Annotated in this window: 54 protein-coding genes; 27 read left to right on the top strand and 27 right to left on the bottom strand. The window is 65.4% G+C overall.

Going from position 1 to position 55590, the window contains the following annotated elements:
* Positions 1 to 78 precede the first annotated feature (78 nt).
* Positions 79 to 2244, top strand: a complete 2166-nt coding sequence (locus ACFQU0_RS20325) for a putative bifunctional diguanylate cyclase/phosphodiesterase (RefSeq protein WP_382203846.1) — start codon at positions 79 to 81, stop codon at positions 2242 to 2244.
* A 9-nt stretch (positions 2245 to 2253) separates the two neighbouring features.
* Here the strand turns inward: ACFQU0_RS20325 and ACFQU0_RS20320 are convergent, their stop codons facing one another.
* On the bottom strand, positions 2254 to 3207 hold the full coding sequence (locus ACFQU0_RS20320; RefSeq protein ID WP_382203844.1) for an alpha/beta hydrolase: 954 nt from the start codon (positions 3205 to 3207) through the stop codon (positions 2254 to 2256).
* Positions 3208 to 3289: 82 nt separating this feature from the next.
* Here ACFQU0_RS20320 and ACFQU0_RS20315 point away from each other — a divergent pair, with 82 nt between their 5' ends.
* Entirely contained in the window at positions 3290 to 4426 is a 1137-nt protein-coding gene (locus ACFQU0_RS20315; RefSeq protein ID WP_382203843.1) for an iron-containing alcohol dehydrogenase, read from the top strand.
* Positions 4427 to 4457: 31 nt separating this feature from the next.
* Positions 4458 to 4748 (top strand): hypothetical protein, encoded by a 291-nt coding sequence (locus ACFQU0_RS20310; protein WP_382203841.1) that lies wholly within the window; start codon positions 4458 to 4460, stop codon positions 4746 to 4748.
* Between the two features lie 45 nt (positions 4749 to 4793).
* Here the strand turns inward: ACFQU0_RS20310 and ACFQU0_RS20305 are convergent, their stop codons facing one another.
* The 7 genes from ACFQU0_RS20305 to ACFQU0_RS20275 all read right to left on the bottom strand — a co-directional run bounded on the left by ACFQU0_RS20305 (position 4794) and on the right by ACFQU0_RS20275 (position 11569).
* Positions 4794 to 5114, bottom strand: a complete 321-nt coding sequence (locus ACFQU0_RS20305; RefSeq protein WP_382203839.1) for a type II toxin-antitoxin system PemK/MazF family toxin — start codon at positions 5112 to 5114, stop codon at positions 4794 to 4796.
* Positions 5108 to 5356: an AbrB/MazE/SpoVT family DNA-binding domain-containing protein gene (locus ACFQU0_RS20300; protein ID WP_382203837.1), complete on the bottom strand. Its 249-nt coding sequence runs from the start codon at positions 5354 to 5356 to the stop codon at positions 5108 to 5110. The genes ACFQU0_RS20305 and ACFQU0_RS20300 overlap by 7 nt, the downstream gene beginning before the upstream one ends.
* 76 nt (positions 5357 to 5432) lie before the next feature.
* Positions 5433 to 6365, bottom strand: coding sequence for an oxygen-dependent tRNA uridine(34) hydroxylase TrhO (gene trhO, locus ACFQU0_RS20295; RefSeq protein WP_382203835.1), 933 nt, complete (start codon positions 6363 to 6365; stop codon positions 5433 to 5435).
* A gap of 39 nt (positions 6366 to 6404) precedes the next feature.
* A complete protein-coding gene (locus ACFQU0_RS20290) occupies positions 6405 to 7496 on the bottom strand; it encodes a patatin-like phospholipase family protein (RefSeq protein WP_382203890.1) in 1092 nt (363 codons plus the stop codon).
* Positions 7493 to 8320 carry an HDOD domain-containing protein gene (locus ACFQU0_RS20285; RefSeq protein WP_382203833.1) on the bottom strand — a complete coding sequence of 276 codons (828 nt, stop codon included), beginning with the start codon at positions 8318 to 8320 and terminating at the stop codon, positions 7493 to 7495. Before ACFQU0_RS20285 ends, ACFQU0_RS20290 begins: the two co-directional genes overlap by 4 nt.
* A 4-nt stretch (positions 8321 to 8324) precedes the next feature.
* On the bottom strand, positions 8325 to 9152 hold the full coding sequence (locus tag ACFQU0_RS20280) for an HDOD domain-containing protein (protein ID WP_382203831.1): 828 nt from the start codon (positions 9150 to 9152) through the stop codon (positions 8325 to 8327).
* Positions 9153 to 9229: 77 nt separating this feature from the next.
* The gene (locus ACFQU0_RS20275; RefSeq protein ID WP_382203829.1) at positions 9230 to 11569 is read right to left on the bottom strand and encodes a Tex family protein; all 2340 of its coding nucleotides are present in this window, start codon (positions 11567 to 11569) and stop codon (positions 9230 to 9232) included.
* Between the two features lie 150 nt (positions 11570 to 11719).
* Here ACFQU0_RS20275 and ACFQU0_RS20270 point away from each other — a divergent pair, with 150 nt between their 5' ends.
* Both ACFQU0_RS20270 and ACFQU0_RS20265 read left to right on the top strand, forming a co-directional pair.
* The gene (locus tag ACFQU0_RS20270) at positions 11720 to 12034 is read left to right on the top strand and encodes a nucleotidyltransferase domain-containing protein (RefSeq protein ID WP_382203827.1); all 315 of its coding nucleotides are present in this window, start codon (positions 11720 to 11722) and stop codon (positions 12032 to 12034) included.
* On the top strand, positions 12027 to 12434 hold the full coding sequence (locus ACFQU0_RS20265) for a HEPN domain-containing protein (protein ID WP_382203825.1): 408 nt from the start codon (positions 12027 to 12029) through the stop codon (positions 12432 to 12434). Before ACFQU0_RS20270 ends, ACFQU0_RS20265 begins: the two co-directional genes overlap by 8 nt.
* A gap of 89 nt (positions 12435 to 12523) precedes the next feature.
* Here ACFQU0_RS20265 and ACFQU0_RS20260 read toward each other — a convergent pair whose 3' ends face one another.
* Together ACFQU0_RS20260 and ppsA are read right to left on the bottom strand one after the other, a co-directional pair.
* On the bottom strand, positions 12524 to 13030 hold the full coding sequence (locus ACFQU0_RS20260; protein WP_382203823.1) for a GNAT family N-acetyltransferase: 507 nt from the start codon (positions 13028 to 13030) through the stop codon (positions 12524 to 12526).
* A 146-nt stretch (positions 13031 to 13176) separates the two neighbouring features.
* The gene (ppsA, locus tag ACFQU0_RS20255) at positions 13177 to 15567 is read right to left on the bottom strand and encodes a phosphoenolpyruvate synthase (RefSeq protein WP_382203821.1); all 2391 of its coding nucleotides are present in this window, start codon (positions 15565 to 15567) and stop codon (positions 13177 to 13179) included.
* 454 nt (positions 15568 to 16021) lie between these two features.
* On the opposite strand from ppsA, the gene ppsR reads away from it, so the two are divergent.
* From ppsR to ACFQU0_RS20240, 3 genes are all read left to right on the top strand, one after another.
* Positions 16022 to 16843, top strand: coding sequence for a posphoenolpyruvate synthetase regulatory kinase/phosphorylase PpsR (ppsR, locus tag ACFQU0_RS20250; protein ID WP_382203819.1), 822 nt, complete (start codon positions 16022 to 16024; stop codon positions 16841 to 16843).
* A gap of 7 nt (positions 16844 to 16850) precedes the next feature.
* On the top strand, positions 16851 to 17441 hold the full coding sequence (locus ACFQU0_RS20245; protein WP_382203818.1) for a lysophospholipid acyltransferase family protein: 591 nt from the start codon (positions 16851 to 16853) through the stop codon (positions 17439 to 17441).
* 258 nt (positions 17442 to 17699) lie between these two features.
* Positions 17700 to 17999, top strand: a complete 300-nt coding sequence (locus ACFQU0_RS20240) for an RNA recognition motif domain-containing protein (RefSeq protein WP_382203816.1) — start codon at positions 17700 to 17702, stop codon at positions 17997 to 17999.
* A gap of 113 nt (positions 18000 to 18112) precedes the next feature.
* Here ACFQU0_RS20240 and ACFQU0_RS20235 read toward each other — a convergent pair whose 3' ends face one another.
* The 8 genes from ACFQU0_RS20235 to ACFQU0_RS20200 are packed head-to-tail and all read right to left on the bottom strand — an operon-like array spanning position 18113 to position 25638.
* Positions 18113 to 19018 (bottom strand): SDR family oxidoreductase, encoded by a 906-nt coding sequence (locus tag ACFQU0_RS20235; protein ID WP_382203814.1) that lies wholly within the window; start codon positions 19016 to 19018, stop codon positions 18113 to 18115.
* The gene (locus ACFQU0_RS20230; protein WP_382203810.1) at positions 19015 to 19500 is read right to left on the bottom strand and encodes a GNAT family N-acetyltransferase; all 486 of its coding nucleotides are present in this window, start codon (positions 19498 to 19500) and stop codon (positions 19015 to 19017) included. The genes ACFQU0_RS20235 and ACFQU0_RS20230 overlap by 4 nt, the downstream gene beginning before the upstream one ends.
* Positions 19497 to 20429: a glutathione S-transferase family protein gene (locus tag ACFQU0_RS20225; protein ID WP_382203808.1), complete on the bottom strand. Its 933-nt coding sequence runs from the start codon at positions 20427 to 20429 to the stop codon at positions 19497 to 19499. Before ACFQU0_RS20225 ends, ACFQU0_RS20230 begins: the two co-directional genes overlap by 4 nt.
* Positions 20430 to 20451: 22 nt before the next feature.
* Complete coding sequence (locus ACFQU0_RS20220) at positions 20452 to 21468, bottom strand: NADP-dependent oxidoreductase (RefSeq protein WP_382203807.1); 1017 nt, start codon at positions 21466 to 21468, stop codon at positions 20452 to 20454.
* Between the two features lie 23 nt (positions 21469 to 21491).
* Positions 21492 to 21917 (bottom strand): PaaI family thioesterase, encoded by a 426-nt coding sequence (locus tag ACFQU0_RS20215; protein WP_382203805.1) that lies wholly within the window; start codon positions 21915 to 21917, stop codon positions 21492 to 21494.
* Positions 21918 to 21919: 2 nt separating this feature from the next.
* Complete coding sequence (locus tag ACFQU0_RS20210; protein ID WP_382203804.1) at positions 21920 to 22708, bottom strand: SDR family oxidoreductase; 789 nt, start codon at positions 22706 to 22708, stop codon at positions 21920 to 21922.
* A gap of 27 nt (positions 22709 to 22735) precedes the next feature.
* Entirely contained in the window at positions 22736 to 24568 is a 1833-nt protein-coding gene (locus ACFQU0_RS20205) for an acyl-CoA dehydrogenase (RefSeq protein ID WP_382203802.1), read from the bottom strand.
* A 38-nt stretch (positions 24569 to 24606) separates the two neighbouring features.
* Positions 24607 to 25638, bottom strand: coding sequence for an AraC family transcriptional regulator (locus ACFQU0_RS20200; RefSeq protein WP_382203800.1), 1032 nt, complete (start codon positions 25636 to 25638; stop codon positions 24607 to 24609).
* 196 nt (positions 25639 to 25834) lie between these two features.
* Here ACFQU0_RS20200 and ACFQU0_RS20195 point away from each other — a divergent pair, with 196 nt between their 5' ends.
* From ACFQU0_RS20195 to ACFQU0_RS20180, 4 genes are all read left to right on the top strand, one after another.
* The gene (locus tag ACFQU0_RS20195; RefSeq protein ID WP_382203798.1) at positions 25835 to 26638 is read left to right on the top strand and encodes an SDR family oxidoreductase; all 804 of its coding nucleotides are present in this window, start codon (positions 25835 to 25837) and stop codon (positions 26636 to 26638) included.
* 33 nt (positions 26639 to 26671) lie between these two features.
* On the top strand, positions 26672 to 27904 hold the full coding sequence (locus ACFQU0_RS20190) for a styrene monooxygenase/indole monooxygenase family protein (protein WP_382203796.1): 1233 nt from the start codon (positions 26672 to 26674) through the stop codon (positions 27902 to 27904).
* A 61-nt stretch (positions 27905 to 27965) separates the two neighbouring features.
* Positions 27966 to 28523: a flavin reductase family protein gene (locus ACFQU0_RS20185; protein WP_382203794.1), complete on the top strand. Its 558-nt coding sequence runs from the start codon at positions 27966 to 27968 to the stop codon at positions 28521 to 28523.
* Complete coding sequence (locus tag ACFQU0_RS20180; protein WP_382203792.1) at positions 28520 to 29752, top strand: dienelactone hydrolase family protein; 1233 nt, start codon at positions 28520 to 28522, stop codon at positions 29750 to 29752. The genes ACFQU0_RS20185 and ACFQU0_RS20180 overlap by 4 nt, the downstream gene beginning before the upstream one ends.
* 87 nt (positions 29753 to 29839) lie before the next feature.
* Here the strand turns inward: ACFQU0_RS20180 and ACFQU0_RS20175 are convergent, their stop codons facing one another.
* The 8 genes from ACFQU0_RS20175 to ACFQU0_RS20140 form a co-directional block, all read right to left on the bottom strand.
* Positions 29840 to 31015 (bottom strand): acetyl-CoA C-acyltransferase, encoded by a 1176-nt coding sequence (locus ACFQU0_RS20175; protein ID WP_382203790.1) that lies wholly within the window; start codon positions 31013 to 31015, stop codon positions 29840 to 29842.
* Positions 31016 to 31046: 31 nt separating this feature from the next.
* Positions 31047 to 33146: a 3-hydroxyacyl-CoA dehydrogenase NAD-binding domain-containing protein gene (locus tag ACFQU0_RS20170; protein WP_382203788.1), complete on the bottom strand. Its 2100-nt coding sequence runs from the start codon at positions 33144 to 33146 to the stop codon at positions 31047 to 31049.
* Positions 33147 to 33258: 112 nt separating this feature from the next.
* The gene (locus ACFQU0_RS20165; RefSeq protein WP_382203787.1) at positions 33259 to 33966 is read right to left on the bottom strand and encodes an ABC transporter ATP-binding protein; all 708 of its coding nucleotides are present in this window, start codon (positions 33964 to 33966) and stop codon (positions 33259 to 33261) included.
* Positions 33963 to 34730, bottom strand: a complete 768-nt coding sequence (locus tag ACFQU0_RS20160; protein WP_382203785.1) for an ABC transporter ATP-binding protein — start codon at positions 34728 to 34730, stop codon at positions 33963 to 33965. The genes ACFQU0_RS20165 and ACFQU0_RS20160 overlap by 4 nt, the downstream gene beginning before the upstream one ends.
* Positions 34721 to 35944, bottom strand: coding sequence for a branched-chain amino acid ABC transporter permease (locus ACFQU0_RS20155; protein ID WP_382203783.1), 1224 nt, complete (start codon positions 35942 to 35944; stop codon positions 34721 to 34723). The genes ACFQU0_RS20160 and ACFQU0_RS20155 overlap by 10 nt, the downstream gene beginning before the upstream one ends.
* Positions 35945 to 35946: 2 nt before the next feature.
* A complete protein-coding gene (locus ACFQU0_RS20150) occupies positions 35947 to 36834 on the bottom strand; it encodes a branched-chain amino acid ABC transporter permease (protein ID WP_382203781.1) in 888 nt (295 codons plus the stop codon).
* 1 nt (position 36835) lies between these two features.
* Entirely contained in the window at positions 36836 to 38074 is a 1239-nt protein-coding gene (locus tag ACFQU0_RS20145; protein ID WP_382203780.1) for a branched-chain amino acid ABC transporter substrate-binding protein, read from the bottom strand.
* A 14-nt stretch (positions 38075 to 38088) separates the two neighbouring features.
* On the bottom strand, positions 38089 to 39732 hold the full coding sequence (locus ACFQU0_RS20140) for a 3-(methylthio)propionyl-CoA ligase (RefSeq protein WP_382203778.1): 1644 nt from the start codon (positions 39730 to 39732) through the stop codon (positions 38089 to 38091).
* Between the two features lie 134 nt (positions 39733 to 39866).
* Between ACFQU0_RS20140 and ACFQU0_RS20135 the strand changes: the two genes are divergently transcribed.
* The 5 genes from ACFQU0_RS20135 to ACFQU0_RS20115 all read left to right on the top strand — a co-directional run bounded on the left by ACFQU0_RS20135 (position 39867) and on the right by ACFQU0_RS20115 (position 43488).
* Positions 39867 to 41336 carry a protein adenylyltransferase SelO gene (locus tag ACFQU0_RS20135; RefSeq protein ID WP_382203776.1) on the top strand — a complete coding sequence of 490 codons (1470 nt, stop codon included), beginning with the start codon at positions 39867 to 39869 and terminating at the stop codon, positions 41334 to 41336.
* Positions 41337 to 41355: 19 nt separating this feature from the next.
* Positions 41356 to 41763 carry a peptide-methionine (R)-S-oxide reductase MsrB gene (gene msrB, locus ACFQU0_RS20130; RefSeq protein WP_382203774.1) on the top strand — a complete coding sequence of 136 codons (408 nt, stop codon included), beginning with the start codon at positions 41356 to 41358 and terminating at the stop codon, positions 41761 to 41763.
* Positions 41764 to 41794: 31 nt separating this feature from the next.
* Positions 41795 to 42352: a septation protein A gene (locus ACFQU0_RS20125; RefSeq protein ID WP_382203773.1), complete on the top strand. Its 558-nt coding sequence runs from the start codon at positions 41795 to 41797 to the stop codon at positions 42350 to 42352.
* The gene (locus ACFQU0_RS20120; protein WP_382203771.1) at positions 42345 to 42647 is read left to right on the top strand and encodes a BolA family protein; all 303 of its coding nucleotides are present in this window, start codon (positions 42345 to 42347) and stop codon (positions 42645 to 42647) included. Before ACFQU0_RS20125 ends, ACFQU0_RS20120 begins: the two co-directional genes overlap by 8 nt.
* Positions 42648 to 42708: 61 nt before the next feature.
* The gene (locus ACFQU0_RS20115; protein ID WP_382203769.1) at positions 42709 to 43488 is read left to right on the top strand and encodes a peptidylprolyl isomerase; all 780 of its coding nucleotides are present in this window, start codon (positions 42709 to 42711) and stop codon (positions 43486 to 43488) included.
* A 97-nt stretch (positions 43489 to 43585) separates the two neighbouring features.
* On the opposite strand, the gene ppa is transcribed toward ACFQU0_RS20115, so the two are convergent.
* Positions 43586 to 44125, bottom strand: coding sequence for an inorganic diphosphatase (gene ppa / locus ACFQU0_RS20110; protein WP_382203767.1), 540 nt, complete (start codon positions 44123 to 44125; stop codon positions 43586 to 43588).
* A 273-nt stretch (positions 44126 to 44398) separates the two neighbouring features.
* On the opposite strand from ppa, the gene ACFQU0_RS20105 reads away from it, so the two are divergent.
* From ACFQU0_RS20105 to ACFQU0_RS20060, 10 genes are all read left to right on the top strand, one after another.
* Positions 44399 to 46453, top strand: coding sequence for a sodium-translocating pyrophosphatase (locus ACFQU0_RS20105; RefSeq protein WP_382203765.1), 2055 nt, complete (start codon positions 44399 to 44401; stop codon positions 46451 to 46453).
* Between the two features lie 133 nt (positions 46454 to 46586).
* On the top strand, positions 46587 to 47759 hold the full coding sequence (locus ACFQU0_RS20100) for a GGDEF domain-containing protein (RefSeq protein ID WP_382203763.1): 1173 nt from the start codon (positions 46587 to 46589) through the stop codon (positions 47757 to 47759).
* A gap of 28 nt (positions 47760 to 47787) precedes the next feature.
* A complete protein-coding gene (locus tag ACFQU0_RS20095; RefSeq protein ID WP_382203761.1) occupies positions 47788 to 48642 on the top strand; it encodes a metal-dependent hydrolase in 855 nt (284 codons plus the stop codon).
* A gap of 119 nt (positions 48643 to 48761) precedes the next feature.
* Complete coding sequence (locus ACFQU0_RS20090) at positions 48762 to 49541, top strand: FadR/GntR family transcriptional regulator (RefSeq protein ID WP_382203759.1); 780 nt, start codon at positions 48762 to 48764, stop codon at positions 49539 to 49541.
* The gene (gene ltnD, locus ACFQU0_RS20085) at positions 49538 to 50458 is read left to right on the top strand and encodes an L-threonate dehydrogenase (RefSeq protein WP_382203757.1); all 921 of its coding nucleotides are present in this window, start codon (positions 49538 to 49540) and stop codon (positions 50456 to 50458) included. The genes ACFQU0_RS20090 and ltnD overlap by 4 nt, the downstream gene beginning before the upstream one ends.
* A complete protein-coding gene (gene otnK / locus ACFQU0_RS20080; RefSeq protein ID WP_382203755.1) occupies positions 50455 to 51729 on the top strand; it encodes a 3-oxo-tetronate kinase in 1275 nt (424 codons plus the stop codon). Before ltnD ends, otnK begins: the two co-directional genes overlap by 4 nt.
* 8 nt (positions 51730 to 51737) lie before the next feature.
* Positions 51738 to 52406, top strand: a complete 669-nt coding sequence (locus ACFQU0_RS20075; RefSeq protein ID WP_382203888.1) for a class II aldolase/adducin family protein — start codon at positions 51738 to 51740, stop codon at positions 52404 to 52406.
* A 14-nt stretch (positions 52407 to 52420) separates the two neighbouring features.
* Positions 52421 to 53230, top strand: coding sequence for a 2-oxo-tetronate isomerase (otnI, locus tag ACFQU0_RS20070; RefSeq protein WP_382203753.1), 810 nt, complete (start codon positions 52421 to 52423; stop codon positions 53228 to 53230).
* Positions 53227 to 54252, top strand: a complete 1026-nt coding sequence (gene denD / locus ACFQU0_RS20065; RefSeq protein WP_382203751.1) for a D-erythronate dehydrogenase — start codon at positions 53227 to 53229, stop codon at positions 54250 to 54252. Before otnI ends, denD begins: the two co-directional genes overlap by 4 nt.
* A gap of 60 nt (positions 54253 to 54312) precedes the next feature.
* Positions 54313 to 55281, top strand: a complete 969-nt coding sequence (locus ACFQU0_RS20060; RefSeq protein ID WP_382203749.1) for a TRAP transporter substrate-binding protein — start codon at positions 54313 to 54315, stop codon at positions 55279 to 55281.
* The last annotated feature ends 309 nt before the right edge of the window (positions 55282 to 55590 follow it).

Genomic DNA, 55590 nt, shown 5'->3' with positions numbered 1-55590 from the left:
TTGAGTCCGCCCTGCCCCACCGCCACGCCAAAGCCCCCCTCGGGTTGGGTGAACGTGCGCCGCTGACAGACACAGGCCATGCCGACCGACGCTCCCACCGATCTGCTGGCCCGTCTGTTTCCGGTGTTGTTGGCGTTTCTGTGTGCCCACACAACCTTGGAATGCCGCGCGCGGTTCACCGAGTCGTTGCGCACGAACGATCCAGACCGCTGGCAGTGGTTGACCGGCGCCGCGCTGGCCTTCGGTACCGGCGTGTGGTCTCTGCACATCCACGGACTGTCGCTCTTGCCGCAAGGCGCGCCCGTGCATTACCACACAGGCCTGTTGCTGATGGCATGGGTGTTGGGCGTGGCGGTGGCCGCCGTGGGCGTGTGGGCATCGGTCGCGCTGCGCCCCGCGCCTTGGGCGATGGCCATCGGTGCTCTGGCATTGGGGCTCGCGGTGGTGTTGAGTGAATCCCTCTCGCTGCGGGCAGCCGCGTTCGAACCAGCCTTGCGGTGGGCCCCCTCCGAGCTGGCCACCCTGGGTGCCTTGGTGGCTCTGTGTGGACTGGCGGCCCAGGTGCTGGGCGCATGGCAACCGGCAGCGCCTGGCCTGCACATGACCCTCCGTCTGTTGGCCTCGCTGTTGCTGGCGTTCGGGCTGTGGGTAGGCGATGGGCGACTGCAAGGCATACACGCCGCCGAGATGGCCCATGCGACCAGCACTGCCCAAGGCCTGGCACTGAGTTCGCTCGGCTTGCTGGCACGCCTGGGTACCCTGATCTTGCTGCTGATGACGCTGGTGCTGGCCAGGCGCGAGGCCTTGTTGCGCGCCTCGCTGGTGCAGGCACGCGGCGACGTGGCGCGCGAATCGCTGACAGACCCGTTGACCCGGTTGCCCAACCGGCAGGCGTTTGAGTTGCGCTTGAAGGAAACCGGTCTGGCCAGCGAACGTGACGGCGCCGGCATGGCGTTGATGTTCATTGATCTGGACGGGTTCAAGCCCATCAACGAGTCCTTCGGCCACCAAAGCGGTGACTGGCTGCTCAACACCGTGGGGCAGCGCCTGCGCGAACTCGCTCGCGGCCACGAATTCGTCGCCCGCTGGGGCGCCGACCAATTCTTGCTGCTGTTGCCCGGCCTGTGCGCCCGCGAGCCATTGGCAGAAAGAGCTCGTACGGTGCTCAAGGCCATCGCCCAGCCCATGGACGTGCTGGGCCGCGAGTTGCCGGTCCAGGCCTCCATTGGCGTGGCCATCTTCCCCGATGACGGCGCCGCTGCCCTGATGGTGGCCCATGCCGACGCCGCCACCCACGCAGCCAAGGCGGCTGGCGGGGGCACTTTCTGTTTTTTCGAACCGCACATGTTGCACGACTCGCGCGAGCAGATGGAGTTGCTGCGCGACCTGCGCCGTGCCATTGAGGAGCAAGCGCTTGAACTGTACTTTCAGCCCAAGATTCACGCGCCCAGCGGGCAGATCACCGGCGCTGAGGCCTTGATCCGCTGGAACCACCCCAGCAAGGGCTTGATCCGCTGGAACCACCCCAGCAAGGGCTTGATCAGTCCGGGTGCTTTTATCCCCGTGGCCGAACGTTTTGGCCTGATTGGTGCCATCGGCGACTGGGTGATCGATCAGGCCTGTCGCCAGATACACACATGGCGCGAAGGTGGGCTGCGCATGCGGGTGGCCATCAACCTGTCGGTACACCAGTTGCGCCAGGACGATCTGGCCGACCGCATCGATGCCGCGCTCAAGCGCCACGCGGTCAACCCCACGCTGCTCACCTGCGAAATCACCGAATCGGTGGCCATGGAGAACAACGCCAGCAGCAAGGTCTTTTTCGACAAGCTCGAAAAGGTGGGGGTGCACATCTCCATTGACGATTTCGGCACCGGTTATTCCAGCCTGTCCTACCTGCGCCAGTTGCCAGCCGAAGAACTCAAGATCGATGCCGCCTTCGTGAAGGACCTGGAGTTCAGCAACGACGCGCGCACCGTGGTGGACGCGGTGGTCAAGCTCGGCCAGGCGCTGGGCCTCAAGGTGGTGGCAGAAGGAGTGGAAACCGACATCCAGCGCGACATCCTGCGGCAGCTGGGTTGCAACGAGCTGCAGGGTTTTCTGTTTGCCAAACCCATGGCCGCGAACCGCCTGTTCCTGTGGGCCATGAGCGACGACGGCCCCACACACACGGACTTCCGTCAATCGCTGTTTGGCGACACGCGCATCGACGACGACCTCGCCGGTGATGCGCCTGTGCGTTAGCCGCCAGCGTCAGGCAAAGGCGTGCCGCAAGGCACGGGCTGCGTCGTTGTGGGCCTGCTGGGCCTCAGGGATGGCGCGCCCCATCTTGATGAACTCGTGCACCACGCCACGGTAGATCTCCAGGTCCACCGGCACGCCGGCCAGGCGCAGCTTGTCGGCGTACATCACGCCTTCGTCCACCAGTGGGTCGCATTCGGCCAGGCCGATCCAGGCCGGCGCCACGCCCTCCAGGTCATCCGCATACAGCGGAGCAAAACGCCAATCGTCCCGGTCGGCAGGCGTGCGCACGTACTGGTTGAAGAAGTAGGTGATGTGCGATTCTTCCAGCACGAAGCCGTGCGCAAAGGTTTTGTGCGAGGGCGTGTCCTGGTGGCCGGTGGTGCCAGGGTAGAACAGCAGTTGCAGGGCCAGCGGCAAACCGGCGTCGCGCGCTTCCATGGCGCACACGGCGGCCAGCGTGCCGCCAGCGCTGTCGCCCCCCACAGCCAGGCGTGTGGTGTCCAGGCCCAAGGCGCTGCCCTGCCCTGCCAGCCACTGGAGCGCGTCCCACGCATCGTTGGCGGCGGTGGGGAACTTGTGCTCGGGCGCCAGCCGGTAGTCCAGCGACACCACCGCACAGTGGGCCAGGTGAGCCAGGTGGCGGCACAGGCTGTCGTGGGTGGCCACACTGCCGATGGTGAAGCCACCGCCGTGGGTGTAGAGCAGCACCGGCAAGGCCTCGTGTGAGGGCGCGACCAGGCGCGCGGGCAACACGGCGCCATCGCGGGCGGGCACCTGCAGGGCCTCCTCGCGCGCCATCTTGTGTGGCGCCAAGTCCAGCACGCCCGCGCCAGCTTCGTAGTGGGCACGCGCCTGTTGTGGGGTCAGGGCGTGCATGGGCGTGTTGCCCAGGCGGGCCATGCGGTCGATCACGCCACGCATCAGCGGGGTCAGCAGCGCGCGCGGGTTGTGGGGGTGGTTCATGGCGGCAATGGTAGCTGTCGCCTGCCCGTCAAGAGAGGCCGTGGCGGCCGCTTATAGTGGCGCCAAACAACGGAGACCTCCCATGGCCAACATCCTCTACATCACCAACATCCAGATCGACTTCGGCGCCATCCAGTTGCTGCCGGCCGAGTGCAGCCGCTCGGGCATCACCCGTCCGCTCATCGTCACCGACGCCGGTGTCAAGGCCGTGGGCATTCTGCACAAGGCGCTTGATGCGCTGCCCGGCGTGCCCACCGCCGTGTTCGACCAAACGCCCTCCAACCCCACCGAAGCGGCCGTGCGCGCCGCCGCCGAGGTCTACCGCGCCCACAGCTGCGACGGCCTGATTGCGCTGGGCGGTGGCAGCGCCATCGACTGCGCCAAGGGGGTGGCCATCGCGGTGGCCCACGAAGGCCCGCTCAAAACCTACGCCACCATCGAAGGCGGCTCGCCCAAGATCACCGACCGCGTGCCCCCGCTGATCGCCGTGCCCACCACCGCCGGCACCGGCAGCGAGGTGGCGCGTGGCGCCATCCTCATCGTGGACGATGGCCGCAAGCTGGGTTTCCACAGTTGGCATCTGGTGCCCAAAACCGCCCTGCTCGACCCCGAACTCACACTGGGCCTGCCGCCCATGCTGACGGCGGCCACGGGCATGGACGCCATCGCCCACAACATGGAAACCTTCATGGCGCCTGCCTTCAACCCGCCGGCCGACGGCATTGCGCTGGAGGGCTTGCGCCGGGGCTGGGCCCACATCGAAGCCGCCACCCGCGACGGCAGCAACCGCGAGGCCCGCATGAACATGATGGTGTCCAGCATGCACGGCGCCATGGCATTCCAGAAAGGCCTGGGCTGCGTGCACTCTCTGAGCCACAGCCTGGGCGGCGTGAACCCGCGCTTGCACCACGGCACACTCAACGCGATGTTTTTGCCGGCGGTGGTTCGCTTCAATGGCGCGGCCGAAACGGTACAAAAAGAAGACCGCCTGAACCGCATGGCCCAGGCCATGGGCTTGACATCGGGCAGCGACATCCCGGCCGCCATCGCCGACATGAACGCGCGCCTGGGCCTGCCCAGTGGCCTGCGCGCCATGGGTGTGACCGACGACCTGTTTGACAAGGTGATTGAAGGCGCGCTGGCCGACCATTGCCACAAAACGAACCCCCGGATTGCCAGCGCCGAGGAATACCGCAGCATGTTGCAAGAAGCCATGTGAGTGGCATGAACCGACCCACACTGGAGGCTGTATGAACCCGCTCGCTCCTGCCTTGATGTTGAGCATGGCCACGCTGGCAGCGTCGGCCGCCTGGGCCATTGATGCCCGAGAACGCGGCTTGATCAGCAACGGCATGGCCGAGGGCGAGGTGGTGTTCCGCATTGGCAAGCCCGACCACGAGGCCTTCATCCGCAACCAGCGGGGGCTGCCGGAGGAAAAGTCCTGGACCTACTTCCCCCACCCCCGCGACCCGCAAACCCTGACCACCATCACCTTCCGCGCGGGCGTGGTGGTCAACGTTGAACGCAAGATCGCGCGTTGACCTGTGACGACACGGCTTGGCAAGACCATCGCCTGAGCCTTTGAGTCACGGTTCGAACAATTGGCGCAACACGGCCAAAGTCTGATCCAGCGTCGAGGCATTGGCTGATCCCAGCCGTTTGATCAGGCGCTGCTTGTCCAAGGCCCTGATTTGGTCCAACAGCAGCAGGCCAGAGGTGCCCTGAAAGCGGATGGGAACCCGAAACGGCGCGGGAAAGCCCTTGGATGTCATGGGCGCAACCATGACGGTGCGCAGGTGATCGTGCAACTCTGCTGGCGAAACAACCAAACAAGGTCGAGATTTGCGGATTTCACTGCCAATGGTGGGGTCGAGATTGATGAGCCAGATCTCGCCTCGTTTCACCACGTCAGATCCTCATCGTCCACGTTGCCAAATTCGCCGAGGAGCAACGCATCGTCTTGGGCTTGGGCCACAGCCTTGGCGGCATCGGCCCAACCTGCCCGCACCGCTTTGGTGGGCTTGCGCAGCACCAAGGCACCGTTCTCAACCACGAGTTCGGCAACGTCCTGCAATCCCACCTGAGCCAACAAGGGTTTGGGAATGACAATCCCTTTCGAGTTGCCAAAGGGGCGGATGGTGACTTCCATGGTGGACCTCTAGAGTGGAGGCACCGATATTATTACTTTGTAATTACTTTGCCAAGTCAAACCAAGCCTTGGCGCATCACGGCTTGTTTGGAAGTGCCGCGCCCACATGCCGCTCGCCCCGCGCCTCGGCCAGTTCCACCTGGCGCTGGCGTTCGGCCAGCCGGGCCTTTTCTTCGGGCGTGCGCTGGTTGTGGCAGTGGGGGCAGCTCACGCCCAAAACGAAGTGGGGTGAGGCCTTGTCTTCCGGCCCGAGCGGCCAGCGGCAGGAGCGGCAAAGTTCGTAGGGGCCGGGCTTGAGGCCGTGGCCCACGCTCACGCGCTCGTCGAACACAAAACACTCGCCGTCCCAGGTGCTCTGCTCTGGCGGCACCTCTTCCAGGTACTTGAGGATGCCGCCTTCGAGGTGATAAACCTCGTCAAAGCCCTTCATCTTCATCAAGGCGGTGGATTTTTCGCAGCGGATGCCACCGGTGCAGAACATGGCCACCTTGGGTTTTTTGGCGCCCTGCAGCGCAGGCTGCGCGTCTATCCAGGCCGGCAGCTCGGTGAAGGTCTTGATGTCGGGGTTGATGGCACCCTTGAACGTGCCGATCTTGACCTCGTAGTCGTTGCGGGTGTCGATGAGCACCACGTCGGGGTCGGCCAGCAAGGCGTTCCAGTCCTGCGGCTTGACGTACTGGCCCACGGTCTTGTTGGGGTCGAGCTCGGGCACGCGCAGCGTGACGATCTCTTTTTTCAGGCGCACCTTCATGCGAAGGAACGGCGGTTTGCTGGACCACGACTCCTTGTGCGTCAGGCTGGCGAGGCCCGGCATGGCGCGCAGGTGCGCCAGCACGGCGCGCACCCCGGCTTCGGGTCCGGCGATGGTGCCGTTGACGCCTTCACGCGCCAGCAACAAGGTGCCCTTGACGGCGTTGTCGTCGCAGCAGCGCTGCAGTGGCTCGCGTTGGGCCACAAAATCCGGCAGGTCGACAAACTTGTAGAGGGCGGCGGTCAGAAAGGCATCCATGGCCCCAATTATCCCAGCGTCGCCCCACGGCGACGCCCGTCACAGCGCCGAGACTTGACCCAGATCAGGCCGCAACAGCCATTCAGCAAACTCGTCGGTCAGTTGTTGAGCGGCCGAAACGGCGCCGTTCCAGGCTTTCATGCGGCCGGGCAGGTCGTGGCTGTAGGTGCTGAAGTCGTTGCGGTCGGGCAGCTTGCCGTTGGGCAGGCGCCGCACCCACTCGGGATCGGGGGCGAGCACCAGCATGTGGTCGAGGAAGTGGCTGGCTCGGTGGCGCCACTTCCAGGGTTTGTCGAGCCAACCAGGCACCACCTGCTTCTGGAAGTGGGGGTACAACACGATGCCTGGCTGGGTGCCGTAGTCCAGGTGCAGGTGGTAGTCGGTGATGCCGCCGTCCCAATAGGCGCCGGGCGGCGCACCGGCAATTTGGGGCACGGCCCGCAGCACAAAGGGGATGGAGCAGCTGGCCTGCAGCGCGTCCATGAAGTTGGCCTCGCTCAGCGCCAGGTGGCGGGTGCGGTAATCGTGCGTCGCAAACGGCAGCACGGCAGGCGCACCCGCTTGTGGGCTGGAGAACACCACCCGCTCCAGCCAGGCGCCCATGGCCCGGCGATGCACCGCATTGGTGAGCATGGCGCCGAGGTAGCCGAGCGGTGCGCGCAGGCCAGCCTCGCGACGCATGAGGTGGCGGCCACGCGATGTGACGATGTGCAGGCGGTAACGTGGGTGCTTGAGCACCTCGTGTACCCGCCCACCGTAAAACGCCTTCAGGCTCTCACCAAAACGCTCGCTGATGCGTTCGGGCGGTGGGCGCTTCTGCCCTGGGGACAGCTCGTAGTGCTGGGCGATGTAGTCGCGGCTCAGGCGGTTGAACGCCGCCACCGGGTCGTCGAGGCAAGCCGTGGCCATGCGCCAGGCGCCGATGGAGGCACCGATCAGATCGATGGGCTGCGCGCTGCGCGCCAACCAGTCGCCAAATAAAAACCGGTCCAGTGGCCCCAGCACGAGGCCCTTGGGGCCACCGGCGGCGGCCGGAATGGCACGCACATCGGCTGGCGACAAGCCATTGCGCTGCAGGTGGGCACGTGCTGCCGCCCCGGCATACAAACGCAGGGCGCGTGTGCGGCTCAGGAGGCCTCCAGTTCGCGCAGTGGCGGCACGTCTTCCGTGACCAGCACGTCGTGGTCCAGCCCCATGGCCAGGCCCAGGGCATCGGGGTAGGTGTGGATGAGGCGGTCGGCATCGCCCGGTGTGCCATGGATGCAGGCCCGCCAGACGGCCAGATGCACCAGCGCGGCCAGGGGTTCGGGCTGCGGCGCTTCCAGAGGTGATACCTGCTGGGCCAGCGCATCCACCAGCCGCGGCGGAAAGTGCCAGCGGCGCGCCAGCTCGGCGCCCGCTTCGGCGTGGCTGAAGCCCAGCACCTGCCGCTCCATCGCAGCGCGTCGCGGGTCCAGCAAGTCCAGCTCGCGGTCGATCTCGGTCATGGCTTCGGGCAGGCCGGCGTGCAGCACCAGCTCGCCAATGCCGTGCAGCAGCCCGGCGGTGAAGGCCAGGTTTTCGTCCATGCGCAAGGGGTATGCGATGTAGCGCGCCAAGGTGGCAGCCACCAGGCTGTGGTGCCAGTAGCGGTCGAGATTGAGCGTGCCCACCGCATGAAAGCAGTCGTTCAGCGCGGTGTTGATGACCAGCGCACGCACCTTGTTGAGGCCCAGCACCATGAGGGCGTCGCGCGAGGTGGACACCGGCCGCAACAGGCGGAAGAACGCCGAATTGGCGCGCTGCAGCACTTTGGCGGCCATCACCGGATCGCGGTCGATGTCGCGCGCGACGGCCACGATGTCCACATCGTCCTGCCCGAAAGTGGCGATCAGTCGCGCCGCCACCTCGGGCGCCGATGGCAGCGCCTGAGGCTGCTTGAACAGCGCTTGCAGCCGGTTGTCTGGGACGGACATGGCGTCAGCTCAGGAAGGCCGAGAGTTCGCCGGCAGACGTCCAGTCCGCCGGGTCTTTGTCCAGCACCTGCTCCAGATCGAGGCCCAGCAGCATGGCGACCACGTCGGGGAAGGTTTTGGTCAGGCCTTCGCGGTCCATGTTGATTTCCTGGCAGCGTGCGCGCCACGACGCCATGTGCACGACGCCGGCCATCGGCTCATGGAGATCACCTTCAAACGGCAGCAACTGGTGCTGCAGGGCGCGCACGATGGCTTCGGGGAAATCCCATTTTTTGGCAAAACCGGCGCTCACGTCGGCGTAGGTGTAGCCCAGGTGGGCGCGTTCGGCCTCGGCGCGGTGCAGGTCCAGCGGCGCCACGCTGAAGTCGATCTTGGCCACCACGTCAGGCATGCCGATGTGCATCACCAGGTCGCCCACCGCGTGCACCAGGCCGGCGGTGAAGGCCGCACCGTCGTGCAGACGCAAACCCGGCGCCAGGGCGCGGCAGGCCTTGGCGGTATTTAGGCTGTAGCGCCAGAACTGCTCCAGATTGACACCCGGCACGGCCTTGAAACTGCTGGACAGCGCCACCGCCGTCACCAGGGTGCGAACGTGCGAAAAACCCAGGATGCCCACCGCGTCCTCCACGCTGCTGATCTGCCGCGTGACGTTGAAGAAGGCCGAGTTGGCCAGCTTGAGCATGCGCGCCGTCAGCGCCGGATCGGTGGCCACCAGCTGGCTGATCTTGCGCGGGCTGGGGTCGTCCGCGTCCAGTTCGGACAAGACTTCGGACACGACCTTGGGGATGCTGGGCAGCGCGTTTGCCTTGGCCAGCAGGGCTTGGAGTTCCATGGACGTCGGAGGAGGACAGGAGGAGGTTTTTCAGTATAGGCGCAGCCGGCCAGGCCGACACAGGTATGTGCCCGCCGTCAGCGTTTGAGCCCCTGCAATTTGGCGAAGGCCGAGGCCATGGCGCCGCCCTGTGGCAAGGCATCGCGCCCACGCTGCACCTGTTGGCCGCGCCCTGCCCCTTCAAAACGGTTGTCGCGCGGGCCGTCCTTGCGGGTGGGTGCGGCGTCCAGTTTCATCGACAGGCCGATGCGCTTGCGCGCCACGTCCACCTCCATCACTTTCACCTTGACGATGTCGCCGGTCTTGACGACTTCGCGCGCATCGTTCACGAACTTGTGGCTCAACTGGCTCACGTGCACCAGGCCATCCTGGTGCACGCCCAGGTCGATGAAGGCGCCGAACTGGGCCACGTTGCTCACCGTGCCTTCCAGCACCATGCCTTCGACCAGGTCCTTGATGTCTTCCACACCGTCGTTGAAACGCGCCACCTTAAAATCGGGGCGCGGATCGCGGCCCGGCTTTTCCAGCTCGCCCAGGATGTCCTTGACGGTGATGACGCCAAACTTTTCGTTGGCGAACAGCTCGGGCTTGAGCGTCTTGAGCATGTCGGCGCGGCCCATCAGCTCGGCCACGGGTTTGCCGGTCTTTTCGATGATGGCTTCCACCACCGGGTAGGTTTCGGGGTGCACGCCCGTCATGTCCAGCGGGTTGTCGCCGCCACGGATGCGCAAGAAACCAGCCGACTGCTCAAAGGTCTTGGCGCCCAACCCGCTCACGTCCATCAACTGCTTGCGGCTCTTGAAGGCGCCGTTGGCTTCGCGCCAGCGCACCACCGCCTTGGCCACGCTGCCCGAGAGACCCGACACGCGGGTGAGCAGCGGCACGCTGGCGGTGTTGAGGTCCACGCCCACGCCGTTCACGCAGTCTTCCACCACGGCCTCCAGCGTGCGTGCCAGCTCGCTCTGGTTCACATCGTGCTGGTACTGGCCCACGCCGATGCTCTTGGGGTCGATCTTGACCAGTTCGGCCAGCGGGTCCTGCAGGCGGCGCGCGATGGACGCAGCACCGCGCAGGCTCACGTCCACATCGGGCATTTCCTGCGAGGCGAATTCGCTGGCGGAATACACCGAGGCGCCCGCTTCACTGACCACCACCTTCTCAATCACCCGCTCGGCCTTGGCCATCAGCTTGATCAGCTCGCCAGCCAGCTTGTCGGTCTCGCGGCTGGCGGTGCCGTTGCCAATCGCAATCAGGTTGACGCCGTGTTTGTCGCACAAGCGGGCCAAGGTGTGCAACGAGCCGTCCCAGTCGCGGCGCGGCTCGTGCGGGTAGACCGTGGACGTGTCCACCAGCTTGCCCGTGGCATCAACCACCGCCACCTTGACGCCGGTGCGGATGCCGGGGTCCAGACCCATGACCACACGCGGACCGGCGGGCGCGGCCAGCAGCAGGTCGCGCAGGTTGTCGGCGAACACCTTGATGGCCACCTTCTCAGCCTCTTCGCGCAGGCGGGCGAACAGGTCACGCTCGGTCGACAGACTCAATTTGACGCGCCATGTCCAGGCCACGCACTTGCGCAGCAGGTCATCGGCGGGACGCCCTTTGTGGCCCCAGCCCAGGTGCAAGGCAATCTTGCCCTCGGCGATGCTGGGCTTGCCGGGTTCGGGCACTTCAGGCAGAACCAGCTTGGCGTCCAGCAACTCCAGCGCGCGGCCACGGAACACCGCCAGCGCGCGGTGCGAAGGCACACGGCCGATGGGTTCGTCGTAGTCGAAGTAGTCGCGGAACTTGGCGATCTCGGGGTCGTTTTCGTTTTTGCCGGCGGCCAGTTTGCTGGTGAACAAACCTTCGGCCCACAGCCACTCGCGCAGCTTCTGTACCAGCGCGGCGTCCTCGGCCCAGCGTTCGGAGAGGATGTCGCGCACGCCGTCGAGCACGGCGGCGGTGGTTGTGAAATCAGCACCTTCCACCTTGCCGGCCGGCACCAGGAAGGCTTGGGCCTCGGCGCTCGGGTCCAGCGATGGATCGGCAAACAGTTTGTCGGCCAGCGGTTCAATGCCAGCCTCGCGGGCGATCATCCCCTTGGTGCGGCGCTTGGGCTTGTAGGGCAGGTAGAGGTCTTCCAGTTCTTGTTTGGTCGGCGCGGCCTCGATAGCGGCGCGCAATTCGGGGGTGAGCTTGCCCTGCTCGGCAATGCTTTTGAGCACAGCCTCGCGGCGGTCTTCCAATTCGCGAAGGTAGCTCAGACGGGCTTCGAGTTCACGCAACTGGATGTCGTCGAGGCCATCTGTGACCTCTTTGCGGTAGCGGGCGATGAAGGGCACCGTGGCCCCACCATCCAGCAGTTCCACGGCGGCCAGCACCTGACGGGGCTGGACTTTGATCTCCTGCGCGATCTGCGCGATGATTTTTTGCATGTCGAAAAACGGTGGACCGGTCGCGCGCCGGCCTCTGGCTGTCTGGAAAGTGGGGGAGTTTGCCACAGGGCAAATCCGCCACCGCCTGGGTTAGACTGGCCTCACCCGTTGTTGCCACCGTTGCACTCACACGCAGCAGAAGAAGCATCCATGCCATCGCCCAGTGTCGTCGACGAAGCCGTCCGAGTCTTGGCCCAGGCGGTCCCGCCTTCGGCCCAAATTTGGCTGTTCGGCTCGCAAGCGCGCGGGGATGCCAAGGAAGATTCCGACCTTGATTTTCTGGTCATCGAACAGGAAGTGACCAACAGGGCCTCTGAAATGGTTCGACTTCGGCGGGTTTTGCGCCCGCTGCGGATTGCGGCCGATGTGCTTGTCTACTCGCGTGATGAGGTGCAACGCTGGCGCAATGAGCCCGGCACCGCGCTTTACTGGGCTCTCAAAGAGGGACACGTGGTTCATGGCTGAACCTCCCCAATCGGTCGCCAGAATGCTGCTCACCGCAGCCCGTCAAGACCAGCTCGCGGCACAACTGTTGTCTTCCAACGCGGCCATCGGGGATGGGGTCGTCGGTTTTCACGCCCAACAAGCCGTCGAAAAAGCGCTGAAGGCTGTGCTCAGCGTGCACTTGATCGAGTTCAGGCGCACACACGACTTGCTGGTGTTGCTTGATCTGTTGCAAGACCACGGGATCACCCTCCCGCCCGAAGCCGATTGGCTGGACGAACTCAACCCGTATGCAGTGGAGGCACGTTACGGCGCGCTCGCTCCCTTCGGCTTGGACCGCCAACACACCATGTTGGCCATGGCCAGCACACTGACCTGGGCGGAACAGGTGCTGGCGGCCCAAGACGGCGCCATTGGTTAACGACGCCGTCGGCGGCAGATGCTCGCTCCCAAGTTAAGGGCGCTGAAGTTGGCAGGAAGGTGATGTGTACAAACTGGCCAACCGTTTGATCAGCCTTCCGGACTCACCAAGGGAAATACCAACCTGTCCACCTGGAGCGTGCCAACCTGCCAAGGGCTGTGATACCGAAATCCAAACCGCTCATACACGGAGCGCAGTTTCGGTCTCCCGCTGACGCAATCCAGACGAACGTCACGCAGGCCGTTTGCTCTGGCCAACTTGCATGCGAAAGCCAACAAGTGTTGCGCCATGTCCCGACCACGGGCGCGTGGATGTACCGCCACTTTGTGCAAAAAAACAGACCGTCCGTCCGTCACCTCAGGCCAGAACACGGGGTCGCACGTTTCATAGCGGAACACCCCGATGGGACGGCCTGCATCATGAGCCAGCCAGTAGCGCCCGGCCCTCACGTCCGTCTCGATGGCCTGCGCGCTCACACTGTTCACGTGCCACAGCATCTGACCTTTCTGGATCAGGTCTTGAGCGGCAGCCACCAAGATGCCTGCCACCACTTCTGTGTCTGCAGAACCGGCCTGTGTCACATCCAAAACACCCATCAAATCCCCCTGTTTTGATCATCTTACGCAACCGGCTCCGGGGACATGAGCGGAACACGTCGCCCTTCCACCATACCCCCACAGAAACGCGGCCATGAAAAAGGCCGCGCGAAGCGGCCTCTCTCAACAAGAACGGAACAAAAAACTCAACCCGCCAACAACTTCCAGGTATCGATCACCGAATCCGGGTTCAGGGAAATCGACGAGATGCCCTCATCGCGAAGCCACTGGGCGAAGTCGGGGTGGTCGCTGGGGCCTTGGCCGCAGATGCCCACGTATTTGCCTTCGGCCTTGCACGCACCGATGGCCATGGACAGCAATGCCTTGACGGCTGGGTCGCGCTCGTCGAAGTCGTGCGCCAGCAATTCCAGACCCGAATCGCGGTCCAGCCCCAGGGTGAGCTGGGTCAGGTCGTTGGAGCCGATGGAGAAACCGTCGAAGTAGGACAGGAACTGCTTGGCGAGCACAGCGTTGCTGGGGATCTCGCACATCATGATGAGCTTGAGGTCGTTCTCGCCCCGCTTGAGACCATGTTTGGACAGCAGGTTGACCACACGCTCGGCCTGGCCCAGGGTGCGCACAAAGGGCACCATCACCTGCACGTTGGTCAGGCCCATGTCTTCACGGACGCGCTTCAAGGCCTCGCACTCCATGGCAAAGGCCTCGCCGAAGTCTTCGCTGATGTAACGCGCCGCACCACGGAAGCCCAGCATGGGGTTTTCTTCCTCGGGCTCGTAGCGGCTACCGCCCACCAGCTTGCGGTACTCGTTGCTCTTGAAGTCCGACAGACGCACGATCACCGGCTTGGGCCAGAAGGCTGCGGCGATGGTGGCCACGCCTTCGGCCACCTTGTCCACATAAAAAGCGCGCGGCGAAGCGTGACCACGGGCCACCGACTCCACCGCCTTCTTCAGATCAGCGTCGATCTGTGGGTAGTCCAGGATGGCCTTGGGGTGCACGCCGATGTTGTTGTTGATGATGAACTCCAGGCGCGCCAGGCCCACGCCGCCATTGGGCAACTGGGCGAAGTCGAACGCCAGTTGGGGGTTGCCCACGTTCATCATGATCTTGACGTCGATCTCGGGCATGGTGCCGCGCTGGACTTCGGTCACTTCGGTTTCGAGCAAGCCGTCGTAAATGTGGCCGGTGTCGCCCTCGGCACAGCTCACCGTCACGAGCGTGCCATCCTTCAGGTGGTCGGTCGCGTCACCGCAGCCCACCACGGCCGGGATGCCCAGCTCACGCGCGATGATGGCCGCGTGGCAGGTGCGCCCGCCCCGGTTGGTGACGATGGCGCTGGCACGCTTCATCACCGGCTCCCAGTTGGGGTCTGTCATGTCGGTGACGAGCACGTCGCCCGGTTGCACCTTGTCCATCTCGCTGATGTTGTGCACCAGACGCACCGGGCCGGTGCCCACCTTTTGCCCGATGGCACGGCCGCTGGCCAACACACTGCCTTTGCCCTTGAGCTTGTAGCGGTACTCCACCTGGTTGCCGGCCTGGCTTTTCACGGTTTCGGGGCGGGCTTGCAGGATGTAGAGCTGGCCGTCGGTGCCGTCTTTGCCCCATTCAATGTCCATGGGACGGCCGTAGTGTTCTTCGATCACCAGCGCGTATTTCGCCAGTTGCTCCACCTCGGCGTTGGTCAGGCTGTAGCGGTTGCGCTGCTCGACCGGCACGTCCACGGTCTTGACCAGCTTGCCGCTCTGCGCCTTTTCTTCCGGTGTGCTGAACACCATCTCGATCAGCTTGCTGCCCAGGTTGCGGCGGATCACGGCCTGCTTGCCGGCCTTGAGCATGGGTTTGTGGACGTAGAACTCGTCGGGGTTGACGGCGCCCTGCACCACGGTTTCGCCCAACCCGTAGCTGGACGTGATGAACACGACCTCTTCAAAACCACTTTCGGTGTCGATCGTGAACATGACGCCGGCCGCGCCCAGGTCAGAGCGCACCATGCGCTGCACGCCGGCGCTCAGCGCCACCTCGGCGTGGGCAAAACCTTTGTGCACGCGGTAGCTGATGGCGCGATCGTTGTAGAGCGAGGCAAACACCTCCTTCATCTTGTGCAGCACGTCCTCGATGCCATGCACGTTGAGGAAGGTTTCCTGCTGGCCGGCAAAGCTGGCGTCGGGCAGGTCTTCGGCGGTGGCGGACGAACGCACCGCAAACGAAGCGTCCGCGTTGCCGGCGCTCAGACGGGCGAATTCGGCGCGGATGGCGGCTTCGAGGTCGGCCGGGAACGGTTGGGCCTCGACCATGGCGCGGATTTCGGCGCCCACTTTGGCCAGCTCGCGCACGTCTTCGGTGTCCAGCTTGTCGAGCTGGGCGTTGATGCGGTCGGCCAGGCCATTGAATTTCAGGAACTCACGGAAGGCATGTGCCGTGGTGGCAAAGCCGGTGGGTACCCGCACGCCCTGCGGCAGCTGCGAGATCATTTCGCCCAAGCTGGCGTTTTTGCCGCCAACGACCTCGACATCGGTCATTCTCAATTGCTCGAAGGGCACCACCAAGGCGGTTGCGCTGAAGCGTTCAGACATAAAAGACTCCACTCAAGTTAAAAAACCGGGGGTCTGTACCGCACCACACTTGCGTGTTGGCCTGTTGTGTTCTTGGAACCTGTTCGCGATTTACAAGGGGTCGCGCAAATGTCTTTTCGGGATAGGCTGCAAGGCGCAAAACGCAGCCGGGCTGATGCCCGGCAAGGCTTTGCAACGCCGCAGACCGCCCGAAAAGGCACTTGCCCTTCGGGTTGGAACGAAATCGGGCGATTTGCCCACCCAGCCCCTTGCGTGGGCATCAGCCCACGCTGCGAGGTCTGCGCGGCCAACTCATCCCGATTGCGTTCCAACGCGGCCCCTTATAAATCGCGAACAGGTTCCCAGGCGGGCGCCGCACACACCATCGCTGACGCGATAATCCGCTGATTGTAGGTGGGCGGCGGGTGACAGCCGGCCGCCGCGCCGCACAGAACCGCCCTCAGCAAACCGCCACATGCCCCATCGCACCGCCTTTTTCATCTCCGACGGGACCGGCATCACCGCCGAAACCTTTGGCAACGCCATCCTGGCGCAGTTCGAGGCCAAACACCGCCGGGTGCGCCTGCCCTTTGTGGACGACGCCGACAAGGCCCATCAGGCGGTGCGCCAGATCAACCACGTGGCCCAGGTGGAGGGCAAACGCCCATTGGTCTTCCTCACCGTGGTGAACATGGAGGTGCTGGAAGTGATCAAGACGCACTGCAACGGCATGATCATGGACATGTTCGGTACCTTTGTGGAACCGCTGGAAGCCGAGTTGGGCATCAAAAGCAACCACCGCGTGGGCCGCTTCTCGGACGCATCCAAAAGCCAGGCCTACCACGACCGGATCGAGGCCATCAACTACTCGCTGGCCCACGATGATGGTCAAAGCCACGCCGACCTGGAGGGCTCGGACGTCATCCTCGTGGGGGTGAGCCGCAGCGGCAAAACACCCACCAGCCTTTACCTGGCCATGCAATACGGGGTCAAGGCGTCCAACTACCCGCTGATTCCCGAAGACTTCGAGCGGCGCCAGCTGCCGCCGGCTCTGGTGCCGCACCGCAAAAAGCTGTTCGGTCTGACCATCGACCCCATGCGGCTGAGCGAAATCCGCAACGAGCGCCGGCCGAACTCGCGTTATGCCAGCCTGGAAAACTGCCGCCACGAGGTGAACGAGGCCGAGAGCATGATGCGCCGCGCCGGGGTGCGCTGGTTGTCCACCACCACCAAATCCATCGAAGAAATCGCGACCACCATCCTGCAGGAGGTGAGGCCCGAGCGACTGGAATACTGAGTCGCCCATGCACCGCACCATTTTCACGACGCCGGTCGTCAACACATTCCTGCGTGTCTTTTCAGTGGCGTTCTTGCGCCTGAGCGGTTGGCGGATCGAGGGAGCCTTGCCAACCCATGCCACCAAAGCGGTGCTGATCGCCGCGCCCCACACCAGCAACTGGGACCTGCCCTACACCCTGATGGTGGCGTTTGCACTGCGCCTGAACATTTACTGGATGGGCAAACAAAGCATCTTCAAGCCGCCGTTTCGTGGGATGATGCGCTGGCTGGGTGGCATCCCGGTCAACCGTGAGCAGTCCACCAACCTGGTGGCCGCATCCGTGGCCGCCATCCAGGCGGCCGATGGGCCGCTGCAACTCATCGTCCCCCCAGAAGGCACGCGGAGCAAAACCCGCTACTGGAAAACCGGCTTCTATCACATCGCTGTGGGCGCCCAGGTACCTATCGTGATGGCCTACATGGACTACCACGACAAGCGCAGTGGCCTGGGTCCGGTGTTCGAGCCCACAGGCGATGTGCAAGCCGATTTGGCGGCCATCAAAGCGTTTTATGCGCCGTTCAAGGGCAAAAACGCCACCCAGTTTGAGGCAGACTGAGGCCGTTTCGGGATGCTCCGCATCGAATATAAATTCGAATAATAAAAACCAAGACAAATATTTCAAACTGAAATATAATATGCACTTGCTGAGGCCTCAAACCCCAGCTTCAGGGCCAGCAGCCGTTGGACGAACTGGCCCTGTCATGTGCCCAACCCGAATGGTGGGGCACATTCTCAGCGTGGTCTTGAATGACACCACGCCTCTCTCAGTGCCGCCACACACATCCGGCGGCACACTCTCACTGAAAGGCTCATCATGAGCAGCAAACTGTACGTGGGCAACCTGCCCTACACCATCGACGACCAAGCCCTGCGCCACAACTTCTCTGCCTATGGCAGCGTGGGCTCGGCCACCGTGATGATGGACCGCGACTCCGGTCGCTCCAAGGGTTTCGGCTTTGTCGAAATGGGTTCCGCCGAAGAAGCCCAGGCAGCGATTGCCGGCCTGAACGGCATGTCCGTCGGTGGCCGCTCCATCGTTGTCAACGTGTCGCGCCCCAAAGAGTCGAACACCGGTGGCGGCTACCGCGACCGCGAACCGCGCCGCTCTTACTGAGTGGCCTGACAGGCCGCTGCAGCCCCGCGCTGCAGCCCCGCGCTGCAGGCAAGGCCCGTCACTTCAAGAGCCGCCTTCTGGGCGGCTTTTTGCTGGGCACACAGAAACCCGGTTCAAGCCGCGCGCAACGCGGCCTTCAGCTTCACACCCACATCCGGCCGTTCGGCGAAGGGGTCGGTGGGATTGCGTGCTTGCAACACGTCTTCCATTCGGGTTTGCACGTTGCCCAGCGCATGGGGGTGGCTGAAGATGTAGAACTGGTCGGCCTCCAGCGCGGCAAACACTTTTTGCGCCACCTGCGCGGCCGTGACCTTGCCACTGCTGACCGCCTTGCCCGTCATGGCCTGGTTGACCAGTTGACTGGCGGTGGGCTTTTCGTCGGCCATGTCCTGCGGGCGGTTGCGGTCGCTCTGGTGGATGCCGGTGGCCACAAAATACGGGCACAACACACTGGCGCCGATCTGGTCGGTGACCAGGCGCAAGTCTTGGTAGAGCGTTTCGCTCAGTGCCACCACCGCGTGTTTGCTCACGTTGTACACGCCCATGTTGGGCGGGGTGAGCAGGCCAGCCATGCTGGCGGTGTTGACGATGTGGCCGCGCCAGGCGGGGTCGGCCTTGGCGGCGGCCAACATCATGGGCGTGAACAAGCGCACCCCGTGGATGACACCCCAGAGGTTGACGCCGAGCACCCATTCCCAGTCTTTGACCGAGTTTTCCCAGATCAAGCCGCCCGAGCCCACACCCGCGTTGTTGAACACCAAGTGCGGTGCGCCAAACCGTGCCAGCACCGCCTCGGCCAGCGCCGCCATGTGTTCGGCGCTGGACACGTCCACCCGCTGCGCCAGCACCTGGGCGCCGGTGGCTTCCAACTCGGCCTGCGCAGCGTCGAGCGCATCCTGCTGCACATCCAGCAGCACCAGGTGCATGCCTCGGCTGGCAGCGATGCGCGCCACCTCCAGGCCAAAACCGGACCCCGCGCCGGTGATGACCGCCGTCCTGCCCTTGAATTCCGTGATCATGTGTGCTCCTCTCTGGTGGGTGGTCGCAGCATCTCGATGTGCGGGATGCCGTCTTCGATGTAAGGCTCGCCCTCGCGGACAAAACCGTGTTGTTCGTAAAACGCCTGCAGCCGCGCTTGTGCGCCAATGCGTATGGGCTGCGGGCCCCAGTGTGCTTGCACGGCACGCACCGCCTCGCGCATGAGCACGTGGCCCAGCCCGCCGGCGCGGGCCTGGGGTGCGGTGATCACGCGGCCAATGCTCGCTTCGGCGTACTTCACGCCCGGGCCAAAACAGCGCGCGTAGGCCACCAGCTCGCCCTGAGCTTCGACCGCGTCGGCCGCCTTGCACATGAGGTGCATGGCCTGTGCGTCGCTGTTGTCCATGTCCAGAAACACACAGTTCTGCTCCACCACAAACACCTCGCTGCGCAAACGCAATACCGCGTACAGCTCGGCAACGGTCAGCGCGTCAAAGGCCTGGAAACGCCACACCAAGCTCATGCTACGGCGCGCATCACATACCCCGCGCGCAGGAAATGCACGTGCACCGTGCCGGCACGTTCGTCCACACGGCGCAGCGTGAGCTGTGTGCGGGTGGCAGCCACCAGTTCGCCTTCGGTCACCTCAAGGCCAAAACTTTCGGCCGCGATGCCGATACGGCTGCCCAGGTCGATGCCATGGTCGTTCTGGAAATGGTCGTCCGGGTGGACGGCTGGGGTGCTGGCCTTGGCCACCGCGATGGCGTCGGTGGCGCTCATTTTTTCGGACACACCATGTCCCAGCGCCGCCATGCGGTCCATCCAGTCCAGCACCACCGGGGTGGCCTGGAAGATGTCAGCCACAGCGGGCGTGCGATGTCGTGTGAACCACAGCGGGTGGTAGACGGCGAAGTCGGCCACGCAGGGCGCGTCGCCCAACAGAAAATCGTTCTGCTCCAGCATGTGAGCGATGCGGCGCAGGTAGCTCTTGTAGGCGCCGGTGGCGTCGGCCGGGCGCAGGCGGGTCATGCCTTGCGACATGGCCCCCCGGTCGGCCGCAAAGGCCTTGAGCGCTTCGGGCGGTGCGCCCTCCCACATGCTGGCAGCACCCTTGGGCTGCAGGCTGTAGGCCATGGCGGCCCAGAACAAGGTGCTGTCGGCCCATTGCGCCACGATGCGCGCCACGCCTTTTTCCGCCGCCGGGTACAGCGAGGGCAAAGGCTGGCGGTGTTCCAGCACGTCGCAAATGAGCGCGGTGTCGCAGTAGATGTCGGCACCGATCTGCAGGAAAGGCGTGCGCCGGTAACCGCCGGTGAGCGCCAGCACATCGGGCTTGGGCATCACCATGGGGATGTGCACCGACTTCCATGCCAGCTTCTTGGCGCCCAGGATGAGGCGCACTTTTTCGGAGAACGGCGAGGCCGGGTAGTGGTGCAGGATCAGGTCGGACATGGCGCGTCTCCTTCGATGGCGTTCAGATCAGCTTGACGAGTTGCTTGCCGAAGTTCTTGCCCTTGAGCAGGCCCAGGAAAGCCTCCGGCGCGCTCTCGATGCCCAGGGCCACGCTCTCGCGCGGGCGCAGCTTGCCCGTGCCCACCAGCGTGCCCAGCTCTTTCAATGCTTCCGGCCACACCTCCATGTGCTCGCTCACGATGAAGCCTTGCACCTTCATGCGGTTGACCAGAATCAGCGCCGGGTTCTGCAGCGGCAGCGGTGCACCGTCGTAGCCGGCGATCATGCCGCAGACGGCAATGCGCGCAAAGGCGTTGGCGCGCAGCAGCACAGCGTCAAGGATGTGGCCGCCGACGTTCTCGAAGTAGCCGTCGATGCCGTTCGGGCAGGCGGCCTTGAGCGCCTGGCTCATGCTTTTGAGGTCGGGGTGGGCGCGGTGATCGATGGCGGCGTCAAAACCCAGCTCATCGGTGAGGTACTTGCATTTGTCGGGGCCACCGGCAATGCCCACCACGCGGCAGCCGCGCGCCTTGGCCAAGGCGCCAAACGCGCTGCCCACCGCGCCACTGGCGGCGCTCACCACCACGGTTTCACCGGCTTTGGGCTCGATGATCTTGACCAGGCCGTACCACGCCGTCACGCCGGGCATGCCCACCGCACCGAGGTAGTGGCTCAGCGGCACATGGGTGGTGTCCACCTTGCGCAGCGCGCCGGGCTCAGCCGCGTTGACCACGCTGTACTGCTGCCAGCCGCCCATGCCCACCACCAGGTCACCCGGCTGGTACTTGGGGTGGCGCGATTCGACCACTTCACCGGCCGTGCCACCGATCATCACCTCGCCCAGGGGCTGCGACGCGGCGTAGCTTTTGCTGTCGTTCATGCGGCCGCGCATGTAGGGGTCCAGGCTCAGGAAGTGGTGGCGCACCAGCACCTGGCCGTCCTGCAGCGCGGGGGTGTCGGTGGTGACGGCTTTGAAGTTGCCAACAGTGGCTTCGCCCACAGGGCGGTTGTCGAGCAGGATCTGGGTATTCTGGGTCATGGTGGTCCTCGGTGGAAAAGGGCTCAGTCGGTCGGCACTTGCGAAACGGGCGCTGCGTGGGCGCCCCAGCCGGGCACGTACTTGAAGGTGCCGGTGGCGTGGCTGCAGGCCACACCCTCGGCGTCGAATATGGTGGCCTCGGTGAAGGCCATGCTTTTGGTGCGGTGGATCAGGCGGCCTTCGGCCCGCAGCGGCGCCTTGGCAGCACGCATGAAACTGGTTTTCATCTCGATGGTAATGGCACCCAAACCGTCAGTGGCGCTGCGCGCCGCCGCCGCCATGGTCACGTCGTGAAGTGTCATCAACACGCCGCCATGCACCACCGCAAACGCATTGAGATGCTCAGGCTTGGGTGCCAGCGTGATCTCGGAGCGGCCATTGTCGAACACCTGCAGTTCGCAGCCCAACATTTCAATGAACGGAATGCTGGTGCCAAAGGGAATCGGCATGCTCAGCCCCCAATCAGAGCCGACATACCGCCATCCACCGCCATGTGCTGGCCAGTGATGTGTTTGCCAGCATCGCTGGCAAACAGCAACGTCAGGCCCTTGAGGCCTTCATCGTCGCCCAGGCGGCCCAGCGGCGTGCCTTCTACCAGCTTCGGCCCAATCACTTCAAGCAAGCCATTGGCCATCTTGCTTGGGAAAAAGCCCGGGCAAATGGTGTTGACGCGGATGCCGTAGCGACCCCATTCGCCGGCTAGGGCACGTGTGAAATTGAGCACAGCGCCCTTGGACGTGTTGTACGCGATGGTCTGCATTTCCACCGGGTTGCCGCCCAGGCCTGCGATGCTGGCGAGGTTGATGATGCTGCCACTTTTTCGCCCGATCATGCTGCGTTTGCCCACGGCCTGGCTCAGCAGGAAATAGCCCCGGATGTTGAGGTTCATCACCTTGTCCCAGGCCTCGACCGGGTGGTCTTCGGCGGGCGCCCCCCAGGAGGCGCCGGCGTTGTTGACCAGGATGTCGATGTCGCCCATGCGCTCCAGCGTCTCATCGGTGAGGCGCTGGATGTCGGCCTCCTTGGCGCAGTCGGCGGCAATCCAGCGGGCGTCGATGCCCTGGTCCTGCAGCGTGGCAACGGCCTGCTCCAGGTCGGCCGCCTTGCGCGAGGTCAGCATGATGCGAGCGCCGGCCTCGCCCAGAGCCTGGGCCATTTGCAGGCCAAGGCCGCGCGAGCCGCCGGTCACCAGCGCGGTCTTGCCGGTCAGATCGAACAGTTGTTGAACCGTGCGTGTCATGTCATGTCTCCGTGGGATGTCGAAAAATCAGAAAGCCGCCTCAGGCAACTCGGCGCAGGTGGCATCGCGGCTCTCCACCACCGGCAGCCAGCCGGCGATCTTGGGCAGCTCGTAGTGGAAGAAATAGCGGGTGGCGGCCAGGCGGCCCAAGGTGGTGGGCTGCGTCTGTGCGGCATCGTGGTTCAACGCGGCCAAGGCCACATCGAGCCAAATCCACGCCATCACCGTGTGCCCAAAGGCCTGCATGTAGGGCACGGCGTTGGCCAATGCCTCGGCGGGGTTGCCCGTGGCCCAAGCCGCCTTGGTGGCGGCGCCCACGCGCTGCAGCGCAGCGGCCAGGGCGTTGGCGTGGGCCGCCAGCGCGGGTTGCTGGATGCCGCGCTGCACGGTGTCGTTGATGCGCGCGGCCAGCAGCTGCAGGCCCCGGCCGTTGTCCATCAGCACCTTGCGGCCCAGCAGGTCGGTCGCCTGTATGCCGTGCGTGCCCTCGTGGATCATGTTCAGGCGGTTGTCGCGCCAGTACTGTTCGACCGGGAAGTCGCGCGTGTAGCCGTAGCCGCCATGCACCTGGATGGCCAGGCTGTTGGCCTCCAGGCACCACTCGCTGGGCCAGCTTTTGGCGATGGGCGTGAGCACCTCCAGCAGCAGCCGCGCCTCGTCGGCGGCCTCGGGCGTGCCGGTGTGCTGTTCGTCCACCAGGCGGGCGCAGTACAGCTCCAGCGCCAGCGCGCCTTCGCAATACGCTTTTTGCGCCAGCAACATGCGCTTGACGTCAGCGTGTTCGATGATGCGGATTTGAGGTGCCGAGGCGTCCTTGCCTGCCGGGCCCACTGCCCTGCCCTGCGGCCGGTTCTTGGCGTACTCAAGACTGGCGTGGTAGCCGGCCAAACCCAGCATGGTGGCGGCCATGCCCACGCCGATGCGGGCCTCGTTCATCATGTGGAACATGCAGTGCAAGCCCTTGCCTGGCTGGCCCACCAGGTAGCCCACGGCACCGGCTTGCCCCTTCACCGGGAACTTGCCTTCGCCAAAATTGAGCAAGGTGTTGGTGGTGCCGCGCCAGCCACACTTGTGGTTGAGTCCGGCCAGTGCCACGTCGTTGCGTTCGCCGGTGAGTTGGCCGTTCACATCGACCAGCTTTTTGGGCACGACGAACAGGCTGATGCCACGCGTTCCGGGAACCAGCTTGCCGTTGTCGTCCGGTATCTTGGCCAACACCAGGTGAACGATGTTCTCGGTCAGTTCGTGCTCGCCGGCCGAAATCCACATCTTGTTGCCAGTCAGGCGATAGCGCGGCCCCAGCGGATCGGTTTCAAACCCATCGCCGTCGGGCACGGCACGGGTCATCACGTCGCTGAGGGACGAGCCCGCCTGCGGCTCGCTCAGGCACATAGTGCCCGACCAGCGGCCCGAAAACTCGTTGAGCGCGAACACGCGCTTCTGCGCCTCGGTGCCATGTTGCATGAGCAGGTTGGCGTTGCCGGTGGTCAACATGCCGCTGCCAATGCTGACCGACGCCATGGCAAAAAAGGCGTTGCCCGAGGCCTCCAACGTGTAGGGCAACTGCATGCCCCCGATGGCGTAATCCTGCGCGGCGCTGAGCATGCCGCTGTCGGCGTAGGCTTTTTGGGCGTCGTGGGTGGCTTGGGGCAGGATGACCTTGTCGCCGTCAAAGTGCGGCTCCTGGGTGTCCACCAGGCGGTTGAAGGGTGCGTACTTGTCGCGGGCGATGCGTTCGCAGGTGTCGAGCACGGCATCAAAGGTGTCGCGCGAGTGATCGGCAAACCGCTCGCGCGACGTCAGCGACTCGACGCCGAGCCACTGGTAGAGCAAAAAATCAAGGGTAGGACGCAGACTCATGGGGCTCCTCGACCGGGGGAGCGCCCACTGTAATGCGCTCAGGCGCGTGGGCTTGACCCCTGCATGACAGCAGCACGGGTTTTCAGGGTTTCCACGGGGCGTTCGCCAAAGCGTCGCTGGTATTGCGCGGCGAAATGGCCCATGTGCAAAAACCCGTGATCGGCCGCCACCTGGGTCACGGCCACGCCGGTCGAGGGTTGGCTGGCTGCCTTGCGCAGCACCTCGCGCACCTTGTCCAGGCGCAGGTTGCGCCAGTACACCATGGGCGACTCGCCCGTGTGGTCCACAAAGGCCTGCTGCAGGCTGCGCGCGCTCACGTGCAGGTGTTCGCACAGATCGGCCAGCGTGAGGGGCCGCGTCACGTTGGCCAACATGAAGTCTTGCGCCCGCCGCACGGCGCGTGGCAGCAGCGGGCGGCGGCTGTCGCCGCGCAAAACTTCGCTGTGGCTGTGGGGCGCCTGCAGCAGCAACATGCTCAGCAAGTAGGCCTCGGCCTGCTGGGCCAGGGCGGAACCGGCAAATCCGCTGTCCACCTCCAGGGTTTCGGCCAGGTAGCGCACAAAACCGGCCAGGGGCGCCAGCGCGGGTGTGTCCATGGCCAAGCCCAGGCCGAACACCAAGGGCCGGTGCACGGGCGCCTGCGCGAGCTGTTCCATCTGCCGCACCACCGCGCCCTGTGAGATGCGCAGGATGAGGGGGGGGCTGTCGTCGGCCCAGCGCATGCGCAGGTATTCGGTGGGCGACGGCAGCGTGGCCATGCCCTGCCCCGCCACCACCTGCTGGCCGCCACAGGCCACCTCGGCGCTGCCGCGCAAGGGGATTTGCAGCAAATAGAAGCTGCCCAGGTCGCCGGGTTCGATCTCGACCGCCGGGCCGTACTGCACGTAGTTGAGGCTGATGTCGCGGAACACCGGTGCGCTGTGGTGGCGCGCATCCAGCGCCTGCCGGGCACCGCAGGGGTTGAGCACGTGGGGGCAAAACACACGCGCCACCGCCTCGCGGGCCTGATCGACATCCCGGGTGTGGAACAGCGCGTGGCTGGCCAGCGGGTAACGGTGCGGGGACAACATGGGCGCAGAAGTTAGCAAATCCCGGGCCGGGGCGCCACGGGGATTGCCCGCAGCGCGGCGGCCGAAACGGCGGCCACACACGAATCTCTCGTTTTTGGGACAGCGCCTGCGCAAACGGGATGCTGCCGGCGCTTGGCCATTTCTACATTGGCTCCCACCGCAGCAAGCGGGGGATTTTTTCAGCACAGGAGACAACATGCCCCAAGCGACTTTTCTTGGACTGTCCGGCAAGACCGCCATCGTCACCGGTGGCGCCACCCTCATCGGCGCCGCCGTGGTGCAGGCGCTGCACGCCCAGGGGGTGCGCGTCACCCTGGCCGACATCGACACCACCGGCGGCCAAGCCGTGGCCCAGGCCTGCGGCGAAGGCGTGTGGTTCCGCCCCACCGACATCACCGACGACGCCCAGGTGTTGGCCTGTGCCGACGAAACTGCAGCGCGATTTGGCCGCGTGGACTTTCTCGTCAACTTGGCCTGCTCCTACGTGGACGACGGCCTGGCCTCGGGCCGCGCCGACTGGCTCAAGGCCCTGGACGTGAACGTGACCAGCGCCGCCATGATGCTCAAGGCGGTGCTGCCCCACATGCGACGCGTCGGCGGCGGCGCGGTGGTCAACTTCACCAGCATCTCGTCGGGCGTGGCGCAAACCGGCCGCTGGCTCTACCCGGTGAGCAAGGCCGCGCTGGTGCAGCTCACCCGCAACATGGCCATGGACCTGGCGCCCGAGCATGTCCGCGTCAACAGCGTGTCGCCCGGCTGGACCTGGTCGGCCATCATGAACCAGCTCACCGGTGGCGACCGCGCCAAGACCGATGCCGTGGCCGCCCCCTTTCACCTGCTCAAACGCGTCGGCGACCCGGCCGAGGTGGCGCAGGTGGTGCTGTTCCTGTGCTCCGACCACGCCAGCTTCGTCACCGGCGCCGACTACGCCGTGGACGGCGGCTACTCGGCCATGGGCCCCGAATCGCACGAGCCCGCCATCCCCAAGCTGATGGCCTGACGTTTTCAAACCAACCCACAACGGAGACAAACCATGCGCAACATCATGATCGTCGGCGCCGGCCAGGCCGGGCTGCAACTGGGCATCAGCCTGCTCAAGCGCGGCTACCGGGTCAGCATCACCAGCAACCGCACGCCCGAAGACATGCGCACCGGCAAGGTGCTGTCCAGCCAGTGCATGTTCCACGACAGCCTGCAGCTCGAACGCGACCGCGGCCTGAATTTCTGGGAGCAGGACTGCCCCCCCGTCGAAGGCATTTCCTTCACGGTGCCCCACCCCGAGCTGCCCGGTGAAAAGGCCATGGCCTGGAGCCACCGGCTGGACCACAAGGCGCAGTCGGTGGACCAGCGGGTGAAAGTGCCCGGCTGGATGGCCGAGTTCAGCCGGCTCGGTGGCGAGCTGCTGATGCACGAGGCCAACATCGACGACCTGGAGCGCTGGACCCAGAGCCACGACCTGGTGATCGTGGCCGCCGGCAAAGGCGCCATCGCCCAAATGTTCGAGCGCGACGCCACCCGCAGTCCTTACGACAAACCCCAGCGTGCCCTGGCCCTCACCTACGTGCACGGCATGGCACCGCGCCCCGAGCACTCTGCCGTCAACTTCAACCTCATCCCCGGCGTGGGCGAGTACTTCGTGTTCCCGGCCCTCACGGTGAGCGGGCCGTGCGAGATCATGGTGTTCGAAGGCGTGCCCGGTGGCCCCATGGACTGCTGGGGCGACGTGACCACGCCGGCCCAACACCTGGCGCGCCCCAAAGAGATCCTGGCCAAATTCCTGCCCTGGGAAGCCGCACGCTGCACCCAGGTGGAGTTGACCGACGCCAACGGCATCCTGGCCGGGCGGTTTGCACCGACCGTGCGCCGGCCAGTGGGCCACCTGCCCAGCGGTCGTGTGGTGATGGGCATGGCCGACGCGGTGCTGCTCAACGACCCCATCACCGGCCAGGGCTCGAACAACGCCGCCAAGTTTGCCCACGCCGTGGAGCAGGCCATCGTGGCCCATGGCGACAAGGCCTTTGACGCGGGCTTCATGCAGCAGACCTTCGAGGCCTTCTGGAACACCTACGGCGCCTACGCCACCGGCTGGACCAATGCCATGCTGGCCCCGCCGCCGCCCCACGTGCTCAAGCTGCTGGGCGCGGCATGCGGTGAACCGCGTGTCGCCAAGCGCGTCGTCAACGGCTTCAACAACCCGACCGACTTCGTGAACTTCTTCATGACGCCGGACAAGGTTGATGCCTTTCTTGAGGCAGTGCCAGCATGAGCGCCGCGCCGGGCCGCCCCAAGCAAGCGCGCACCGCAGCTCGAAGAGCGGAGCTTGCCTGATGACCGCCGCCGAACTGGGCACCCTGCCCCCACTGCAGGCTTTGCGTCACAGCGCCAGCCTGCCGCTGTCCGACTTCCGCCTCGCCATGCGCCGCCTCACGGGGGCGGTGACCGTGGTGGCCACACAGGACGGTGACCAACTCGCGGGCCTCACCGCCACCGCCGTCACCTCGTTCTCGGGTGAGCCGGCGCGGCTGCTGGCCTGCGTCAACCTCAAGGGTTCGACCTTTCGCGCCATTGCTGAAAGCCGGCGCATGAGCGTGAACCTGCTGGCCTACCGACACCGCGACCTGGCCCAGCAGTTTGGCGGCGCGCCCACGCCGCCCGCGCAACGCTTTGAGCCCGGCCGCTGGGGCACGCTGGCCACCGGTGCGCCGGTGCTGCTGGACGCCCTGGCCGTGTTCGACTGCGTGGTCGACGAAATGATGGTGGCCCACAGCCACGCCGCCATGATCGGCGAGATCAAGGCGGTGCTGCTGAGCCCCCGCAACGAAGCCCCCCTGCTGTACGCAGATGGCCAATACACCACCCTGGCCGGATTTGGAGACACCCCATGACATCGCAACATATCACCCTCAACGCACTCGACGGCAGCGGCAGCTTCGCCGCCTACCTGGCCCTGCCCCCTTCGGGCCATGGCCCTGGCATCGTGCTGGCCCAAGAGATTTTTGGCGTCAACGCCACCATGCGCCAGGTGGCCGACCTCTACGCCGAAGAAGGCTATGTGGTGCTGGTGCCCGACCTGTTCTGGCGCCAGCAACCGGGCATCGAACTGGGCTACACCGAGGCCGACTTCCAGCGCGCCTTCGGCCTTTACCAGGGCTTTGACGAAGCCAAGGGCGTGGCCGACATCCAGGCCTGCCTCGACGCCCTGCGCCAGCGCCCTGAATGTTCGGGACAAGCAGGCGTGCTGGGCTTTTGCCTGGGCGGCAAGCTGGCCTACCTGGCCGCCTGCCGCACCAACGCCGACGTGGCCGTGGGCTACTACGGCGTGGGCATCGAGAAGGCGCTCGACGAAGCAGCCCAGGCCAAGGGCCGGCTGGTGCTGCACATCGCCGAAAACGACGCCTTCTGTCCACCCGAGGCGCGCGCCGCCATCGTGTCCACCCTGGCGGGCCGCGCCCACACCGAGGTCTATGTGTACCCTGGGGTAGACCACGCCTTTGCCCGCGTCGGTGGCGACCACTTCCACAAGCCCTCGGCCCTGATGGCCCACGAGCGCAGCATCGCGGCCTTCAAGACCGTGATGGGTCCGCACCCCGATTTCTCAGCCTTGTGGGAAAAACACTGCGAGCACGAGTTCGCCACCCGCGACGTGGCCGCCACCATGGCCACCATGGTGGCCCAGCCCTATGTGAACCACATCCCCACCATGACGGGTGGCGTGGGCCACACCATGCTGTCGCGCTTCTACCAGCACCACTTCGTCAACAGCAACCCGCCGGACACCACCCTGGTGCCCATCTCGCGCACCATCGGCGCCACACAAATCGTGGACGAGCTGCTGTTCTGCTTCACCCACACCTGCGAAATCGACTGGATGTTGCCGGGCATTGCGCCCACCGGCAAACGGGTGGAAATCCCGCTGGTGGCCATCGTCAAATTCCGGGGCGACAAGCTCTACCACGAGCACATCTACTGGGACCAGGCCAGCGTGCTGGTGCAGATCGGCAAGCTCGACCCGGCGGGCCTCCCGGTGGCCGGCATCGAGACGGCCCGCAAGCTGCTGGACGAACACCAGCCGAGCAACACCTTGATGGCCAATTGGGCGAACTCCGCGCCCTGACCAACGGGCACAAAAACAAGGGGCCGGCGTCTGCTGACGACCGGCCCCTTGTGCTTAAGGCGTTTTCAGGCGAAAGCTGTCAGTACATCACAGCACTTCGAACACACCCGCCGCGCCCATGCCACCGCCGATACACATGGTCACGCACACGCGCTTGGCGCCACGGCGCTTGCCTTCAATGAGGGCGTGGCCGGTCAGGCGCTGGCCCGACACACCATAGGGGTGGCCCACAGCGATGGCGCCGCCGTTGACGTTGAGGCGGTCGGCCGGGATGCCCAGCTTGTCGCGGCAATACAGCACCTGCACCGCAAAGGCTTCGTTCAGCTCCCACAGGTCGATATCGTTCACCGTAAGGCCCAGCTTCTTCAGCACCTTGGGCACCGCGAACACCGGGCCGATGCCCATTTCGTCGGGCTCGCAGCCGGCCACCGCAAAGCCCAGGAAGCGGCCCAGGGGCTTCAAGCCACGTTGGCTGACCAGCTTTTCGTCCATCAGCACGCAGGCGCCAGCACCATCAGAGAATTGGCTGGCGTTGCCGGCCGACACCAGGCCGCCGGGCAGAGCCGAACGCAGGCCATGGATGCCTTCAAACGTCGTGCCGGGGCGGATGCCTTCATCGTTCTCCACCGTGACCTTTTTGGTCGTCAGGCCCATGACCTTGTCGGCCACGCCGGCGATCACGGTGATGGGTGCGATTTCGTCCTTGAACAGGCCGGCTTCCAGTGCAGCCGTGGCGCGCTGCTGACTGGCAGCGCCGTACTGGTCCATGGCTTCGCGGCCGATGTTGTAGCGCTTGGCCACCTGCTCGGCGGTCTGCAGCATGTTCCAGTAGATTTCGGGCTTTTTCTTGGCCAGCATCAGGTCTTGCAGCATGTGCTGGTTCATTTCCTGCTGCACGCAGGAGATGCTCTCCACGCCGCCGGCCACGAACACGTCGCCTTCCCCGGCGATGATGCGCTGAGCCGCCAGCGCGATGGTTTGCAGGCCCGACGAGCAGAAGCGGTTGACCGTCATGCCCGAGACGGACACCGGGCAGTCGGCCATCAGCGCGATCTGGCGCGCGATGTTGGCACCGGTGGCACCTTCTGGCGTGGCGCAGCCCATGATGACGTCTTCGACCTCCCCGGCCTCGATGCCGGCGCGAGCGATGGCGTGTTGCACGGCATGGCCACCCAACGTGGCGCCGTGGGTCATGTTGAAAGCGCCCTTCCAGCTTTTGGTCAGCGGCGTGCGGGCGGTGGAAACGATCAGTGCGGAAGTCATGGCAATGTCCTTGTCTCGTGTGTGCGGTGCATCAGTTGAAGGTCTTGCCTTCGGCCGCCAGGCGGGCCAGCAGCGGCGCGGGTTGCCAGAACGCAGCGTCGTCCAGCGGGTTCTGCGCAAAACGTTTCATGGCCTGGGCCACGTTGAACAGCCCCACCTCGTCCGCGTACTTCAGCGGACCACCACGGTGCACCGGGAAGCCGTAGCCGAAGATGTAGACCACGTCAATGTCGCTGGCCTTGTTGGCGATGCCCTCTTCCAGGATGTGGGCGGCTTCGTTGACCAGCGAGAACACCAGGCGCTGCACGATTTCTTCATCGCTCACCTTGCGCGGGGTGATGCCCAGGCTCTTTCGGTGGTCCTCGATCATCTGGATGACCTCGGCGTTGGGGATGGCATCGCGCTTGCCCGGCACGTAGTCGTACCAGCCGGCGCCCGTCTTCTGACCGTAACGGCCCTTCTCGCACAGCAGGTCAGCGGTCTTGCTGTACTTCATGTCGGGGTGTTCGATGGCGCGGCGCTTGCGGATGGCCCAGCCGATGTCGTTGCCCGCCAGGTCGCCCATGCGGAAAGGGCCCATGGCGAAGCCGAATTTCTCGATCGCCTTGTCCACCTGCTCGGGGGTGCAGCCTTCGTCCAGCAGGAAGCCGCCTTGACGCACGTACTGCTCGACCATGCGGTTGCCGATGAAGCCATCACACACGCCGGACACCACCGCCGTTTTCTTGATCTTCTTGGCCACGCTCATCACGGTGGCCAGCACGTCCTTGGCCGTGGCGTCACCACGCACCACTTCCAGCAGCTTCATCACGTTGGCCGGGCTGAAGAAGTGCAGGCCCACCACGTCTTGCGGGCGCTTGGTGAAGTTCGCGATTTTGTTGACGTCCAGCGTGGAGGTGTTGGAGGCCAGGATGGCGCCGGGTTTCATCACCGCGTCCAGCGCCTCGAACACCTTTTGTTTGACGCCGATTTCTTCGAACACGGCCTCGATCACCAGGTCGGCGTCTTTCAAGTCGGCGTAGTCGAGCGTGGTGCTCAGCAAGGCCATGCGCTGCTCATACTTGTCTTGCTTGAGCTTGCCCTTCTTGACCTGGGCCTCGTAGTTCTTGCGGATGGTGGCGATGCCCCGGTCCAGCGCCTCCTGCTTCATCTCCAGCATCTTGACCGGGATGCCCGCGTTGAGGAAGTTCATCGAGATGCCGCCGCCCATGGTGCCAGCACCGATCACGGCCACCGACTGGATGTTGCGCTTGGGCGTGTCTTCCGGCACGTCGGGGATTTTGCTGGCGGCGCGCTCGGCCACGAACAGGTGGCGCAGCGCGCGGCATTCAGATGTCCACATCAGGTTGATGAAGATCTCGCGCTCAAACGCCATGCCGTCCGCGAATTTCTTTTTGGTGGCGGCTTCCACCGCATCCACACACTTGGCGGGCGCGGGGAAGTTTTTGCTCATGCCCTTGACCATGTTGCGCGCAAACTGGAAGTAAGCATCGCCTTGCGGGTGTTTGGCCGGCAGGTTGCGGACCAGGGGCAAGGGGCGCACGTCGGCCACGCTGCGGGCAAAGGCCAGGGCTTCGTCCATCAGCGACTCGGCCGAGGCGGCCAGCTTGTCGAACAGCTTCTGCCCTGGCACCTGGGCCAGCATCTCGCTGTTGACGGCTTCGCCGCTCACGATCATGTTGAGTGCGGCCTCCACGCCCAGCACGCGTGGCAGGCGCTGCGTGCCACCGGCGCCGGGAATCAGGCCCAGTTTCACTTCCGGCAAGGCCACCTTGCAGCCCGGGGCGGCCACGCGGTAGTGCGCGCCCAGGGCCAGCTCCAGGCCACCGCCCATGCACACGCTGTGGATGGCAGCGACGATGGGCTTGGCGAAGTTCTCCAGCGCCAGGATGACGCTCAGCAGGTTTGGGTCTTGCAGTGCCTTGGGACTGCCAAATTCACGGATGTCGGCACCGCCCGAGAAGGCCTTGCCTGCTCCCGTCAACACCACCGCGCGGATGGCGGCATCGGCGTTGGCCTGCTCCAGCGCGGCCACGATGCCCTGCCGTGTGCTCAAGCCCAGCCCGTTGACGGGCGGGTTGTCCAGCGTGATGACGGCCACGTCGCCGTGGCTCTGGTAATGCGCGGTCATGAAGTCTCCTTGGGTTGACGAAATTTCAAAAAAAGAACGACCGTTCGTTTTTTGGCGATTGTAGGGATTTTGTGCGGCGCGCCAAAGTCAGGGTGTCGCCTGCTTGTCTGGCTCAGACTTCCAGCCACTCGCGCACCACGTCGCGCGAACCGGTCAACGCGTTGGCCGAGCCCTCAAACACCAAGCGCCCGTGGCCCATCACCGCCAAGCGGTCGGCCACCGCCAGGCTCAGGTCCAGCTTCTGTTCGATCAGCAGCACAGCCAACCCTTGGTCGCGCAGCTCGCGCAACAAGGCGTCCACCTGGGCCACCACCTGCGGCGCCAGCCCTTCGGTGGGTTCGTCCACGATGAGGAGTTGGGGTGCGCCCATGAGCGCGCGGCACAGGCTCAGCATCTGCTGCTCACCGCCCGAGAGCACGCCGGCCGCCACATGCCGGCGCGCCGCCAGCGCCGGAAAACTGTCGAACACCCACTCGGGCGTCCACCGCTGCGGGCGACCCGCCCCCGGCTGCAGCCCCAGCGCCAGGTTCTGCGCCACGCTCAGGCGCGGAAACACGTCTCGGCTTTCGGGCACGTAGGCCACGCCCAGGCGGGCGATGGCATGGGGCGGCCGCCCCAGCAGTTCTTGCCCCCGCCAGCGGACGCTGCCCCTTGCCGGCACCAGGCCCATCAGCGCCCGCGCCAGTGTGCTGCGTCCCGAGCCGTTGCGCCCGAGCACCGCCACGATCTGGCCTGCTGCCAACTCAAACCCCACGCCTTGCAGCACCCGGCTTTGACCGTAGCCCGCATGCAAGCCGCTCACCACCAGCGCGCCGCTCACGTGTGGTCTCCGTGCGCCTGCCCCAGATAAGCGCGCTGCACCGCCGGGTTGGCACGTATCGCCTGTGGCGTGTCGCAGGCCAGCAGTTCGCCCTGCACCAGCACCGCGATGCGGTCGGCCAGCTCGAACACGACGCCCATGTCGTGCTCCACCATCAGCAGCGTCTTGCCTTTCGTCAAGTCGCGCAGCAGGGGCACAAAACGGGCGGTTTCGCTGCGGCTCATGCCGGCGGTGGGCTCGTCCAGCAACAACACCTGCGCCTCGCTCGCCAGCGCCATGCCGATGTCCAGGGTGCGTTGTTCGGCGTAGCTGAGTTCGGCCGCCGTGTCATCGGCACGCGCAGCCAGGGCCAGGCGTTCCAGCCACCCGTCCACACGGGCGTTGAGCGCGCTCTGGCGCCCCAGCAGGCGCCAGAAGCGGTAGCCCTGCCCGTCTGGCCAGCACGCCGCACAACGCAGGTGGTCGCGCACCGTCAAATGCGCAAACAGCTGGCTGATCTGGAAGCTGCGCGCCAGCCCGAGCTGGTGCCGCCGGTGCACCGGCATGGCCGCGATGGCGCGATCGTGCAGGCGTATGTCGCCCGCGCTGGGCCGCAGCAGGCCGCTGATGGCGTTGAACAGCGTGGATTTGCCGGCGCCGTTCGGGCCAATCAGCGCCAGGCGTTCGCCTGCATGTGCCTGCAAGTTCACGTTGCGCAGCACCTCGGTGGCGCCAAAACGCTGGTGCAGGCCAGCGACCGTCAACACGGGAGCGCTCATGGCCATCCCACCTTGTTTTTGCGTACCCACCTGCAGAGCGCCACGCCCAGCAGCAGCAGGCCAACCGCGGCGGCCCATGGCGTGGGCTGGCCCGTGTCCAGCGCCAGCCCAGCCAGATGCCGAACAGGTCCTAGCGTGCCGTGCTGCGGCAGCTGGTAGGCCATCTCCACCAGCGCCACGCCACCGGCCAGCGCACACAGTGCCCCAAACAAGAACACGGCATTCGGCACATCGGGGCGCCACCTGCCATCCACGCAAGCGCGGCAGGCCGCCAGCAACAGACCGGCCACGCCCTGAGGCGCCCACACCACGCCCAACATGAAGACCAGGCCTGTGTACAGCAACCAAGCCGGGGTGAAGCCCGACAGGCCCACCATCACGGTCACCATCAACACCCCACCCAGCACCGGGCCCAGCAAAGTGGCACCACCCAGCAAGGTGAACAGCAGCAGGCTGCCCGAGCGGTGGACGCTGAACACCTCGGGGGTGACGATTTCCTGGTGCAAGGCAGCCAGCGCGCCCGACACACCGGCAAGGAAGGCCGCGAACACAAAAGCCATGAGGCGCAGGCGCTGTGGGTCGTAGCCCAGCAAGGGCACACGCAGCGGGTTGTCGCGCACGGCATTGAGCAGGCGGCCCAAGGTGGTGTGTGTCAGCCCCCACACCAACACCAGGCCCAGCAGCGTGTGCGCTGCAATCAGCGCGTACAGGTGGCTGGCCTGCCCCAAATCCCACCCGTTCCATGCCGGGCCCGCCGCGCGGTTGCCCGACAGCCCGGCCTCCCCGCCCGACCAGGCGGGCCACATCAGCGCCACCGCCCACGCCAGCTCGCCCACACCCAGGGTGATCATGGCGAAGGGGGTGCCTGGGCGCCGTGTGCACAACCAGCCCAATGGCAGAGCCAGCACCGCCGTGCCCAGCCCTGCCAGCAGGGGCAACAGCGCAACCGGCAACGGCCAGGCCTGGGCGTTCAAGGCCTGGAGCGTGTGCATGCACAGGTAGGCCCCCGCCCCGGTGTAGGCGGCATGGCCAAAACTCAGCAAGCCACATTGCCCCCACAACACGTGAAAACTCAGGCAGGCCAACACCGCAATGCCGACCTGTGATGCCATCCCCAACGCATACCGACTTTCAAAAGCCAGCGGCGCCACCGTCAGCAGCAGCCCCAGCACCAGGGCCAGCGCGGACCCCACAAAACCGGCAAAGGAGGAACGGGCCATCGTCAGCTTTCGCGTTGGCCCATGAGACCACGCGGGTACAACGCCAAGACCAGCACCAACAAAGCGTAGGGCAACAAAGGGGCCAGCTGGCTCAGGCGCAAACCGCCCAAGGGCAGGTCCCATGACACGGCGGCCGTTTGCAACAAGCCCATCAGCAGCGACGCCCAGAATGCCCCCCACAACGAGCCCAGCCCCCCCACCACCGCCACCACAAACACGATGGACCCGACCGTAGCGGCCATGCCGGGCTCGGTGACAAACGCGTTGCCACCCAGCACACCGGCCAGGGCCGCCAGCGCGGCGCCACAGCCGAACACGCCCATGAACACACGTGGCACGTTGTGGCCCAGGCACTGCACCGCCTGCGGATGGCTGAGCGCCGCCTGCACCACCAGCCCGCCCCGGCTCAGCCTCAACCACAGCGCCAGCCCACCCAACACGATCAGCGCAAGCGCCATGGTGAAGGCTCGGTAGGCCGGGAAGCGCACATCCCACAACGTGAACAGACTGCCGGAGAGCGACACCGGCACACGGTAGTCCACCGGTCCACGGCCCCACACCAGTTGCACCACCTCCAGCAGCACGTAGCTCAGGCCAAAGGTCACCAGCAGTTCGGCCACGTGGCCATGCGCCGCCACCCGCCGCAGCACCTGGGCATGGAACAGCGCGGCCAGCCCACCCACCAGCAGCGGCGCCAGCAGCAAGGCCCACCAGAACCCCCACAGGCCAGCCAGCGTGTGAGCAAAGTACGCCCCCAGCATGTAAAAACTGCCGTGCGCGAAGTTGAGCACGCCCATGAGACTGAAAATCAAGGTCAGCCCGGCGCTGAGCATGAACAGCAGCAAGCCGTAGCTCAGGCCGTTGAGCAACGAAAGGACGAACAATTCCATCTCAGGGCCGTGGCATGTTGCAGCGCACGGGTTGAGACAAGGCCGAGGCAGCGATGTAGCGCTGCGGCACAAACGTGTGATCGGTGCCTTCGGCGCCCACCGGATGGCGCGTGTCCACCGGCTGCCAGCGGGTGATGAACTGGCCCAGTTGCAACTGGTGGTCATCCCCGCGCATGGTCGCCATGCCGCCCAGAACAGGAAACGCCAAGCCACCGAGGACGTCGGCCACGCGGCGGGTGTCGGTGCTGCGCGCACGCGACATGGCCGCGCCCAACATCTGTATGCCGGTGTGGGTGGCGTAGACGACAAAATCCTCTTTGTGCCGGCGCCGAAAATCCGCCGCCAGCCGGCCCATCTCACCCTCGGGGTTGTTGTGGTGCAAGGCCACCTGGTACACCGGCATGGGCAGCGGGCCCTTGGCCAACGTGCTGGGCGCACCGGGCAAAGCCGCGTAGTAGGTGAACAGCGGCAATTGCACCTTGGCCGCCTGCAGCGCCTGCACCAGGTGAACAAAGTCCTCACCCCAATTGCCGGTCACCACCGCCTGCGCACCTGAGGCCAGCACACGTTGCACCTGGGGGGCAAAGTCGCGCAACTGGAAGGCCGGGTGCAGTTCTTCGCCCACCACTTCCAATGCCGGCAGGCGCTCGGCCACCGCCTCCTTGAAATGGCGCGCCAGTTGCTGGCCGTGGGCATAGTCCTGGTTGAGCAGGTAGACCTTTTGCAGAGCGGGTTGTTCGGCCAGAAAATCCACCAGCGCGGCCACCTTCATGGTGGTGTCGGCCTCGATGCGGAAGTGCCAGTAGCTGCAGCGCTCACCGGTGAGGGCAGGATCGGTGGCCGCGTAGTTGAGCAACAGCACCGGGGCCTCGGGGCGGCGCGCGTTGTGGCGTGCAACCGCATCGGCGAGCACATGGGTCACACCCGAACCATTGCCCTGCACCACATAACGAAAGCCCTGGTCGATCGCTGCCTTGAGCGCGTTGAGGCTTTCGTGCGGTGAGCCTTTGTTGTCGAAGGGCGCAACCACAAAGCGCACCCCTGCTGGGTTGGCACCGCCGCCCAGACGCTCAGCCATGAACTGCCAGCTGCGCAGGCTGTTGCGCCCGATGTCGGCCATGGGGCCCGACAGCGGATCGATGAAAGCGATGCGAACGGTCTCACCGGCCTGCGCCAGAGCGGCTCCTGCCGCCAGGGCAAGCGAGGGCAGCAAGCCCACACGCACCCCGTGTCCCGTCATGCCACGCTTTAGGCTCACAGCCCAGGCAGGGTGTAGCCCTTGAGCTGCTCGCGCAGCGTCATCTTCTGCATCTTGCCGGTGGCGCCCAGCGGAATCGCATCCACAAACACCACGTCGTCGGGCACCTGCCACTTGGCGATCTTGCCTTCGTAGAAGGCCAGCAGCTCCTCGCGGGTGAGTGTTGCACCCGGCTTCTTCATCACCACCACGATGGGGCGCTCGTCCCACTTGGGGTGGGGCATGCCGATGCAGGCGGCCATGGCCACGCCCGGGTGGGCCATGGCGATGTTTTCCACGTCGATGGAGCTGATCCACTCGCCGCCGGACTTGATCACGTCCTTGCTGCGGTCGGTGATCTGCATGAAGCCGTCGGCGTCGATGGTGGCCACGTCGCCGGTGGGGAACCAGCCCTTGCCGGCCGCGTCGTAGCGCAGCGGGTCGCCGCCTTCGCCCTTGAAGTAGCTCGCAATGATCCACGGGCCACGCACCAGCAAGTCGCCGTAGGCCTTGCCGTCCCAGGGCAATTCCTCGCCGGCCTCGTTGACGATTTTCATGTCCACGCCGAACACCGCGCGGCCCTGCTTGAGGCGCACCTTGGTCTGTTCTTCAGGCGGCAGGGCCAGCTGGGCGTTCTTCAAGGTGCACACGGTGCCCAGCGGCGACATCTCGGTCATGCCCCAGGCGTGCAACACGTCCACGCCGTAGTCGTCGTTGAAGGCCTTGATCATGGCCGGCGGGCAGGCGGAGCCACCGATCACCGTGCGTTTGACGGTGCTGAACATCAAGCCGTTGGCCTGCATGTGGCCCAGCAGCATTTGCCACACGGTGGGCACGCCGGCCGCCATGGTGACCTTTTCGGCTTCCAGCAGTTCGTAGATGGACTTGCCGTCCATGGCCGGGCCGGGAAACACCAGTTTGCAACCCGTGGCGGCTGCCGAATAGGGGATGCCCCAGGCGTTGACGTGGAACATGGGCACCACCGGCAACACGCTGTCGCGCGAACTGAGATTGAGCGAATCGGGCAGCGCGCCGCCAAACGCGTGCAGGATGGTGGAGCGGTGCGAATACAGCGCGGCTTTCGGGTTGCCCGTGGTGCCGCTGGTGTAGCACATGCTCGATGCGCTGTTTTCATCCAGCTCGGGCCACGTGTAGCTGTCGCCCTGGGCGCTCACCCAGGCCTCGTAGCCAACCAGGCCGGGGATGCCGCTGTCGGCAGGCAGCTTGTCAGCGTCGCACAACGCAATCCAGTGTTTGACGCCAGGGCAACGCCCCGCCACGGCCTGCACCAAGGGCAAGAAGGTCATGTCAAAACACAGGGCGCGGTCGTCGGCGTGGTTGATGATCCAGGCCAGTTGGTCGGGGTGCAAGCGCGGATTCAGGGTGTGCAGCACACGCCCGGTGCCGCTGACGCCGAAGTACAGCTCCAGGTGGCGGTAACCGTTCCAGGCCAGCGTGGCCACGCGGTCGCCAAACGCCAGGTGCAGGCCATCCAAGGCATTGGCCACTTGCCGCGAACGCCGGGCGATGCCCGCCCAGGTGGTGCGGTGGATGTCGCCTTCAACCCGGCGCGACACAATTTCACCGCTGCCATGGTGGCGTTCGGCGTGGACGATCAAGGTGGAAATCAGCAGCGCCTGGCTTTGCATCTGTCCCAGCATGGGGGGCTCCTTCGTTGTAAGAGGTGGTCCTTTGTGGGCCGAATCATGCCTCAACTGCCGAACCCACCGGGCACCTGGGGCGCCACAAGGCCGCGCTGCCACCGGGTTCAAGTCAAGCGCGCGACAATCCCGAGATGACGCTTGCCACCGCCTCCGACGCCCCCACCCGCTGGACCGCCCGTTTTGCCCACCTGGGCGACGCGTTCGGCACCCCGTTGGCTCCCCGGCCCCTGCCGGCGCCTTACTGGGTGGGTCAAAACCTGCCGCTGGCGCGACAGTTGGGCCTGAGCGATGAATGGATGGCCTCGGACGACGCGTTGGCCGTCTTCAGTGGCAACCGGGTGCCCGAAGGCAGCGCGCCCATGGCCACGGTGTACAGCGGTCACCAGTTCGGCGTCTGGGCCGGCCAGCTCGGCGATGGCCGCGCCCTGTTGCTGGGCGAGTGGGACACGCCACTGGGCCCGCAGGAAGTCCAGCTCAAAGGCGCGGGTCTCACGCCCTACTCCCGCATGGGCGATGGCCGGGCGGTGCTGCGCAGCTCCATTCGCGAGTACCTGTGCAGCGAGGCCATGCACGCCCTGGGTGTGCCCACCACGCGGGCGCTGTGCATCACGGGTTCTGACGCGCCCGTTCGCCGTGAAACCGTCGAAACCGCCGCCGTGGTGACCCGCGTGGCGCCCAGCTTCATCCGGTTTGGGCATTTCGAGCACTTCAGCCACCACGACCAGCACGCCGAGCTGCGCCGCCTGGCCGACTACGTGATCGAACATTTCTACCCCGAATGTGCGCAGGTGCCGGGCAACCCGTACGCGGCGCTGTTGCAGGCGGTGAGTGAGCGCACGGCGGTGCTGCTGTCGCACTGGCAGGCGGTCGGCTTTTGCCACGGTGTGATGAACACCGACAACATGAGCATCCTGGGCCTGACCATCGACTACGGGCCCTTCCAGTTCCTTGATGCCTATGTGCCCGGTCACATCTGCAACCACTCCGACAGCGCCGGGCGCTACGCCTTCAGCCGCCAGCCCAACATCGCCTACTGGAACCTGTTCTGCCTCGGCCAGGCCCTGCTGCCGCTGATGGACGACCAGCAGCAGGCGCTGGACGCACTTGAGTCCTACAAGACGGTGTACCCCGACCAGCTGTTCGCGCGCCTGGGCGCCAAGCTGGGCCTTTTGGAGGTGGACGACGGTGACCGCGCCCTGTGCGAAGACCTGCTGCGCCTGCTGGCCCAAGGCCGGGTGGACCACACCATCTTCTGGCGCCGGCTCTCGCACGCAGTGGCCAGCGGCGACCGCGAACCGGTGCGTGACCTGTTTGTGGACCGCGACGCAGCCGACGGCTGGCTCGCCCGGCACCGTGAGCGCATCGCAAGCCAGGGCGCGGAACCAACGGGGCGACACATGCTCCAAACCAATCCCAAATTCGTGCTGCGCAACCACTTGGGTGAATTGGCCATACGCGCAGCGCAAACCAAAGACTTTTCCCAGGTGGCCCAGCTGTTGTCGCTGCTGCAGTCGCCCTTCGACGAACACCCAGACTTCGAATCCCACGCCGACTTCCCCCCCGACTGGGCCGACCAGATCGAAATCAGCTGTTCTTCCTGAACCATCCCCGGAGGCCACCATGAGCGCCAAAATCCACAAAACCGACGACGAATGGCGCGAGTTGCTGCGCAAAAAAGGCGCCGAGCCGCTGGCCTTTGAAGTGACCCGTCACGCCGCCACCGAACGCGCTTTCACCGGCAAGTACGAACACGTGTGGGCCGACGGCAGCTACCACTGCATCTGTTGTGGCGCCAAGCTGTTCGAGGCCGACGCCAAGTTCGACTCCGGCTGCGGATGGCCCAGCTTCAGTGAAGCCCTGCCCGGCGCCATCACCGAGAAAGTGGACCGCAGCCACGGCATGATGCGGGTGGAAACCGTGTGCAGCCAGTGCGACGCCCACCTGGGCCATGTGTTCGAAGACGGCCCGGCGCCCACCGGCCTGCGCTACTGCATGAACTCGGCCTCGCTCGAACACAAGCCCAAATAGTGGCTTGGCCCCTGGACCGATAATCTCCCCCATGCGTTTCCTGATCGATTTTTTCCCCATCCTGCTGTTCGTCGGTGCCTACAAGCTGCAAGACATCTATGTGGCCACCGCCGTGCTGATGGCCGCCACCGTGGTGCAGACCGGCATCATCTACGCGCTGGACCGCCGGCTGCAGACCTTGCACAAGGTCACGCTGGCGCTGGTGCTGGTGTTCGGCATGCTCACGCTGTTCCTGCAGGACGAGCGCTTCATCAAGTGGAAACCCACCGTGCTGTACGGCAGCATGGCCCTGGTGCTGGCCGTGGCGTTGTGGGGCTGGGGCAAAAACTTCCTGCAGATGCTGCTGGGCAGCCAGTTGCAGTTGCCCAAGCCGGTGTGGAACAAACTCACGGTGGCCTGGGTCGGCTACTTCGCCTTCATGGCCGCCATCAACGCTTATGTGGCCGCCTATTTTTCCACCGAAGACTGGGTCAACTTCAAGCTTTGGGGCTATGTGTTCCCGCTGGTCTTCATTGTTGGCCAGGGCCTCTACATCGCGCGCTACCTGAGCGCCACCGAAGAAACCGCTGCCAAACCGCCTCATGACTGAAACCACCGCCCCCGGCCTGGCTGTCACCGCCCAGGCCATCGCCGCGCGGCTGCGCGACACCCTGGCGCCTTCGGTCCTGGAAGTGATCGATGAAAGCGCCGCCCACATGGGCCACGCCGGCAGCAACGGCACCGGTTTTGGCACCCACTTTCGGGTGCGGGTTGCCGCGCCGGCCTTTACCGGGCAGACACGCGTGACCTGCCACCGCCTTGTGTATGATGCGCTGCGCCCGTTTCTGGACGCTGGGCTGCATGCCCTGGCCATCGAAATCGTGCCCACATCTTCAGCCGCCTGATCCGTCGGGCGCCCCACTTTTTATTGTTCCCCAGGCACGTTTGCCACAACTCCCCCTGACCATGAAATCCACGCTCACCACTTTGGCCACCGGCCTCGTGCTGGCCTTCGCCGCACCCGCATTCGCGCAAAACCTCGCCATCGTCAACGGCAAGCCCGTGCCCAGCTCGCGTGTGGACGTGCTGCTGGAGCAGGTGGCCCGCTCCGGCCGCCCGGTGGACGACGCCCTGAAGGCGCAGGTCAAAGAAGAAATCATTGCGCGCGAGATCTTCATGCAGGAAGCCGAAAAGCGCGGCCTCAAGGCCAGCAAGGAGTACAAGGCACAGATGGAGCTGGCGGCGCAAACCATCCTGATCCGCGAGCTGTTTGCCGACTTCCAGAAAAAGAATCCGGTGACCGATGCGGAAATCAAGGCCGAATACGACAAGTTCGCCGCCGCCAACGCCGGTCAGGAATACCGCGCCCGCCACATCCTGGTTGAAAAAGAAGACGAGGCCAAGGCCATCATCGCGTCGCTGCAAAAGGGTGGCAGCTTTGAAGACATCGCCAAGAAGCAGTCCAAGGATCCGGGATCGGGCGCCAACGGTGGCGACCTGGACTGGGCCAATGCCGCCAGCTACGTGCCCGAGTTCTCGGAAGCCATGACCCAGCTGAAAAAGGGTGAATTGACCGCCACCCCGGTCAAGAGCCAGTTTGGCTACCACGTGATCCGCCTGGACGACACCCGTGCCGCCCAACTGCCGCCGCTGGACGAACTGCGCCCACAAATCGCGCAACAAATGGCGCAGCAGCGCCTGGGTGAGTTCCAGGAAGGCCTGCGCAAAAAGGCCAAGGTGCAGTAAGCGCGTCGGCACGGGGCGCACCACAAGGCCCCGCCCCCTACAAAAAAGCCCGTGTGGATCAGATCCACACGGGCTTTTTGTCATCCCAAGGCGGCGCTCAGGCCTTTTGGGCTTTTTCGTAATTGGCGATGCCGTCCAGGATTTCCTTGTGGGCAGCGTCACGGCCTTCCCAGCCCTGCACCTTGACCCACTTGCCGGGTTCCAGGTCCTTGTAGTGCTCGAAGAAGTGCTCGATGGTCTTCAGGCGCATCGGGTTCAGGTCTTCCGGCTGTTGCCACTGGGTGTAGAGCGACAGGATTTTGTCCACCGGCACGGCCAACACCTTGCCGTCTTCACCGGCTTCGTCGGTCATCTTCAGGATGCCGATGGCACGGCACGGCACGACCACACCAGGAATCAGCGGCACGGGGGTGATGACCAGCACGTCCACCGGGTCACCGTCGCCGGAGATGGTTCTGGGCACATAACCGTAGTTGGTCGGGTAGTGCATGGCGGTGCTCATGAAACGGTCCACGAAGATGGCGCCGGTTTCTTTGTCGACCTCGTACTTGATCGGGTCGGCGTTCATCGGGATTTCGATGATGACGTTGAAGGCTTCGGGCACCTTGCTGCCCGGGGTGACGTTGTCGAGGGACATAAAAAGTCTCTGGGAAGTGTTGTGAAACGGAAAGCGGGACCTCAGGCGACCAGCTTCGCCCGGGATTAACCCTGATTTTACCGACACGAAGCTGACTTGCTGCGCTGCAACACTGTCAACAAGCGTGGTTTGCCGCTAAATTCGGAGCGTTGGCCAATCGCCCTGCCCCATGCCACCGGCACGGAACGGACGCGAGGAAGCAACGCAGCGGGGGCCTTGAGGTCATCGTCAGCGGGGCTCCCTCCAAGTCAAATCGAGCAGGAGATTCTTCTTATGGTTGGACAATCCGCGCTGATTTTTGCGCTGGTGTGCGCGTTGGTGGCCGTGGTTTACGGCTTGTGGTCGCGCAGCTGGATTCTTTCTCAGGACGCGGGCAACGCCCGCATGCAGGAAATTGCGGGCGCCATCCAGGCCGGCGCCGCCGCCTACCTGGCCCGGCAATACAAAACGATTGGCATCGTGGGTGTGGTGCTGGCGGTGCTGATTGGCGTTTTCCTGGATGGTCAGACCGCCGTGGGCTTTGTGCTCGGCGCGGTTTTGTCGGGCGCCTGCGGCTTCATCGGCATGAACATCTCGGTGCGCGCCAACGTGCGCACCGCTCAGGCCGCCACGCGCGGCATCGGCCCGGCGCTGGACGTGGCCTTTCGCGGTGGCGCCATCACCGGCATGCTGGTGGTGGGCCTGGGCCTGTTTGGTGTGGCCGGTTTCTTCTGGTTTCTGGTCGGCAATGGCAACCTCAACCCGGCGTCCAACCTGGCCAAGATGCTCAACCCGCTGATCGGCTTCGCCTTTGGTTCCTCGCTGATTTCCATCTTTGCGCGCCTGGGCGGCGGCATCTTCACCAAGGGCGCCGACGTGGGCGCCGACCTGGTGGGCAAGGTGGAGGCGGGCATCCCTGAGGACGACCCGCGTAACCCGGCGGTGATTGCCGACAACGTGGGCGACAACGTGGGCGACTGCGCCGGCATGGCGGCCGACCTGTTCGAGACCTACGCGGTGACATTGATCGCGACCATGGTGCTCGGCGCCTTGATGGTGGCCGCCGCGCCCATGCAGGCCGTGCTCTACCCGCTGGTGCTGGGCGGCGTGTCCATCATCGCGTCCATCATCGGCTGCTTTGTGGTCAAGGCCACGCCGGGCATGAAAAACGTGATGCCGGCGCTCTACAAGGGGCTGGCGGTGGCTGGCGTGTTGTCGCTGATCGCCTTCTACTTTGTCACCATCACGGTGATGCCAGCCGACGCCCTGGGCGCCGGCACACACATGAAGCTGTTTGGCGCGTGCGCCGTCGGCCTCATCCTGACCGCCGCGCTGGTGTGGATCACCGAGTTCTACACCGGCACGCAGTACAAGCCGGTGCAACACATCGCACAAGCCTCCACCACGGGCCACGGCACCAACATCATTGCCGGCCTGGGGGTTTCCATGCGCTCCACCGCCTGGCCGGTGGTGTTTGTGTGCATCGCCATCCTGGTGAGCTACCAGTTGGCAGGTCTGTACGGCATCGCCATCGCCGCCACGGCCATGCTGAGCATGGCCGGCATTGTGGTGGCGCTCGATGCCTACGGCCCCATCACCGACAACGCCGGCGGCATCGCTGAAATGGCCGAACTGCCCAGCAGCGTGCGCGACATCACCGACCCGCTGGACGCCGTGGGCAACACCACGAAGGCCGTGACCAAAGGCTACGCCATCGGTTCGGCGGGCCTGGCGTCGCTGGTGCTGTTCGCCGACTACACCCACAAGCTGGAAACCTACGGCCACAAAATCAGCTTTGATCTGAGCGATCCCATGGTCATCGTCGGCCTGTTCATTGGCGGGCTGATTCCCTACCTGTTTGGCGCCATGGCCATGGAAGCGGTGGGCCGCGCGGCTGGCTCGGTGGTGGTGGAGGTGCGCCGCCAGTTCCGCGAGATCAAGGGCATCATGGAAGGCACGGCCAAGCCCGAATACGGCGTGGCGGTGGACATGCTGACCAAGGCCGCCATCAAGGAAATGATGATCCCGTCGCTGTTGCCGGTGGTGGTGCCGATCGCGGTCGGCCTGCTGCTCGGCCCCAAGGCCCTGGGCGGCCTGCTCATGGGCACCATCGTCACCGGCCTGTTTGTGGCCATTTCCATGTGCACCGGCGGCGGCGCCTGGGACAACGCCAAGAAGTACATTGAAGACGGCCACCACGGCGGCAAGGGCAGCGAGGCGCACAAGGCCGCCGTCACGGGTGACACCGTGGGCGACCCCTACAAGGACACCGCCGGCCCGGCCGTCAACCCACTGATCAAGATCATCAACATCGTGGCCTTGCTCATCGTGCCGCTGCTGACGGTCTGAGCCTCCCCCTGACCCTGGCGGGCGACCCGGTGCTGTCGGGTCGCCCGTTTTTTTGTGGGTAGAAGGTCAAAGAAGCCCTAACATTGCCGGCTGACCAGAACCCCTCCACCCTCGTTTGAGCAGCCCTCACACTGTGCACAGCCCCACCCTGCTGATCGTGACCGCCCTCCTCATGGCCATCATGTGTGCCGTGATGTTTGCCGTCTGGCGCTTCAACCGCAACATTCCCGGCCTCCAGGCCTGGACCTTGTCCTACCTGTTCGGTTTTGGCGTGGCGGCCCTGCTGCTGGGGCGAGACAGTGGCACGGAAGGCCTTCACAGCGCGCTGCCGGTGGTCAGCACCTTCGTCTGCATATTTGCCACCGCCTATTGCAGCCTGGCCGGCGCCCGCGCCTTCGTCGGGCAGGCACCCCTTCCCATGGCCGTGCCGGTGGCGGGGGCGCTGCTGACGGGGGGCATTGCCTTCTATTTCACCGTCCTCCAGCCCCATGTGGGCCTGCGCGTGTTGGTCGGCAGCACCATTTCTGGCGCCCTGTACCTGGCCAGCGCCCGCACCTTCCATCAAAACGGCATCGGTGCGCTGCCTGCGCGGCGCTTGATCTCGCTGGCCTACGGCTTGCACGGTGCGTTCCTGCTGCTGCGCCCCTGGTTGTTCAAGCTCGGCAGCACGGTGGACGGCGCACCCGACATCGCCTCACAGCTCTCGCACTTCATCATCCTGGAGTCCACCGTGGCGCTGATCCTGATGGCTTTTGGCACCCTGATGCTGGTCAACGAACACGTGACGCAGGAACTGCGCCGGGTGGCCGAAAAGGACTTTCTCACCGGCGTCTTCAACCGCCGGGCCTTTCTGTCGTTGCTGGAGAAGGCCGGCAGTCTGGCCCACCGTACGCAGTCGGCCTTGCCGGTGTTGCTCGTTGACCTGGACCACTTCAAGCAGATCAACGACCGGCACGGACACAAGGTCGGCGATCTGGCGCTGCGGCATTTTGTGGCCGTGACCGAGGGCTGCCTGCGCAAACACGACGTGATGGGCCGCATGGGGGGTGAGGAGTTCGCCATTTTTCTGCCCCACACCCAACGCGAGGATGCACAGCGGGTGTCAGAGCGCCTGCGTTCGCTGGTGGCCGCCCAGCCGCTGATGGCCGACAAAGGGCCGGTGGGCCTGACCGTGAGCATCGGACTGGTCATGTGCCACCCGGGTGAAGCGCCCGAAAACGCACTCCACCGCGCCGATCAGGCCATGTACCAAGCCAAACAGGCCGGGCGCAACCGCGTGGTTTCGTTGCAGGCGGCCAGCGCCTGAGCCCGCCTTCCAGCACCACTGGCGCCACATGCACACCCCGCCCCGCCACCCGGTGCCCACGGTCCGCCGCCTGCGGGTGGACCTGGACACGCCCTTGCCTCGCCATTGGTGCGATGGGGATGCGTTGCAAAGCGCCTTTTTCAACGCCTTGTCGATGAGCTTTCCTTTTGGCGAGCAGTTTTTCATCGACGCGGTGCGTGCCGGTGTGGCCGCCTTGCCAGCCGATCAGGCCAAGGCCTTGCAAGCCGAAGTGCAAGGTTTTTTGGGCCAGGAGGCCACCCACCGCCACCTACACACGCGCTTCAACCGCCACCTCCAGGCGCAGGGTTTGCACAACGCCTGGGAGGGACGCGCGCAAACAAGAGTGCGCCAACTGCAAGGGCTCGATAGCCGCCATGCCTTGGCCATCACCGCAGCCAACGAACATTTCACCGCCCTCTTTGCCGATTGGGTGCTGAGCCACCCGACCCTGTTCACCCATACCGAGCCACGACTGAAAGCCTTGTGGCAATGGCACAGCGCCGAAGAACTGGAGCACAAGTCCACCGCTTTCGATGTGTACCGCGCGTTGGGAGGAGACGAGCGCTGGCGCAGGCGCTGGATGCGTCGGGTGACGGTGTTTTTTCTCAGCGATGTGGCGCGCCAGACCCTGCTCAACCTGCATCGGGATGGGCAACTGTGGCGCTGGCGCACGTTGCGCAGCGGCTGGCGCTTGCTGTTGGGCCAACACGGCTTGCTGCGCCTGGGCTGGCGCCCGTGGTGCGCCTACTTCCGCGCCGATTTTCACCCCGACCACCAGACCACCCCGCGCGCAGACGCCTGGCTGCGCGACCACGGCGACTGGTTTGAGACCGTGGGGCAGTCCGCAACAGGCACCCCCTGACGCGTCTGCCGCGCACCCACTTCGGGCGCCGCACCGTGCAACCTCGGGTAAACCATGAGGCGTTTGGGTTTCTCAAATTTGTATGATGACCCTATGACCCGACAAAATTCCGCTCACCCATGAACCTGAGCGGCGCTGCCATCGAACCCTTGCAAGCGCCCGAGCGCCTGACCGACAAGCTGGCAGGTCTGCTCATGCAGCGCATCGAATCGGGGGAACTCGCGCCCGACGAGCGCCTGCCCACGGAGCAGAAGCTGTCGGAGCAATACGGCGTGTCGCGCACCGTGGTGCGCGAAGCCGTGAGTCGGCTCAAATCAGTGGGCATGTTGACGTCGCGCCAAGGCGCCGGCGTGTTTGTGGCGCCCCGTACCCAGGCGCGCGCCCTCGCCTTCGACCCCACCGTGTTGCATTCCATGGAAGCCGTGCTGCACGTGGTGGAGGTGCGCCGGGGGCTGGAGGCCGACGTGGCCGCCCTGGCCGCCGCCCGCATCACCCCGGACAAGGCCCGTGCCATCGGCGCGGCACTGGCCACGCTCGAAGCCTGCCCGCCCCACGGCGCCGAAGGCGTGGAGGCCGATCTCGAATTCCACCGCAGCATCGCGCGCGCCACCGACAACCCGCAGTTCGAACGCCTGCTGGGTTTTCTGGAGCAGTACCAGCGCGACGCCATGCGCGTGACCCGCACCAATGAAGCCATGGACAGCGAGTACATGGTGCAGGTGCGCGAAGAACACCGCGCCATCGCCGCCGCCGTGATGCGCGGCGACGTGCCCGCCGCCCGCGAGGCGGCCATGCGCCACATGAGCAACGCCGCACACCGCATCGAACACGCTGCACCGCCCATACGGCGGGCACTGGATGCGCTGCTGGCCCAACCCCAAGACAAGGACAACACATGACTTCCCCCTCCGCGCCCACACTGGGCGTGATCGGCCTCGGCTCCATGGGCATGGGCGCTGCACTCTCGGCGCTGCGCAACGGCGTGCCCACCTGGGGCTGCGATCCCCGCGCGGAAGCCCGCGCCGCCTTCGAGCAGGCCGGTGGCCGCGCCGTCGCCAGCGCTGCTGAACTGGCGCCGCATTGCGACGTGGTGCTGGTGCTGGTGGTCAACGCCGCACAAACCGAAGACGTCTTGTTTGGCGCACAGGGCATCGCGCCGCTGCTGAAAAAAGGCGCAGTGGTCGTGACGTCTGCCACGGTGGACCCGGCCCTGCCGCCCCAATGGGAAGCGCGCCTGGCCGAGCACGGTGTATTCCTGATCGACGGCCCGGTGTCGGGTGGCGCCAAGAAGGCCGCTGCGGGCCAGATGACGGTGATGGCATCCGGCAAGCCCGAAGCCTTTGCCGCTGCGGGCGAGCTGCTGAACGCCTTTGCGGGCAAGGTCTACCGCCTGGGCGATGCGGCCGGTGTGGGGTCCACCGTGAAGATGGTCAACCAGCACCTGGCCGGTGTGCACATCGCCACCGCCTGCGAGGCCATGGCGCTCGGCATCAAGGCCGGTGCCGACCCACGCCAGCTCTACGAGGTGATCTGCAACAGCGCTGGCATGAGCTGGATGTTCGAGAACCGCGTGCCCCACATTCTGGATGGCGACTACACGCCGCTGTCGGCCGTCAACATCTTCGTGAAGGACTTAGGGATCGTGCTGGACGCTGCGCGCGCGCTCAAATTCCCGCTGCCCCTGGCCGCCACCGCGCACCAGCTCTACCTGTCGACCGCCGCCATGGGCCTGGGCGGTGAAGACGACTCGGCCGTGGTCAAGTACTACGCCCAACTGGCCGGGCTGGAATTGCCCACGGCGAAGGAAGCAGCATGATCCTGGGCGTCATCGCAGACGATTTCACCGGCGCCACCGACGTCGCCAGCATGCTGGTGCGTGCCGGCATGCGCACGGTGCAGGTGCTGGGTGTGCCCGAGGGCGATCTGCCCGAGGCCGATGCGGTGGTCATCGCGCTCAAGACCCGCACCATCGCCCCCGCCGACGCGGTGGCCCAGAGTCTGGCCGCGCTCAAGGCCTTGCAGGCCGGCGGCGCACGGCAGATCTACTTCAAATACTGCTCCACCTTCGACTCCACCGCCGAAGGCAACATCGGCCCCGTCACCGACGCGCTGATGAATGCCCTGGGCACCGACTTCACGATCGCCTGCCCGGCCTTCCCCGAAAACGGCCGCACCGTTTTCCGTGGCCACCTGTTTGTGGGCGACCAGTTGCTCAGCGACTCGGGCATGCGCAACCACCCGCTCACGCCCATGACGGACGCCAACCTGATGCGCGTGCTGCAGGCCCAGACCGCCCACAAAGTGGGTTTGCTGCGCTACGACCACCTCGGTAATGCGGCCAGCGCAGGCGAACGCGTCGCGGCCTTGCGTGCTGAAGGCGTGCGTATCGCCGTAGCAGACGCGGTGAACAACAGCGACCTTCTGACCGTAGGCGAGACCTGCGCTGAGCTGCCGCTGCTGACAGCCGGATCCGGCGTGGCCCTGGGCCTGCCACCAGCCTACGCGCGGCGCGGCTGGTTCACGCCCAGCGACAGCGCAGCCATGCTGGACAGCGTGAGCGGCCCTGCTGCCGTGCTCTCCGGCTCTTGCTCCGAAGCCACCAATGCCCAGGTGGCCGTGTGGCGTGCCACTGGCCGCACAGCCTTGCACATCGACCCGCTGGCGCTCCACCAAGGCACACAAACCGCCACAGGCGTGCTGGCCCAAGCCCGTGCGGCGCTGGCGCAAGGCCCGGTGCTGGTCTACGCCACCGCTGCGCCCGAGAGCGTGAAAGCCGTGCAAGCCGCACTCGGCGTGTTGGCCGCCGGTGAGTTGGTGGAACATGCTCTGGCGCACATCGCGCAAGGTCTTGTCGCTGCTGGTGTGCGCCGCCTGGTGGTGGCCGGTGGTGAAACATCGGGCGCCGTGGTGCAGGCCTTGCAGGTGGCACAACTGCGCATCGGTGCGCCCATCTGCCCCGGCGTGCCCTGGACCCAGGCCGCCCTGCCCGGCAACGGCGAGCCCATGCTGCTCGCGCTCAAGTCTGGCAACTTCGGTGGCCCCGACTTTTTTGCGCAGGCCCTGCAACAAGCGGGGGTGGCCTTGTGAGCCCAGCCATGGTGCCGCCAGCCCAGGCCCGCGTGCGGGCCGAGATCGTGCGCGTGGGCGCCTCGCTGTTCCAGCGTGGCTACGTGCATTCCACGGCCGGCAACATCAGCGTGCGCCTGGGCGCTGACGAAGGCGGTGGTTTCCTCATCACCCCCACCGACGCCTGTCTGGGCTTCCTAGACGCCGAACAACTGGCCTGGGTGAGCGACAGCGGCGAACAGCTTGGCGGCGCGCGTGCCAGCAAAACCCTGCAACTGCACCGCCGCATCTACGCCGCCGCGCCCGAGGCGCGGTGTGTGCTGCACACCCACTCCACCCATCTGGTGGCGCTCACCCTGCAAGGCGTGTGGCGCGAGGACGACATCCTGCCGCCCATCACCCCCTACCAGGTGATGAAGGTGGGCCATGTGCCACTGATTCCCTACGACGTGCCCGGCTCGGCCTCGGCGGCCGACGCGGTCGCCGCCACCATCCAACAGGCCGAGCGTCCCATCCGCGCCGTGATGCTGGAGCGCCTCGGCCCCACGGTGTGGCACACCAACCCGTCCAGTGCCATGGCGCTGCTGGAGGAGCTGGAAGAAACGGCCCGGCTGTGGCTGCTCTCGGAACGCCGTCCGACGCCCCTGACCGACACCCAGATCAACGACCTGCGCGCCCAGTTCAACGCGCCCTGGTAACCCAAAAACAAGCCATGCCACGCTTTGCCGCCAACCTTTCAATGATGTACACCGAGGTGCCCTTCCTCGACCGTTTTGCGGCCGCCGCCCAAGACGGTTTCGAGGCGGTGGAGTACCTCTTTCCCTACGAACACACCCCCGCCGAGATTGCTCAGCGCCTGCAAGCGCACGGCCTGACCCAAGCCCTGTTCAACCTGCCCCCTGGCGACTGGGCGGCCGGCGAACGCGGCATGGCCTGCCTGCCCGGACGCGAAGCCGAATTCGCGGCCTCGGTGGACACCGCCATCGCCTACGCCCAGGCCACCGGCTGCAAAAAGCTGCACGCCATGGCCGGCCTGGTGCCCGCCGGTGCCGACACGCAGGCGCTGCGCGCCACCTACGTGGCCAACCTGCGGGCCGCTGCCGCCAAGCTGGCGCCGCTGGGCATCACCCTGCTCATCGAGCCCATCAACAGCCGCGACATGCCCGGCTACTTCCTCAACTGGCAGCAGCAGGCCCACGACGTGCTGGCCGAGGTGGGTGCGACCAACCTGAAGGTGCAGATGGACTTCTACCACTGCCAGATCATGGAAGGTGACCTCACCCGCCGCCTCGAAAAACACTGGGCCGGCGTGGGCCACATCCAGATTGCCGGTGTGCCCGAGCGCCACGAGCCCGACAGCGGCGAGGTCAACTTCCCGCACCTGTTCGATCACCTGGACCAACTGGGCTACGACGGTTTCATCGGCTGCGAGTACCGCCCCAAGGCGGGCACCAGTGCCGGTCTGGGCTGGCTGCGCGCCTACCTGGCCTCCAAGAAAACGTCTCAGAAAGACCGCACATGAAAGTCCTCATCACCGGTGGCGCCGGCTTCCTGGGCTCGCGCCTGGCGCACACCCTGCTGCAGCGCGGCAGCTTGGCCGGCCAGCCCATCACGCAGCTCATGCTCGCCGATCTGGTGGCGCCACGCGACACCACACTCACCGGCGACGCCCGCGTGCGCACCCACACTGGCGACCTGCTGGCACAAATCCCCGCGTTGATGGCCGAGCCTTGGGATGCGATCTTCCACCTCGCGTCGGCCGTGTCGGGCGAGTGCGAGGCCAACTTCGACCTCGGTCTGCACGCCAACCTCGACACCACCCGCCACCTGCTCGACGCCTGCCGCGCGCAGGCCGAAGCCGGCCAGGGCGTGGCGCGGTTTTTCTTCTCCAGTTCGGTGGCCGTGTTCGGCAGCGACCCTGGCCTGCCCTTGCCCGACGTGGTGCACGACAACACCCTCCCCACGCCACAGTCCAGCTACGGCATCCACAAATTTGTGTGCGAGCAGTTGGTGGCCGACTACACCCGCAAGGGCTTCATCGACGGCCGCGCCGCGCGCCTCATGACCGTTTCGGTGCGCCCTGGCCGTCCCAACGGAGCGGCCTCCGGCTTTCTCTCCGGGTTGTTCCGTGAGCCTCTGGCCGGACAAGCCAGCAACAACCCCGTGGCACTGGATTCGCAGGTCGCGCTCTCGTCGCCGGCCAACACGGTCGCCGGCATTGTGGCCGTGATGGAAGCCAGCCGCGAGGCGTTTGGCGGCCGCACTGCGATCAACCTGCCTGCCCTCACGGTCAGCGTGCGCGAGATGCTGTTGGCCCTGGAAGCGCTGGCCGGCCCTGCGGCCATGGCCCTCATCACCCACCGCCCCGACGAGGCCGTGGCGCGCATCGTTTCGGCCTGGCCGGCACGTTTTGAAAGCCAGCGCACCGCCCGCCTCGGCCTGAAGGCCGATGCCGACTTTGCCAGCGTGTTGCGCCAGTACGTGGCCGACAACGCGGCTGCCGTGACCCTGCCCGCCGCGCGTGCGCGACTGGGCCTGGCCTGAAGCTTCACACAAAGCTTTTACATTTCCCGTTCCCGTTCCCAACCACAAGGAGACCTCCCCATGAAAGCTCTGATCAAACCCCTGGCCCTGGCCGCCCTGCTTGCCGCCGCCGGCGCACAAGCACAAACCGTGCTGAAAATCGGGTACGCCACCTCGCAGGCCTCGCACTACGGCGTGGGTTCCACCGTGTTCTGCGAAGAAATGGAAAAGGGCACACAAGGCCGCTACAAGTGCCAGCAGTTCCCCAACTCCGCACTGGGCGGTGAACGCGAGCAGATCGAGGCCGTGCAGCTGGGCACCCAGGACATCGTGAACACCTCCACCGGCCCGCTGGGCAACTTCGTGCCCGAAGTCAAGATCGTGGACATCCCCTTCCTGTTCCGCGACTACGACCACGCCCGCAAGGTGATGGATGGCCCCATCGGCCAGGACCTGCAGAAGAAAATGGAAGCCAAGGGCCTGATCAACCTGGCCTGGACCGAAAACGGTTTCCGCCACATGACCAACAGCAAGCGCGCCATCAACCAGGCGACCGATGCCAACGGTCTGAAGATGCGCACGATGGAGAACAAGGTGCACATGGACGGCTACAAGACCTTCGGCATCCTGCCCACCCCGATGCCCTTCCCTGAGCTGTTCACCGCGCTGCAGCAAGGCACGGTCGATGGCCAGGAGAACCCGATCCCCGTGATCCTGTCGTCCAAGTTCTCGCAAGTGCAAAAGCACCTGTCGCTGACCGGCCACGTGTACTCGCCCGCCGCGTTGATCATCTCGCCCAACGTGTGGAACAAGCTTTCGGCCGCCGACAAGGCCGTCTTCTCTGAGGCCGCCAAGAAAGGCGCTGCGGCCCAGCGCAAGAAGGTCAATGACGACGAGAACAACGGCATTGCCCAACTGGAAAAAGAGGGCATGCAGGTGGTCAAACAAGTCAACGGTGACAGCTTCCGCAAGGCCGTGGCTCCGGCCTACGCGGGTTACGCCAAAGAGTTTGGCGCCGACAAGATTGCCGCCATCCAAGCAGTGAAGTAAGCCCACCCCTGCGCCGCGCCCAGGGGGCGCGTCACCCCCTCAAGGGGGCGATGTCAGCGGGCCGGCGGAGCCGGACCCGCGACATCCTGGGTTGAACTTCCCCTCTTGTGCTGGCGCCTTGGCGCCGGCCGGATTGTTGTCATGAAAAAAATGTTTCTCCGGCTGGACCGGGTCTTGACCGGCCTGTGCCTCTACGCCGCCTGCGTGCTGCTGGCCGTCATCGCTACCCTTGGCATGTGGCAGGTGGTCAGCCGCTTCGTGTTCTCGCAGCCCTCCACCTGGACGGAAGAGTCCATGCGCCGCCTGCTG

This window comes from Hydrogenophaga defluvii, assembly GCF_042665235.1.
GTDB classification, from domain to species: Bacteria; Pseudomonadota; Gammaproteobacteria; order Burkholderiales; family Burkholderiaceae_C; genus Hydrogenophaga; species Hydrogenophaga defluvii_A.
The sequence above is the reverse complement of the archived record's forward strand: the minus strand, read 5'-3'. Positions and strand labels throughout refer to the sequence as shown.

Bases quoted from the DNA above. Each gene is read 5' to 3' on its own strand.
- ACFQU0_RS20325 (WP_382203846.1), top strand. From the start codon at position 79: ATGCCGACCGACGCTCCCACCGATCTGCTGGCCCGTCTGTTTCCGGTG.
- ACFQU0_RS20320 (WP_382203844.1), bottom strand. From the start codon at position 3,207: ATGAACCACCCCCACAACCCGCGCGCGCTGCTGACCCCGCTGATGCGT.
- ACFQU0_RS20315 (WP_382203843.1), top strand. From the start codon at position 3,290: ATGGCCAACATCCTCTACATCACCAACATCCAGATCGACTTCGGCGCC.
- ACFQU0_RS20310 (WP_382203841.1), top strand. From the start codon at position 4,458: ATGAACCCGCTCGCTCCTGCCTTGATGTTGAGCATGGCCACGCTGGCA.
- ACFQU0_RS20300 (WP_382203837.1), bottom strand. From the start codon at position 5,356: ATGGAAGTCACCATCCGCCCCTTTGGCAACTCGAAAGGGATTGTCATT.
- trhO (WP_382203835.1), bottom strand. From the start codon at position 6,365: ATGGATGCCTTTCTGACCGCCGCCCTCTACAAGTTTGTCGACCTGCCG.
- ACFQU0_RS20285 (WP_382203833.1), bottom strand. From the start codon at position 8,320: ATGTCCGTCCCAGACAACCGGCTGCAAGCGCTGTTCAAGCAGCCTCAG.
- ACFQU0_RS20280 (WP_382203831.1), bottom strand. From the start codon at position 9,152: ATGGAACTCCAAGCCCTGCTGGCCAAGGCAAACGCGCTGCCCAGCATC.
- ACFQU0_RS20275 (WP_382203829.1), bottom strand. From the start codon at position 11,569: ATGCAAAAAATCATCGCGCAGATCGCGCAGGAGATCAAAGTCCAGCCC.
- ACFQU0_RS20270 (WP_382203827.1), top strand. From the start codon at position 11,720: ATGCCATCGCCCAGTGTCGTCGACGAAGCCGTCCGAGTCTTGGCCCAG.
- ACFQU0_RS20265 (WP_382203825.1), top strand. From the start codon at position 12,027: ATGGCTGAACCTCCCCAATCGGTCGCCAGAATGCTGCTCACCGCAGCC.
- ACFQU0_RS20260 (WP_382203823.1), bottom strand. From the start codon at position 13,030: ATGGGTGTTTTGGATGTGACACAGGCCGGTTCTGCAGACACAGAAGTG.
- ppsA (WP_382203821.1), bottom strand. From the start codon at position 15,567: ATGTCTGAACGCTTCAGCGCAACCGCCTTGGTGGTGCCCTTCGAGCAA.
- ppsR (WP_382203819.1), top strand. From the start codon at position 16,022: ATGCCCCATCGCACCGCCTTTTTCATCTCCGACGGGACCGGCATCACC.
- ACFQU0_RS20245 (WP_382203818.1), top strand. From the start codon at position 16,851: ATGCACCGCACCATTTTCACGACGCCGGTCGTCAACACATTCCTGCGT.
- ACFQU0_RS20240 (WP_382203816.1), top strand. From the start codon at position 17,700: ATGAGCAGCAAACTGTACGTGGGCAACCTGCCCTACACCATCGACGAC.
- ACFQU0_RS20235 (WP_382203814.1), bottom strand. From the start codon at position 19,018: ATGATCACGGAATTCAAGGGCAGGACGGCGGTCATCACCGGCGCGGGG.
- ACFQU0_RS20230 (WP_382203810.1), bottom strand. From the start codon at position 19,500: ATGAGCTTGGTGTGGCGTTTCCAGGCCTTTGACGCGCTGACCGTTGCC.
- ACFQU0_RS20225 (WP_382203808.1), bottom strand. From the start codon at position 20,429: ATGTCCGACCTGATCCTGCACCACTACCCGGCCTCGCCGTTCTCCGAA.
- ACFQU0_RS20220 (WP_382203807.1), bottom strand. From the start codon at position 21,468: ATGACCCAGAATACCCAGATCCTGCTCGACAACCGCCCTGTGGGCGAA.
- ACFQU0_RS20215 (WP_382203805.1), bottom strand. From the start codon at position 21,917: ATGCCGATTCCCTTTGGCACCAGCATTCCGTTCATTGAAATGTTGGGC.
- ACFQU0_RS20210 (WP_382203804.1), bottom strand. From the start codon at position 22,708: ATGACACGCACGGTTCAACAACTGTTCGATCTGACCGGCAAGACCGCG.
- ACFQU0_RS20205 (WP_382203802.1), bottom strand. From the start codon at position 24,568: ATGAGTCTGCGTCCTACCCTTGATTTTTTGCTCTACCAGTGGCTCGGC.
- ACFQU0_RS20200 (WP_382203800.1), bottom strand. From the start codon at position 25,638: ATGTTGTCCCCGCACCGTTACCCGCTGGCCAGCCACGCGCTGTTCCAC.
- ACFQU0_RS20195 (WP_382203798.1), top strand. From the start codon at position 25,835: ATGCCCCAAGCGACTTTTCTTGGACTGTCCGGCAAGACCGCCATCGTC.
- ACFQU0_RS20190 (WP_382203796.1), top strand. From the start codon at position 26,672: ATGCGCAACATCATGATCGTCGGCGCCGGCCAGGCCGGGCTGCAACTG.
- ACFQU0_RS20185 (WP_382203794.1), top strand. From the start codon at position 27,966: ATGACCGCCGCCGAACTGGGCACCCTGCCCCCACTGCAGGCTTTGCGT.
- ACFQU0_RS20180 (WP_382203792.1), top strand. From the start codon at position 28,520: ATGACATCGCAACATATCACCCTCAACGCACTCGACGGCAGCGGCAGC.
- ACFQU0_RS20175 (WP_382203790.1), bottom strand. From the start codon at position 31,015: ATGACTTCCGCACTGATCGTTTCCACCGCCCGCACGCCGCTGACCAAA.
- ACFQU0_RS20170 (WP_382203788.1), bottom strand. From the start codon at position 33,146: ATGACCGCGCATTACCAGAGCCACGGCGACGTGGCCGTCATCACGCTG.
- ACFQU0_RS20160 (WP_382203785.1), bottom strand. From the start codon at position 34,730: ATGGCCATGAGCGCTCCCGTGTTGACGGTCGCTGGCCTGCACCAGCGT.
- ACFQU0_RS20155 (WP_382203783.1), bottom strand. From the start codon at position 35,944: ATGGCCCGTTCCTCCTTTGCCGGTTTTGTGGGGTCCGCGCTGGCCCTG.
- ACFQU0_RS20150 (WP_382203781.1), bottom strand. From the start codon at position 36,834: ATGGAATTGTTCGTCCTTTCGTTGCTCAACGGCCTGAGCTACGGCTTG.
- ACFQU0_RS20145 (WP_382203780.1), bottom strand. From the start codon at position 38,074: ATGACGGGACACGGGGTGCGTGTGGGCTTGCTGCCCTCGCTTGCCCTG.
- ACFQU0_RS20140 (WP_382203778.1), bottom strand. From the start codon at position 39,732: ATGCTGGGACAGATGCAAAGCCAGGCGCTGCTGATTTCCACCTTGATC.
- ACFQU0_RS20135 (WP_382203776.1), top strand. From the start codon at position 39,867: ATGACGCTTGCCACCGCCTCCGACGCCCCCACCCGCTGGACCGCCCGT.
- msrB (WP_382203774.1), top strand. From the start codon at position 41,356: ATGAGCGCCAAAATCCACAAAACCGACGACGAATGGCGCGAGTTGCTG.
- ACFQU0_RS20125 (WP_382203773.1), top strand. From the start codon at position 41,795: ATGCGTTTCCTGATCGATTTTTTCCCCATCCTGCTGTTCGTCGGTGCC.
- ACFQU0_RS20120 (WP_382203771.1), top strand. From the start codon at position 42,345: ATGACTGAAACCACCGCCCCCGGCCTGGCTGTCACCGCCCAGGCCATC.
- ACFQU0_RS20115 (WP_382203769.1), top strand. From the start codon at position 42,709: ATGAAATCCACGCTCACCACTTTGGCCACCGGCCTCGTGCTGGCCTTC.
- ppa (WP_382203767.1), bottom strand. From the start codon at position 44,125: ATGTCCCTCGACAACGTCACCCCGGGCAGCAAGGTGCCCGAAGCCTTC.
- ACFQU0_RS20105 (WP_382203765.1), top strand. From the start codon at position 44,399: ATGGTTGGACAATCCGCGCTGATTTTTGCGCTGGTGTGCGCGTTGGTG.
- ACFQU0_RS20095 (WP_382203761.1), top strand. From the start codon at position 47,788: ATGCACACCCCGCCCCGCCACCCGGTGCCCACGGTCCGCCGCCTGCGG.
- ACFQU0_RS20090 (WP_382203759.1), top strand. From the start codon at position 48,762: ATGAACCTGAGCGGCGCTGCCATCGAACCCTTGCAAGCGCCCGAGCGC.
- ltnD (WP_382203757.1), top strand. From the start codon at position 49,538: ATGACTTCCCCCTCCGCGCCCACACTGGGCGTGATCGGCCTCGGCTCC.
- otnK (WP_382203755.1), top strand. From the start codon at position 50,455: ATGATCCTGGGCGTCATCGCAGACGATTTCACCGGCGCCACCGACGTC.
- ACFQU0_RS20075 (WP_382203888.1), top strand. From the start codon at position 51,738: ATGGTGCCGCCAGCCCAGGCCCGCGTGCGGGCCGAGATCGTGCGCGTG.
- otnI (WP_382203753.1), top strand. From the start codon at position 52,421: ATGCCACGCTTTGCCGCCAACCTTTCAATGATGTACACCGAGGTGCCC.
- denD (WP_382203751.1), top strand. From the start codon at position 53,227: ATGAAAGTCCTCATCACCGGTGGCGCCGGCTTCCTGGGCTCGCGCCTG.
- ACFQU0_RS20060 (WP_382203749.1), top strand. From the start codon at position 54,313: ATGAAAGCTCTGATCAAACCCCTGGCCCTGGCCGCCCTGCTTGCCGCC.